The organism is Bacillus cereus group sp. BfR-BA-01524, assembly GCF_022662595.1.
GTDB lineage: Bacteria > Bacillota > Bacilli > Bacillales > Bacillaceae_G > Bacillus_A > Bacillus_A thuringiensis_S.
Genome location: NZ_JAKUDW010000038.1, coordinates 1 through 50,466, shown reverse-complemented (window position 1 = coordinate 50,466; position 50,466 = coordinate 1). Strand labels below are relative to the sequence as shown.

Sequence of the window (50,466 nt, the reverse complement as noted above, 5' to 3'; positions counted from 1 at the left end):
TTTTCTCCACCACCTGTTGGCGGTGTTGTTGGATTTCCTTCACCAGTTTCTTTATCATCATTTTTCTTCGTTATATCAATTGCATATTTCGCAAATTCATTTTCAGATGGTCCAACATATGAAATCTTTCCATCTTTCTTTATATACTTTTGTGCATTTGGTGAAGAATCAAATGTTGTATTTAATTTATCTGCAACAATCGGTTTAAATGTCCAATTTTGATCAGCTGCTGGATCAATATCTTTTATTTTTTGCATATACTTCACAATGATTTGACGTGTTTCATCTTGTGATTGGTATACAACTTCCCCTTTACTTACACCTGGGAACGTTTGGCTACTTCCACGATAGTTATTTGTAGCGACGATGAACTCTTGCTTGTCAGCTACTGGCTTACCTTCATATGTCATATTTACAATACGATTAGCATTTGCATTTACAACTTTTCCATCTTTATCGTATTTCGCCGGTTGTGTTACATCAATTTCGTATTTTAAGCCATCTAAAATATCAAAGTTATATGTAGGATAGCCTATATTTACTAACGGCTGTTCTTCTGTTTTCTTTGGATCAATTTTATTAAACTGACCTGCAGACATTTCAAGCCATTCTTTCACTTGTGCCCCATTTACTTTTACAGCATATAACGTATTCGGATATACATATAAATCTGCAACGTTTTTAATTGCTAACGTTCCAGCTGGAATATCAGTATAATATGTCGCACCGTTTCGGCCACCTGCTTTAAATGGTGCTCCTGCAGATAAAACCGGAATATCTTTAATCTTTTCGTATTCTGGTTTTTTAAGTTCTTGTTCTACATACCATTTTTGCGCATTTGTCACAATTTGTACGGAAGGATCATCTTGTACTAATGAAAAATAACTATTAATTGGTGCTTTCGTTTCACCTACATGTGTATTTACATATTCGATTGTCTTTTCATGTTCATCTTTAATTTCATTAACTAATTTTTGATCAGATTCTACTAATGGATTACCTTTACTATCAGCAATCGGACGAAGTTGCGGCTTAGACTGATCTTTTTGCACTTCCCATTTTCCGTTTACCTTTTTCAATTGCATATCAATAATACCTAAGTTACTACCAAAAACACCCGGCATTACAACTGGAACACCATTAAATACGTCCTTCACTTCAGTATGTGAATGTCCCATTAATACTGCATCTACGCCTGGAACTTGTGTTGCTAAATGATATGATGCATTTTCCATTTTATTTACTTCTTTATATTCGCTCTTATCGACGCCTGAATGAGCCAATGCAACGATAATATCTGCACCCTCATTTTGCATTTTTTTCGCCATTATTTTTGCTGTTGCGACGATGTCTTTCGCTTTTACTTTTCCTTCTAAGTTCGCTTTATCCCAGTTCATGATTTGTGGTGGAACAAATCCCATTACACCAATTTTCACTATTTGTTTTTGGCCTGCTTCATCCACTACTTCTTTCTTTAAAATATGATATGGTTTAAAATAATTTTCATCGTTCTCTTCCTTATCATCATGGTCAACTTTATATACATTCGAGTTAATAACCGGGAAATCCGTTTTTTCAATCACCTTGTTTAAATAATCTAAACCGTAGTTAAATTCATGATTCCCAAGAGAGATGACGTCATACTTCATTAAATTCATTACACGATATAATGGATGTGTATAACTAGGATCCACACGATTCTTCGGATCTTTTATTTTATTCGCTACGTAATCCCCAAGCGGTGTCCCTTGTAATGCATCCCCATCATCAAATAGGACAGAGTTTTTCACTTCTTCACGTGCTTTATTAACGAGTGTTGCCGTTTGTACAAGACCTACTTTATTATCTGTTTTCGTTTGATAATAATCGTAATTCATTAAGTTAACGTGAATATCTGATGTTTCTAGAATTCGTAAGTTAACTGTACTCTCCCCAGTGTTCTCATCTGCATGAGCTGTTGCTGGCATTACTTGCGGTGCCATTACACCAATCGCAAGAGTTGCTCCAGCTAGCATTTTTTTTGACTTTTTCACAAAAAATCCCCCTTATACAATTACCAGAAATAATGAAATGAATCCCTATCTGTCTCTAACCACATACCTTTTTTCTTCTATTAGAGACACAATTTTCATTTCACCCTGCGCTAACGAGTAGTCCCCTTAAACGCTCGATTGATGAAGACTAACAATTAATAGGAAATAAAGCTCCCACTAATTAAAATTTCACCTTATCTGACATTATCATATATAAAGTTCTTTCCTATCGTCAATATTTTTTGACAAACTTCAACAAATTTTCTGTAAAGTTATTATAAACTTTTCATAAACATATAATATGCCCTTACATTGCTAATACTGCTGAATATGATACAATTACCAATTACAAGGAGGATGAATTTATGAAAAAAGTCATCTTAACAATTGTTTGTCTCCTCCTTCTGATCATTTCTTATTCTTATTTTGAAAAGAACGACGAGACAAAACAAAATGAATCTGAAGAAAAAACAGAAAAAACATCTGCCCCAAATTGGATTGATAAGCAAACAAACGAATCATTTTATCATCTTGTATTAGGTGATTCACTCGCTAAAGGATATGGATCGACACAAGGTGGATTTGCTGAATTAGCCTCTAAACAAATAGAAGCACAAACTCATAAACCAATTACTGTAGAAAACCTTGGGATAAACGGTCTTACAACAGATCGTCTCGCTAAAAAAGTTCAATCAGAAGATGTAAAGCAAAAAATTAGAGCAGCAAATATCATTACAATTAATATTGGGGGAAATAATTTATTTCGCTTAAATCGTGATGTCGGTGTTATAGACGGTATTAAAATGTTAAATAAAGAAAAAGCTCATTTTGAAGCGGATGTAAAAAATATTGTAAAGACAGTCCGAGATCAAAATCCGGATGCTTTACTCATTCTTTCTGAACTCTATAACCCGTTACAACTCGATGACTCCATCGCAAGTTATGCAGATATGTTTTTAGACGGCTGGAATGAATCCGTTTATTCCATTGCAAAAGTGAATCAACCATCTATCGTTTTGCCAATTCGTAAATTAATATCGAATGATAAAAAAGAATTGCTCTTTGACCAAGTACACCCAAATGATAAAGGCTATACGATTATTGCCGATTCATTTACAAAAAGAGTGTTGGCCTACAAATATTAAAATTCCCATGAAACAATTCTATTTTTATAACATGTCTTTTTTGTTACAATGAGAGTGGAAGGGGGCCTTTATATGGAATCACGCGAGTGGGAACGTATTGTTGATCATCTTCTTTCGCTAGTGCCTCTTTTTTATCGCAAATTTATGCTTCCTGGAGAATTTTCTTCTCAAAGACATATGCCGCCATCACATACACAAGTATTACTGCTTTTGCATGAAAACGGCACATTAGCAGTTTCCGAAATCGGCAAGCGGCTAGCGATTTCACGGCCTAACATGACACCTCTATTAAACAAACTTATTCAAGAAGAACTAATAGAGCGTCATTATAGCGAAAAAGATCGACGGGTCATTTTAATTTCTCTAACAGCTGAAGGGAAATTATTAGTAAATCAGTATCAGCAATTCATTTTAGACAAACTAAAAGAAAATTTCCAAACATTATCTGAGGAAGAGCGCGAAAAGCTCATTCATTCTCTTCAAACCATTCAAAATTTAATTTTGAAAACAAACGTATAAAGCTGCTTCTAAATAGAAGCAGCTTTATGATTCGTAATAATTACCATAGTACACATTGGAATATGGCCATGTTGTTAAATATGGTTTTTTTTCCTGTGTAGGCTGTTGTTGTGGTAATTGTGGTATTTGCTGTAATTGTTGTTGCCGATATAATTCGTATTGTCTACTCGTATCATAAACCGGATAATAATTTACATATGGATATACTTGAGGTACGTAATAATAATACATTATCCTCTCCTCCTTTTTCTTAAACATATTCAAAGGAGAAAATGAATGTGACATTGTTTATAATTGTACAAGTGGTTCTCTCACTCGTTTCTTCCTTTTCTTCAAGCGTAACTTACGGTTCTTTTCGTATAAATAATGCACAACGAAATATGAAATGAGACCAAACACAACTCCTAAAATCGTCATTCCAATTAATACATACACTTCACTTTGTAATAAGCTCTTTAATATCGTAAAAATGTGACTGGAAAACAAATCCGATATCGTAAATGGTTCATGATGAATTTTCTGTACATGAAATGGATAAATCATTTTTCCTAGCGCATACGCAAGCGGAAATAAAAATACTGGGAGAAACGATATTTTCCCAATAATATTGCCAATAACTGCCGCAGGAAAAGATCCCTTTGCTAACCTGACGATTGGATAAAATATTACATATACGAGCGATGCCGTATAAATGACTAACATTTCTAAGCCGAATCCTATAGCAAACCCTAACGATACTTTCTTTGCGCCTTCTGGCGATCGAAGCAACTTATAATATTGAAACTTTAATATTCTCCACATCCGCTGAAAAAACGAATATGTTTTCTTAGTTGTTTTCACCCTCATCATCTCTTTAACTATATTTTTATATGTAGTATGTCCTTACACACTCTGAAAAACAAATTTAGTTTTCTCTTTTATTATAAATGATATCGAAATGGTTAACCAAATATACATCCGACATTTTAATATAAAAAAACCTCCCTTTTAGGAAGGCTCTTCTACATTTTTAAATAAACTCACTAATAACGCTTTTTGAGCATGCAATCGATTACCAGCTTGCTCAAAGACGATAGACTGTGGTCCATCTATAATTTCTCCTGTTACTTCTTCTTCACGATGGGCAGGTAAACAGTGTAAGAAACGATATGTTTGCTTCGCATGCTTAACAAGTTCGTTATTGATTTGGTAAGGTTGAAATAAAGAATATTTCTCTTCTTCGCCCTCTTGCCCCATGCTCATCCAAACGTCAGTATAAATGAAATCTGCTTCATTCACCGCTAATTCAGGATCATGCAAAACTTCAATTTCAGCTCCTGTTTCCTTGGCAATCGCTAACGCTTTTTTTACAATCTCTTCATTCGGTTCATATCCTACAGGCGTTGCAACAGTCATATGCATTCCGACTTTTGCACTTGCTAGCAACAATGAATGACATACATTATTTCCGTCACCTACGTAAGCCAATTTTATTCCTTTAAATGTATTTGTTTCTTCATATATCGTCATGAGGTCTGCCAATGCTTGACAAGGATGATGATCATCCGTTAAACCGTTAATAACAGGAATACTCGATTCTTTTGCAAGCTCTTCTACATCCGCGTGTGAGAATGTACGTATCATGATCCCGTCAATATACTGCGATAATACTTTCGCAGTATCTGAAACGGTTTCTCCTCTCCCCATTTGCATCTCTTTCCCACTTAAAAACATACCATGTCCCCCGAGCTGTACCATTCCCGCTTCAAAAGATACGCGAGTACGAGTTGAATGCTTATCAAAAATAAGCCCTAATATTTTGCCTTGTAATAAAGGCTCTTGCTTATTCTTTTTTAAATATATAGCGAACTCAATTAAAGAAATAATTTCTTCTTTCGTTAATTCTTCTAGTGTTAAAAGATCTTTCGTATTTAATTTCGGTACTTGTACAGTTGACATGAAACTTCCCCCTTATATGATTGATACGTGTTTTGTACAAACTACTTTTTTTATTATATATACTGCCTGTTCTAACTCTTCATTCGTGACAATGAGTGGCGGTAATAGTCTTATAACATTAGGCCCTGCTTGTAATACGAGAAGTCCTTCTTTTTCTAGTTGTTCTATAAAACTTGCAACTTCATGCTTACACTCAATCCCAATCATAAGCCCCTTACCACGTATATTTTGAATACATTCGACATGTTGTAATTCCTCTTGCAACTTCTCTAATACGTACTCGCCCTTTTCTTGTACTTCTTTTAAAAACGATGGTTTTTTACTTACTTGCAATACTTCTTTCGCTGCAGCCATCGCGATGTAATTCCCACCAAAAGTTGAACCGTGTGATCCTGCAGTAAACGACGTTCCGAGCTCTTTCCGGCCAATCATTGCTCCGACAGGAACCCCATTCCCAAGTGCCTTTGCAACGGTAACGATATCAGGCTCTATTCGCACTTGTTCATAAGCGAATAGTGTTCCAGTTCTTCCTATCCCCGTTTGTACTTCGTCTATAATAAATAAGGAACCGAACTTATTACATAATGTTTCAATCCCTTTCAAAAAAGATAGATCAGCAGGTATTACTCCTCCCTCTCCTTGAACAACTTCTACCATTACCGCCGCAACTTCTTCATTCATTACTTCCTCTAATGCTTTAATATCGTTAAAAGGGATATGTAAAAAAGATGGAAGTAATGGACCAAATCCTTCTTTTACCTTATCTTGGCCCGTTGCACTCATCGTTCCAAATGTTCTACCGTGAAAAGACTGCTGGCATGTTACGACGAGAGATTTTCCAGTATGCTTCCGCGCTAACTTTAAAGCTGCTTCATTTGCCTCTGCCCCGCTATTACAGAAAAACACATAATCTAATGCTCTATTTTCTGTTAATAATGACGCAACTTCTTCTTGTAAGCTGTTTGTAAACAGGTTAGATATGTGCCATATATCATCAAGTTGCTCTTGTACACCTTTCAAAACAGTAGGGTGACAATGCCCTAAATTACATACGCCAATTCCTGATGTGAAATCTAAATATTGCTTACCGTTATTATCAATAACTTTCGTTCCAGTTCCCTTTACAAACTCGATAGTTCTTCTGCCATACGTTTGAAAAAGATGACTTGTCATACGATACTCACGCCTTTCGTTACCGTCGTTCCAATACACTCTCCTGTAACTTCAGTAAAATCTTTTGTACCATTCACAATACTTATCTTTTGCACTCCCATTTTTAATGATGCTAGTGCCGCCTGTACTTTCGGAATCATCCCACCTGTAATAACACCTGTTTCTATAAAAGTAACAATTTCAGATTCATCCGTTTCCTTTACCAAATTCCCTTCATGTAATATTCCATCTACATCCGTAATAAAAATGAGCTCTTTTGCCCCTAACGCGGCCGCTATCCCAGCTGCAGCATTGTCCGCATTTATGTTATAAATTTCATTACCATTTACCCCGATTGGAGCAATAACAGGAATATAATTCATATTCATTAGCCCTTTTAGTAAGGACGTTTCGACATAACTTACTTCTCCCACATATCCTATCTCCTCGCTGACAGGTTCAACTTGAAGTAAATTGCCGTCACACCCTGAACAACCTACCGCAAGTAAATTATGCTTTTGTAAATTCATTACGAGTTTTTTATTCGTACTTCCGCATAGCACCATTTGAACAACATCCATAACTTCTTTTGGTGTCACTCGTAATCCATCTCTTTTTTCTACTTTGATGTTGCAATCTTTTAATTTAGCATCAATTTCTGGGCCGCCACCATGGACAATCACTACTTTATACTTCTGCTGTAATTTCTTTATACAATCAAAAAACACATCATTTAATTGAGCCAACATGCTACCGCCGCATTTCACTACAATATATTCGCTCATCTTCCCTCTCCTTATGTACGATAACAAGCGTTTATTTTTACATATTCATAGCTTAAGTCACAGCCCCAAGCTGATCCTTTCTCTTCACCTAAATGTAAATACACATTAATGACTATTTCATCTTCTTGTAATCTCTCTTTCATTTCTTCTTCAGCAAATGTTTGAGGCTCACTATTTTTTAATACCGATATAGATTGAAGAGTAATGTCAATTGTATTTGGATTAATAGCTACTTCACTTTGTCCAATACTGCTAATAATTCGTCCCCAGTTTGGGTCTTCACCATGTATTGCTGTTTTCACAAGACTCGAACCGACTATTTGCTTTGCAATTTTTTTTGCCTCTTCATTCGTTTGAGCTCCTAGCACATTTACTTCTATTAACTTCGTAGCTCCTTCACCATCTTGCGCAATTTTTTTCGCTAAATCTTCACATACTTGCTGTAAAGCACATACGAAAGTTTCCCAATCTGTATGTTCCATATTTATCGGTCTTGTTTCTGATAATCCACTTGCCATAACGATGACCATATCATTCGTAGAAGTATCTCCATCTACCGTAATTTGATTAAATGTATGATTCGTAATTTGGGATAACACTGTTTGCAATACGTCATGCTCTATATGAGCATCTGTCGTAATAAAACTAAGCATCGTTGCCATATTCGGATGAATCATCCCTGAACCTTTTGCAACACCCGCAATCGCCACTTTCTTCCCATCAATAATCATTTCATAGCAAGTTTCTTTCGTTATAAGATCCGTCGTTAAAATTGCTTCCGAAAAAGAATATGCTTCACTTTCTTCCTTCGTCGGTATAAGAGTTGCAACTCCCTTTCGGATTATATCCATCGGCAGTGGAACACCAATTACACCTGTTGAAGCTACTGCAACGTAATTTTCTTTCATCCCAAAATGTTCTGCCCCTAATGCACGCATCTCGTAAGCGTCTTGCAATCCTTCCATTCCAGTACAAGCATTTGCATTTCCACTATTGACGATAATAGCTTGTAATTTCCCTTCTGCCGTTATACTATCCTTCGTTACTTGCAAAGGAGCTGCTTGTATTTGATTCGTTGTATACACAGCGGCACATGATGCTGGTACATCACAAACGATTGCCCCTAAATCCTTTTTCTCCTTTTTTAAACCATTTGCAGTACCAATTGCCGAAAAGCCTTTCGGCGTTACAATTGAACCATTTTCTAATTTTGTAATAGACGCTACTTTAATCATCATGTCCCCCTTATAGATAAAGCGGCATATGTTGTAAACCTGTTGTCTCTTCTAGTCCCGCTATTATGTTTGCATTTTGAATCGCTTGCCCAGCCGCGCCTTTCATCATATTGTCTATAACAGAAACGACCGTAACTCTTTCTGTTCTTTCATCGTAAGCTATGCCAATATCACAATAATTTGAGCCTCTCACTTCCTTTGGACTTGGAAATTCCCCTTGCATACAAATTCGGATGAAAGGCGATTGTTCATACGTTTCTTCATACAATTTTTGAAGTTGCTTTATTTCCATCTTTTGTTTTACTTTTGCATAAAGTGTAATCATGATTCCTCGTGATATCGGTATTAAATGTGTGCTAAATGTAATTGGCTGTAATTCACTATTCCATTCTGTAAGCATTTGCTCAATCTCTGGAACGTGCTGATGCTGGTTTACTTTATAAATATGTAAGTTATCGTATAGCTCAGGAAAATGAGTCATTGTTGTTGGTGTTTTACCTGCTCCTGATACCCCTGATTTCGCATCAATAATAATCGAATCTTCTTCAATCATGCCGCTACGTACTAACGGCGCTATCGCTAGCAATGTGGCTGTAGCAAAACATCCTGGGTTTGCAATTAAATTTGCCTTTTGAATCTCATTCCTTTTCCATTCACTTAATCCATACACTGCTTTTCTTAGAATTTCTTCTTTCGCTGCTGGCCTTTTATACCACAGTTCATATGACGAAGGATCTATCATACGAAAGTCTCCAGATAGGTCAATTACTTTTAAACCTTCTGCTAATAACTTGGGAGTTAACTCCGCCGATACTCCTGCTGGTGTTGCTAGAAATACGATTTCTGCTTCTTTTCCTATCGTCTCCACATCAATTTCTTGTAACGTATGAAAAAGGACATTTCGAAGATGCGGATATACATTTGTTATACACTCACCAACTTGTGAAAAAGAATGGAGAGATGCTATCGAAAAATATGGATGTTGTTCTAATAAACGAATTAACTCAATGCCCCCATATCCAGTGGCTCCAATAATTGCGACTTTCATAAGTTCCTCCTCATATCGATTCTTTAAATTAAGTATGATTATAATATTGTATATTTATAGAGTCAATTAAATATTTATAAATTTTTAAATCTAAAAAAACTTAATTTTACTAGAAAAATAATATACTCAACCGAATTTTTATACAGAAACATTGCATAGTAGTTTTTTATTTCACTTCAAGTACAATAAAACAATACATACGTACATACGGGCGAGGAAAAATATGAACGAAAAATTAATTGAGAAAATGATTATAAAAAGTTTTCAGCAATATCAATGCAGTCCAATATCAAAAGAAGATCAGGAAATGCTAGTGAAACATATTCAAACGGTGACTCATTCAAATATTGAAATTGATTTATACGAGGAAATTGAGGATATTGTTTATGATTATGTAACTGGAAAACAATAAAAAATAGGAGATTTCCATATGGAAATCTCCTATTTTTTACTTAATGATTTACCTGCTACACGTTCAAATAAACCTGGGAATAAAGCATAAAGTTTCGGGCCAATTCCCATCCACTTCGGTAAGTTTACTTCACGTTTTTTCGTGTGTATCGACTTTACGATTTGTTCTGCTACGTATGTTGGTTTTAACATGTAACGTCCCATATTCTTTACATATGTACCAGATTGATCCGCTATTTCAAAAAAGTTTGTATCTATCGGACCTGGATTAATTGCTGTAACATAAATATCTGTATTCGCTAATTCCATGCGTAAACTATTCGTAAATCCTAATACGGCATGTTTCGTTGCTGCATAAGCACTCGATTTCGGAGTTGCAATTTTTCCAGCAAGTGAAGCAATATTAATAATATGTCCTTCATTCTTGTTTACCATATAAGGTAGTACCGCTTTCGTACATGCTACTAATCCAAATACATTTACTTGGAACATATCTTTTACTTCACCCATTGACGCATCTTCAAACGTTTTAAAAATACCAAATCCCGCATTGTTTACTAATATATCAATACGTCCCACTTCTTGTAATACCTTTGAAAAAACAGACTGTACTTCCATCTCTTCACTTACATCTAATACATAATAATAGCAAGGCGTATTATAAGTTTCTTTAATTTTGTCTACTAACGCTTGTAGTTTCTCTTCTGTTCGAGCCATTAATACTGGAGTCGCTCCCTGTGCTGCAACTTGCATTGCAACTTGCTCACCAATCCCACTAGAAGCACCTGTAATGACGATTACTTTATTTTGTAAACGTCCTGTCATTGCTGTCACCTACTTTGCATAATAAATCAATTGTTGCGATGACTCATCAATCATCACTTGTTGATTATATGCTAAATAGTCCAATTGTCCAACCGTTTCTGAAATAGTAAGTGGTAATTGTTCTTTATATAATACTGGAAATAATTTTACACATACTTCAAATGCTGTCATTGGTTTTTCCTTTAATAACTCAAGCACTTTAAAAGCACGTGTTTCTTGCTTTTGTAATCTCGTTTCAATAAGTTGTTTCACATTTAGAACATCTTCCCCATGCCCTGATAAAATGCGTGAAATATTCATTTCGCTTAAACGCTGTAATGTTTGATTATATTGTAGTAATGGGCGTGCCCGTTCTGTTTGCCCTTCATATGGTGGTTCTAGTATTGGATTCGAAGAAATATGACTAATGAGAGCATCTCCACCAATTAATATTCCATCAGATTCTCTATATAAAGAAATATGAGTAGAAGCATGACCTGGTGTTTCAAGCACTGTAAATCCAGGCAAAGAATTAATACGATCTCCTTCTCTCACAGTATGCGTTAACGATCTATTACAAGAATATTTAAGTGTCCTCGTCGTCAATAACGACTCGTCTTTCAAAAATGCTACTGGCACACCAAACTGTAAGGCCGTCTCTCTAAAAAATTCATGATACTGCTTTAAAAACTCTGGATTTTGTGTGATCCAAGGCTCATTCCAAGGATGTCCAATAATATTCGTCTTCTCAGAAAATATATTTAAAAGTCCACAATGATCTGCATGATGATGCGTAATGACTACTGTTTCAATATCTTCTACCGTATGTCCTAATGCACCTAATTGACTTTCTAACGCATTTCTTGCCTCTTCTGTATTCGTCCCTGTATCAATTAATGTTAATGTCTCCCCCTCAACTAAAAACACATTCACAGTTTCTACTGCAAATGGTACAGGAATCTCCATTCGGTGAATCGCCGTCATGCTTAGCCCCCCCTGTCTCTTTCCGGTTCAAAAATGAATACTTCTTCAGTTTACAACTTCTATATATATTTGTCATTATTTTCAGATAAAAAGAGGTGTTTCCTATAAAAAAACGAATGTATGTACATTTATAAGAATTTCTAACCAAAATTAAAGGAGGAACATCATGTCTATTCAAAACATTTCCTTTCTCGGTGCAGGCTCTATTGCTGAAGCTATTATTGGTGGCTTGTTACATGCAAATGTTGTTAAAGGTGAACAAATTACTGTAAGTAATCGTTCTAACGAGACAAGATTACAAGAGCTACATAAAAAATACGGTGTCAAAGGTACTCATAATAAAAAAGAATTACTTACTGATGCAAATATTCTTTTTCTAGCAATGAAACCAAAGGATGTTGCAGAGGCGCTTACCCCTTTTAAAGAATACATAAATAATAACGTGCTTATTATTTCATTACTAGCAGGTGTTTCTACTCACTCAATTAGAAAACTACTTCAAAAAGACGTTCCAATTATTCGTGCAATGCCAAATACATCCGCAGCCATTTTAAAATCAGCTACCGCTATCTCCCCTTCGAAACATGCAACAGCGGAACATATTCGCACTGCAACATCTTTATTTGAAACAATTGGTCTCGTCTCTGTTGTAGAGGAAGAAGATATGCATGCTGTCACTGCATTATCCGGAAGTGGACCTGCTTATATTTATTACGTAGTGGAAGCTATGGAAGAAGCTGCAAAAAAAATTGGTTTAAAAGAAGATATTGCAAAATCACTTATTCTTCAAACGATGATTGGTGCTGCTGAAATGCTAAAAGCAAGTGACAAACACCCTTCTATTTTGCGAAAGGAAATTACTTCTCCTGGCGGAACTACCGAAGCAGGTATTGAAGTATTACAAGAACATAAATTTCAACAAGCACTTATTTCTTGTATTACACAGGCAACGGAACGATCACATAATCTTGGAAAAACATTAGAACAACTAACAAAAGAAAAATAGAAAAAGGAGCTCAAGTTTATTTGAGCTCCTTTTTCTATAATTACACTTAGTTATTGTTCTTCCCAAAAATCTCTTCTTGCAGGCGACGACCAGTCGGCGTTGCTGCAAGTCCACCTTCCGCTGTTTCACGAAGTGCTACTGGCATCGTTTGTCCGATTCTAAACATTGCCTCAATTACTTCATCACATGGAATTGTACTCGTTACACCAGCTAATGCTAAATCTGCTGAAATCATCGCATTTGCAGCTCCTGCTGCATTACGTTTTACACAAGGTACTTCTACAAGTCCTGCAACAGGATCACACACTAAACCAAGCATGTTCTTTAATGAAATTGCCATCGCTGTAGCTGCTTGATCTTGTGTTCCACCAGCCATCTCAACTGCAGCTGCAGCCGCCATTCCACTTGCTGAACCAACTTCAGCTTGGCATCCTCCTGCCGCACCAGAAATACAAGCGTTATTCGCAACAACCATACCGAAAGCTCCTGCTGTAAATAAGAATTCAATCATTTCTTCACGTGTAGGCTGCAATTTTTCTCTTAGCGCAAATAGTACACCTGGCACTGTTCCGGCAGACCCTGCTGTTGGTGTTGCACAAATAATTCCCATCGCTGCGTTTACTTCATTTGTTGCAACAGCTTTGCTTACTGCATCCAAAATCGTATCTCCAGATAAGCCTTTTCCACTCTTCATATACGCTTGAACTTTTACAGCATCTCCACCAGTTAAACCAGTTGGTGATTTCACGCCGCGAATACCACGTTCTACTGCTTGTTCCATCACGACTAAGTTCTTTTCCATACCAGCAATTACTTCTTCACGTGAAATACTTCTTGTTTCCATTTCACATTGAATCATAATTTCTGCGATTTTTACATTTTGTTCTTTAGCTTGCGCCACTAGTTCCGCTGCGTTCCGAAACATGGTGTGTCCCCCCTGCAATTAATCCATAATAGTTACTTGACAAATATTTTGTTGCGCTTTTATTTCTTCAATTACTTCATCTGCTAATAATTCATCTGTTTCAATAACCATAAGCGCTCTTCTTCCTTTTTCTTTACGAGAAACACTCATTGTACTAATGTTAATCTCGTTTGTAGCAAGGATTGAAGCTACTGCTGCAATAGCACCAAAGCGATCGTTATTTACAATAAGTAGTGCTGGACTTGTGCCTGATAATTGAAGATCGAATCCGTTTAATTCTACAACTTCAATTTTACCACCACCAATTGAGCAAGCAACCACTTCAATTTCTTCTTCACCTTTATACAAACGAATTTTCGCTGTATTTGGGTGAGGTGCATTGGCATCTTCTTCAATGAATTCCACTTCAATTCCGCGCTCTTTTGCTATTTCTAGCGCCTCTGGAATACGTAAGTCATCTGTTTCAAATCCTAATATTCCACCGATTAGTGCTACATCCGTACCATGCCCTCGATACGTCTTTGCAAATGATCCATATAACGAAATGCTTACTCTTTCTGGTTCATGACGAAACAGCTGGCGAGCAACTTGCCCCATTCTTGCCGCGCCTGCTGTATGTGAACTTGATGGTCCAATCATAACTGGACCGATAATATCAAATACTGAGCGATACTTCATCATAACTCCCCCTAAACCTCTATGCAAAAATTTATTCTACTATTCTATTAACCTGCTACATCTGTCGCTTTTCCAGTTGTACCACGAATTTGTTCTGCTGTATGAATTGGATAATTTTCAAATAACAGTAATCCAATATAACCTGAAATAATACCAGTTATAATAATACATAAGAATCTTAGCATTATTTTCATTAAAAAATGATATAAGATAATCCACAATAAAGTCTGGTAGCAATCCAAAGTTTAACACAGAAGCCATTGCAAGGATAGCATAAACAAGCGATATCTTTCCTATTATAATTCTCATGTTACTCTCTCATGGTTTAGTCAACTTCACTTGTTACGATAATAACTAAAAAGCATGTGACTTATCATAAATTATAATCTGCCCTCATTATAGCTTGTTTTTTATAAAACGCTTACTTTTGTTGAATTTTAAAAGTTCTGAATAAAAGTCCATTCCTGCTATTTGTATCACTTGTATGTCATCTGACTTATATAACAGTTTTTCTAAATAATCATTATTTCGTATTTTTATCGTATATATTCAAACCATTCTAATTTTCTGTATCATCCAAGTATAAATATAAAATAATAACAGTTTTATTTTTAAATTTTTTTAGACATAAAAAAATGGTAACCTATCGTTACCATTTTTTACAAAATTATTATTTTTCTACTGGGAATAATTTCAAATCTGTCGCTATTTCTGTATTAGAAAACAACTCTCTTGCCTCTTTCAATAATTCCTTATATGTATCTCCTTGATAGCGAGAACTAATGTGAGTTAAGATTAATCGCTTCGCATTTGCCTGAAGTGCAATGCTCGCAGCTTGCTTAGATGTGGAATGAAAATAATCATGCGCTTGTTGCTCATCTTCTGCTGCGAAAGTCGCTTCATGGACAAGTACATCTGCATCTTGCGCAAGCTCCCTACTCGCTTCGCAATATCGCGTATCACCTAAGATAGTAATAATTCTTCCTTTTTGAGGTGGGCCGATAAACTCATTTCCATTTAATATCGTGCCATCCTCTAATTCAACTACTTCTCCATCCTTTAAACGTTTAAAGATTGGACCTGGTTTCACACCCATCTCAAGCAACTTATCAACTAAAAGAGCACCTTGTATATCTTTCTCTACAATACGATATCCAAAACATTCTATACCGTGTGACAATCTTTTCGTTTCTACATAAAATTCATTATCTTCAAATACGGTACCTTCTTCTGTTATCTCCACAACTTCAAGTGGATATTTCACATGTGTCGTACTTACCGATAATGCCACTTCAATAAATTGTTTAATTCCTTTCGGTCCATACACCGTTAAAGGCGTAGTTCCTCCTTGAAATGAACGGCTACCTAATAAACCAGGCAATCCAAAAATATGATCGCCATGTAAATGCGTAATAAATATTTTTTCAATGCGGCGCGGACGTACAGATGTATGTAATATTTGATGTTGCGTGGCCTCGCCACAATCAAATAACCAAGTTTGTCCTCGTTCTTCTAACAATTGTAAAGCAATTGCTGAAACGTTCCTTCCTTTTGAAGGAACACCTGCACCAGTTCCTAAAAATACAAATTCCACTTTCTTTCCTCCAGCTCTAAATATACTCTATCTCTCATCTTACGGAATGTTATTTCAAATGGCAAATTGAATTTACATAACCAATCATCTAGACAACTATATAACACGAACGTTATACTTAAAAAATTTAGCGATCGTTCGTGTTTTGTGTTAAAATGATTATACTACATTTTAAGGGAGCGTTTTATTATGAAAGAAGTATTTCGTTTACAAACTGATTTTTCATCTTCATTTGATCGCTGGGTAAGTTCTTTCGTGTCTGATCACCCAGCACAATTAGAATGGACAACTTTAAAGGAATTAATCCATGAATATACAACATCACATACAAATGATACGTTACCAGCATATATTTCTTCAGCTTTAACATATTACGCCCAACGCGTTTCAACTACAAACAGTTCAGAGATTGTTATTTTTGAAAACCCTACAATCTCGTAATCTATAATAAAAAAGCACTGGTTACAGTGCTTTTTTTATTTATACTTATTTAGCAAATGATTATATTCCGTCCAAAAGTCTGTATACATACTTTGATCAAACTCATCTAAAATTACCTTTTCACTTGATTTATTGAATAATTCTTTTGCTTGTAGCGCAAAAGAAACAATTTGTTTTCTATATTCATTTTCATTTACTTCTATATGAAGCCCTTCATAGTATATAGCCTCTTGATCAGTAGAAATAACTTTGACAAAATCCTTTAAAACCACATTTTCACCTATATGGTTTATAGTCCAATGAATTGAAATTGGGCATCCTAACATGAGCATAGTGCCACATCCGTGCAAAATAAGCCCCTCTTCATTTTCAATATCACAAATATATTCTTTATCTAAAGTTCGTAACAGAGCTAAAGCTGATTCACTTATTCCCCATTCCTCATCCATACCTGTCTGCGTAATAATCGTTCCAGCCACATTTAAATAAAGTGAAACTTTAATCAGTGGGGGGGCACCGTCCCCACTGATTATTAGTTGAACCAATCGGGCTTTTACGGGCAGTTTGATCTCTCCCACCTAACTCCTTTGCTCTAGCCGAATTTTGAGGTGGGAGTCTTACTGCCCGTTAATGCGGGATATATTTCTCCATGAGAACATAAATCTTCCTGCTCATTAAACAACCACTTTTGATTCTCAATATTTATAATAAAATTTTGTGGTACCATTACAAATTCCCCTCTTATAAAAATATTTATTTTCCACATTATTTATAATTAATATCATGCATTTCATCTCATATATCTATTATAAATCCATTTAATATTTTAAAAACACAGATAAAAAAGATATTGACACTACGATTTTACAGTGCTAACATTCAACATGTAATTGAATATGGTCTCTGTTAGGTGAGGCTCCTGTATAGAGAAACGCTGCTGCCCAAAAATGTCGAGAGACGCCAATGGGTCAACAGGAAAGGTCGGAATGAAGGCCTTTCTTAACGTAGCTGGTTTCAGTACCTATGCTATACAGTGCTAAAACTCAACGAGGGAGAGGTGCATATATTTTGTCACACACAAAAACTGTTTTTATTTATGTCTACTAACAGTCTTTGTTGTGGACTCTTTTAACTGCGAATTCAGACCTTTACTCGTTTTGAGTAAAGGTCTTTTTACGTATCTATGCACCTTACTATGAAACAAACATAGCATATTCAGAAACTACTAAATTGTACGGAGGTGAGGAACAGTTGGCAATTGATGATTCGGCCCAGATACCCATACGTTTTACATTCATATTTCATCATGTAGGTAGGAAAGAAACTGTTCCTCACCATTTCAAATAGTTAGGTAACAGATTGTTTCCTCCTTCATGACAGAGGAGGAACTACCAATGTTTAATTTACAAAGACAAGAAACAAAGCATGCTTATGAGCAAGATAGCATGAAAACAAATAACGAATTGTTAGTGGAGGTTGCAACACAAGATGTAAGCTCTGCATTAAAACTTTTAGAAACAACACAAGATGGATTATCTAAACAAGAAGCGTCTCGTAGACTTTCTTTATATGGTCCGAACGAAATAGCTCATAATAAAATGGCGCCGTGGTACATTCAATTTCTGTCGGCATTTAAAAATCCATTTATTTTCGTTTTATTAGCTCTTGGAGCACTCTCCTTTTTCACAGATGACATACAAGGAACAATTGTCGTATCTGCAATGGTACTACTTAGTGCAACGATTCGGTTTTCCCAAGAATTTCGTTCTCAAAAAGCTGCCGATAAGTTAAAAGCTATGGTTCGAACAACTGCGAGTGTATTTAGAATAAATGGATTTGTACATGAAATAAAAAATGTAACGAATTTAAATCGAAATTACACAACAGAAATTCCAATTGAGGAACTTGTACCTGGCGATATTATTTCCCTTTCAGCAGGTGATATCGTTCCAGCTGATGTGCGTATTGTATCCGCTAAAGATTTATTTGTTAATCAATCTTCTTTAACAGGGGAAGCACTTCCTGTAGAAAAATACGAACACTGCTACCATACAGAAAATAAGCATATCTTACCGAAAAACATGAAAAAAAATTACAATCCACTCGATATGGAAAACCTTTGTTTCATGGGAACAAATATTGTAAGTGGTAGCGCAAAAGCTGTTGTCATCTCAACAAGTACCGATACGTATTTCGGCTCTTTAGCAAATAAGGTAATCGGAAAGCGTGTAGAAACAAGCTTTGATAAAGGTGTAAACAAAGTAAGCTGGCTCTTAATTACATTCATGCTTATTATGGCGCCTATTGTCCTTCTCATTAATGGATTCACAAAAGGAGATTGGCAAGAAGCTTTCTTCTTCGCTATTGCAGTTGCTGTTGGTCTTACACCAGAAATGTTACCAATGATTGTAACTGCTAATTTAGCTAAAGGTGCCGTTAACATGTCTAAACAAAAAGTAATTGTAAAACAACTAAATTCTATTCAAAACTTAGGTGCTATGAACATTCTTTGTACAGATAAAACCGGAACTTTAACAGAAGATAAAGTTGTCCTTGTTCGTCACTTAGATCCTAGTGGAAATGAATGTAATCGCGTCTTGCAATTTGCCTATTTAAATAGTTTCTATCAAACTGGATTGAAAAACTTAATAGATAAAGCTGTTATTAAGCATACAGAGGAAAACAATACATTTGATCCATCAGCTTTTCAAAAGCTAGATGAAATTCCATTCGATTTCGCCCGCCGGCGTATGTCAGTCATCGTAAAGGATAGTTCAGGTGAACATACAATGGTTTGTAAAGGTGCCGTAGAAGAAATTTTATCAATTTGTAACTACACTGAAGTGGATAAAAAAATAGTTACACTCACTGAGGAAACACGCTCAAATGTCAAAAAACTAAGCGAGACATTGAATAGTGAAGGTATGCGGGTTATTGCTGTGGCTTATAAAAAAGATAGAAAAATAAATGATAAAGAGTACGCAGTAAAAGACGAAACTGATATGATTCTCGCTGGATATATCGGCTTTTTAGATCCACCGAAACCATCTGCAGCAGCTGCAATTCAAGCATTACAAAAGCATGGTGTACAAGTGAAAATTTTAACTGGCGATAACGAAATTGTTACAAGAAAGGTTTGTAAAGAAGTTGGATTAAATATCGGCGAACCCATCCTCGGTTACGAGATTGATTCTTTACCAGATAAAGCATTAGCAAAACTTGCTGAAGAAACGACTGTATTTGCGAAGCTAAATCCAATGCAAAAATCTCGCATTATACGCGCACTACAAGGAAATGGACACACTGTAGGTTATATGGGAGATGGCATTAACGATGCTGTAGCATTACGTGAAGCTGATGTCGGAATATCCGTTGATACTGCTACTGATATTGCAAAAGAAGCTTCCGATATTATTCTACTCGAAAAAAGTTTAACTATATTAGAAGCCGGGATTTTAGAAGGGCGTACTACATTCGGAAATATTTTAAAATATATTAAGATGACAGCTAGCTCTAACTTCGGTAATGTGTTTAGCGTGTTAGTAGCAAGTGCTTTCATTCCCTTTTTACCGATGCTTGCCATTCATCTTTTAATTCAAAACTTACTTTATGATATTTCACAACTTTCTATTCCATGGGACAAAATGGATAAAGAGTTTCTAGAAAAGCCACGAAAATGGGATACTGCAAACTTACGAAACTTCATTATTTGTATCGGCCCAATTAGTTCTATATTTGATATTATCACATACGTAGTCATGTGGAATGTATTTGGCGCAAATACACCGAGCGAACAATCATTATTCCAGTCCGGTTGGTTTGTCGTTGGATTGTTAACACAAACTTTAATTGTTCACATGATAAGAACACAGAAGATTCCGTTTATTCAAAGCACTGCATCAACACCAGTCGTTTTATTAACTGCTCTTATTATGGCAATCGGGATTTATATTCCATTCTCACCACTTGGTGCAGCCGTTGGTTTACAAGCATTGCCACTTAGCTACTTCCCTTGGTTAGTAGGAATACTATTAGGCTACGCTGTCTTAACACAATTCCTGAAAAAGCTTTATATTAAAAAGTTTCATAGCTGGTTGTAAAAATAAGAATGAGTGGGTATCCCCGCTCATTCTAAAAAACATAACAGATACTTATATATGGAGGTGACCATGATGGTATGGTACGACATTGTATTCAGATTAGTTATCGCAATTATTGTAGGTGCTTGCATCGGAATGGAAAGGCAATGGAGACACCGAATGGCCGGGCTGCGGACAAATGCTCTCGTATCACTTGGTGCCTGTATATTTGTTTTATTATCCGTCATGCTTGATCATGATGCTAGCCCATCCCGCATTGCTGCTCAAGTTGTTAGTGGTATTGGTTTTTTAGGGGGTGGCGTTATTATCCGCGATGGTTTTAGTATTAGAGGGCTAAATACGGCAGCTACTTTATGGTGTGCAGCTGCTGTCGGTACTCTTACAGGCGCCGGTTTCCTCGTTGCAGCTATATTAGGTGCAGCCGGCGTGTTACTAGCAAATATACTTCTTCGCCCAATTGCTCTTTTTATGAATAAAAAATCAAAAGAAGAATCACCTGAACAAACGAACTACTTACTTTCCCTTACTTGTTCAGAAGAAAATGAAGCACATATTCGTTTTTTACTTATGCATATGGTAAGTACAGAAGGGCTCAGTTTAAAAGAGTTGTATAGTGAAGATGTAGATTCTAATCAAAAAGTTTGTATACAGGCTACATTACATTGCAAGACAAATGCAGCTATCTTAATTGAAAAAATAGTAAGTAGAATGCTATTAGAATCTGGCGTTACTGGAGCTGGATGGAAGACTTCTTTAGATTTAGAAGCGAGTTAAATAGGAAAGGTGTCATGATATTTACTACTTCATGACACCTTCTACATAAACTTATTTTCTAACTTTTGTTGAAACGACTTCTCTTGCTTACGTAGTAGTTGACTACCTCGTTGTAAAAGTGGTGTTCCATACTTATCATTAATTTGATCAATGACAGCAAGTAGCGGTTCTTTTTTTGCATCCTCTTCAAATGAAAACAAATCTAATTGTTTCACCGATTCTGTCTTCCACTCTATTTCAGTAGCTGTAACACCTAGTAAACGCACGGAATCACCATCCCAATGTTGCTTCCATAAACGGGATGCTGCTTGAAAAATATCGCGTTCTTCCCAAATCGCATTTTTCAATTGCTTACTCCGTGTTACTGTTCGCCTATCATGGTATTTAATCATAATTTGAATATTATAGCTGACAAGGGTTCGCTTTTGTAACCTTTTACTCACTGACTTTGATAAACGTTCTAACATATCAAGTAATTCTTTCTCTTCATCCATATCCTTTGAAAAAGTCATCGAGTTACCGACGCTTTTATGCTGTCCCATTTGACTCGGATCCACTTCCCTATCATCCATACCTTTTGCACGCCTTTGCAAATCAACACCGTGCTTGCCAATTTTAGAGCGAATGATATGCTCGTCTCCCTTTGCCAACTGTTCAATTGTCTGTATATGAATATCATTTAATTTTTCAGCTGTTTTCTCACCAATTCCATGCATTGCTCCAACTGGACGTGGCCAAATCAGTTCTGGAATATCGCGTTTTCGAAGCACGGTAATACCAAGTGGTTTTTTCATATCTGAAGCGGTCTTTGCTAGAAATAGATTTGGAGCAATTCCGATACTACACGGAAGCTGCAACTCTGTTAATAGTGCCTGTTGAATCATCTTTGCTATTTCAAGAGGCGAACCAAGTGCGTAGCAATCTGTAATATCTAAATATCCTTCATCTATTGAGACTGGTTGTATCTTTTCTGTAAAACGAGAAAGGACTTGAAACATTTGAAATGAAGCTTCGCGATATAATGTGAAATTAGGACGCCTTACAACTAATTGCGGGCATAACCTTTTCGCTTCCCAAAGGGGCATCGTCGTACGTATTCCGTATTCTCTCGCCTCATAACTACATGTTATAATAATTCCTTTTCTCTCTTTTTCATTTCCAGCAACCGCTAATGGCTTTCCTTGTAATGATGGATCATGAGCAATTTCAACAGATGCGAAAAAGCAATTCATATCTACATGCAAAATTACACGACCATTTTTCGGATACATTTCTCGCATAGTACTCACTCCCTAATCAGAACATTCGTTCTTTCATTATATCAAATTTTGCACAATAGTTATAATAATTACTTGTTCTTTTTTATAATCCATATAAAGAGGATACACATGTGAAAGAGGCTGATTATGATGAAATTAACTATAATATGTTCCTTGTAGTTATATTAATCATCATAATTAATTATTTACTCCTTCCAATCTTCAACATGAATACGTTTGGATTTTTCTCTCGTCTAATATTATATACTGCCATGATTTTTCTTGTATTGGCTTATACGCCTTGTAAAAATAATCGAATCAAAATAAAAAGCGTGTAAATCACAATTGATTTACACGCTTTTTCTATTCTATTACTTCGCTACTTCTTCAATAATTGCAACAACTAATTCTGCTGTTTTTGCTAACTCTTCAACAGGAATCTTCTCGTTTGTTGTATGAATTTCTTCATAACCAACTGCCAAGTTAACTGTTGGGATACCGTGTCCTGCAATTACGTTTGCATCACTTCCGCCACCACTTTGGTGAAGAGAAGGTGTACGACCAATTTTTTCAGCTGCACGTTTTGCAACTTCTACAACGTGATCGCCATCTGCAAATTTAAATCCTGGGTACATAACGTTTACTTCAACGTCTGCATGACCACCCATTTCTTTTGCAGTTGTTTCAAATGCTTCTTTCATTTTCGCAACTTGTGCTTCCATTTTCTCATTGATTAAAGAACGAGCTTCTGCAAAGATTTGTACATGATCGCAAACGATATTCGTTTGTGTACCACCTTCAAAACGTCCAATGTTTGCAGTCGTTTCAGAGTCAATGCGACCAAGTGGCATCTTCGCAATTGCTTTCGCTGCGATAGTAATTGCAGATACACCTTTCTCCGGTGCTACACCAGCGTGAGCTGTTTTCCCGCGAATAATTGCGTTCACTTTCGCTTGTGTTGGAGCTGCAACAACGATTTCACCAACTTTTCCATCGCTATCTAATGCGTAGCCATACTTCGCTGTAATACGCTCACGATCTAAAGCTTTTGCACCAACAAGACCTGATTCTTCTCCGACTGTAATAATAAATTCAATTTTACCGTGAGGGATATTTTTCTCTTTTAAAACACGGATTGCTTCGAACATTGATGCTAATCCAGCTTTATCATCCGCACCTAAAATTGTTGTACCATCTGATACGATATATCCATCTTTAATAGAAGGCTTAATTCCATTACCAGGAACTACTGTATCCATATGAGAAGTAAAGTAAATTGTATCAACACCATCTTTTGTTGCTGGTAAAGTACAAATTAAGTTACCTGCACCATGACCAGTTACAGCCATTGTGTCATCTTCAAATACTTCTACACCTAAATCTGTAAATTTCTTCGTTAATACTTTGCAGATTTCTGCTTCAAATTTCGTTTCAGAATCTACTTGTACTAATTCCATAAATTCATTTACTAAACGTTCTTGATTAATCATAAGACTGCGCCTCCTGCACTACCATTATGTATGTAACACTATTAATTATAACAGAATTTCGCAAAAGTTTCGAAATACAAGACAAAAAACAGATGGTTTACATGTCTAGATAACCATCTGCTTTCTATTACTCATTTAACAATACCCAGCGCATATGATCCTCCCACACGCCATTTACCATTAACATCTTCCTAGACACACCTTCATATTGAAAGCCTATCTTCGTCACTACTTGTATAGATGCTAAATTACGAGGCATAATCGGAGCTTCTATACGATGTAACTGAAATCCCTCAAAAGCAACTTGAATTGCTTTTCTAAGCGCTTCTGTCGTATACCCTTTGTTTAACTCTGCTTTATCTAATTTATAACCGAGTACACAAGATTGATAAATGCCACGAACGATTAAATTAAATGAAATGCACCCAATTATTTTCGTATCATCACCTTTTTTAAAAATCCATAGTCTGATGATTTTCCCTTCTTCGAACTCTTTTCTATCCTTTTGCAACTTTTTCTTTTGATAATCTAGCGTAAAAAAATCATCCGGTCTATACTCTTCCCAAGCTTTTAAAAACTCACGATTTCTGTCGTAATATTGAAGAACTGTTTCAGCATACGACTCATCAATTTCCCTTAAATATAAACGATCTGTTTCGTATATTTTCATCATCGTATCTCCATTCTTCAGCTTGCCTAACTAAAAATTAACAATATACCCTTTTACTATATTCTCTACACACACTCAAATTTCCTGTTATATTTTGCAACCCCTTCCCGAATTTTGTCCTTGCTCTCCCCTTGTCCATAATTTCATTTCTCGTTACAATGAAATTGTACTGATTTGCAAGGAGGTATAACGATGCATAAAAAAGCTCAAAAAATTATGGTTTATGTGATGCTAATTTCTATGCTTGTAACAACATTACTTGCTGGCGCGAGTATGTTTTGGTAAAAAGGGCGATGTGTTCGTCCTTTTTTTACTTTTTACACATGACAAAATAAACCATCTCGACATCGAGATGGTTTATTTTATATAAAACACAATCGCTACAATACTAAAGGAAAATGACATTACAAGTGCTATTACAAAACTTGTATATTGTTTCTGCTGAAATGCCCCGATAACAAAAGTGAGATTAAGTAATGCCATACATACAATCGCTACAAGATAAGAACATATATTAAAAGTTGCCAATATGAATGTAATAACAAATAGAAATCCCATAAAAAACTGCATATACGAAAGTTTTGGATTCAAGTACATATGAGCAACCCCTTTATCTAATTTTATCTTTCTATACTTTCATTAACGCACGGTTATGTACACATGTCAAGACAACTTATTACAATAGAAAAAGCCAACCTTTTCGTTGACTTTTTCATATGCAACGGCTCCTTTTTCTTTTGCCAATTGCTGAAATGATTTTTTCGATTTCACAATCCATACTTTCGTTCCAATTGGAATACGATCAAACAAATATTCCACATCGTTTTTCTTCATTCTTATACATCCTTGTGAAATATACTTTCCAATTGAACTCGGTTGGTTTGTTCCATGTATTCCATATTTACTTCCATCAGTTCCTCTTGCATTAAATCCAATCCACCTTGATCCAAGTGGATTTTTTGGCGATCCACCTGGAATATCCTTCGCAATATAATACGGATCCTTCGCTTTCATTACAACATCAAAAGTTCCTTCTGGAGTTAATTCATTCGTTTTTCCTGTCGCTACTGGAAAAACCTTTTGAATCTTTCCATCGTCAATGTAAGCTAATTTATTCGTTGCTTTATTTACAATAATAAAAGGATCTCCGGCACGTGGATTATCCCCAAGAGGCCAAATCGGCGATAAAGAAAGACATAATATGATAGAGAGAAGATACGGCATAGATAATTCCTACCTTCTATATAAGTTCTTTTATATTATCCTTTCCCTTAAAGCGACTTTTAATGAGTAAATACTGTTCCATTTCATACACAAGTTGAACAAGTTTCGCACGTATCTCAAATTCTTCGCGTGTAGCTGGCAATGGCATGTCTCTAAATAATTCCCTCATTTCTTGAAGCTGCCTTAAGGAAATAACTCCAGTACTCTCAGGGCTAATAGCATTACCAATGTTTTCAACAACATCTGCAATCATGTCAGCTTGTTCATACGTCCACGATAAAGAAGCTGCTAGTGGTATCATTCTCTCTAAAATTTCGAATTGTTGCATACGCATATTAAAATAACGATAGTAATAATCATCTTCTCGCATAAATGCATTCTCAAGTTTTTTAAACGATAAATCTCTTGCTTCATTTAACATATTCTCGGTTTCAATGAGTTCTGCTCCACTCCAACTACTTTCTCGATTTCGTAAATACACAACCATTTCAAACAAAATCGTTTTAAAACTACTCTCTATTTTATCCTGATACTCTTTTAGCTTATTTTCACTACTCGGCATATACATATTTACTAATAATGCCACGCTAATCCCTATCGTCAATATAGCAATTTCATTTCCAACTATAAGCCATGTAATTTGCTTCAATGAATATAGATGCATAACAATAACTGAACTCGTGACAATACCTTCTTGAATTTTAAGCATTACTGCAGTCGGAATAAATGTAAGTAACAATATGCTAATTGCAAGTGGTGTATAGCCGATCGTTTCAAAAATACAAAACGCGAATACCATTGATAATACACACGCTAGAAAACGATGTAACGACACTTGAAGCGATTTGCGCTTCGTATTTTGTACACATAAAATAACTAAAATACCTGCTGAACTATAAAATTCTAATCCTAATAACTGAGCAATAAAAACTGCCGCGCCTGTCCCAATTGCTGTTTTTACTGTACGGTATCCAATTTTGAACATATCATTGCTCCTATATGTATAAACGTATTTACAGCTAGTATAAAAAAAGGATGACACAATGTCATCCTTTTCTACTTATTATTCACATAACCTTTTCATATTACAATATTTTTTGTAAAAATTGTTGCGCACGTTCACTTTTCGGCGCTGCAAAAAATTCTTCTGGCGCACTATCTTCTACAAGCTTTCCTCCGTCCAAGAAAAGAACACGATCTGCCACTTCTTTTGCAAAGCCCATTTCATGTGTAACGATAGCCATCGTCATTCCAGTCGTAACTAACGATTTCATAACTTCTAACACTTCTTTCACCATCTCTGGATCTAGCGCCGATGTCGGTTCATCAAATAACATAACTTCCGGTTCCATAGCTAACGCTCTTGCAATTGCTACACGTTGCTTTTGTCCTCCCGAAAGACGATTCGGATACGTATCTTTTTTATCTACTAATCCAACCTTTTCTAAAAGTTTCTCAGCTTTCTTTTCAGCTTCTTGCTTCGTTACCCCTTTTACATTGATAGGAGCATACGTAATATTTTCTAATACAGTCATATGAGGAAATAAGTGAAAATGCTGAAAGACCATACCGACATTTTCACGAACATGCATAACATTCGTTTTCGGATTCGTTACTTCTTCCGTTCCAATCCAAATGTGACCATTCGTCGGTGCTTCTAACATATTCATACAACGTAAAAATGTTGATTTCCCTGATCCAGAAGGCCCTATAATTGCAACTACTTCCCCTTTTTCAATCGTTGTTGTGATTCCTTTTAATACTTCGTTTTTACCAAATGATTTATGAAGGTTTTCAATTTTAATCACTTTTCTTCATTCTCCCTTCAATTGCCTTCCCGACTAATGTAAGAATAATGACTAACATATAATAAATCAGTCCAACAAAAAGTAATGGTTCAAGATATTTAAACGTTTCACCGCCTACGATGTAAGCACGGCGCATTAAATCAGTCGCGCCTATTACTGTTACTACAGCTGATTCTTTCGTAAGTGTCGCAAATTCGTTCACAAGCGCTGGTAATATATTTTTTAATGCTTGAGGGAAAATAATATTTCTCATCATTTTTCCGTACGGTATCCCTAAAGCCATTGCTGCTTCTGTTTGTCCTTTATCAACTGCTTGAATACCAGCACGAATCACTTCTGACATGTATGCACCTGAATTTAAGCTAAATGCAAGTACAGCTGCTAAGAATGCTGGTATTTCATAACCAATTATTTGCGGGACGCCGAAATAAATAATCATTAATTGCAATACAAGTGGTGTACCACGAAAAATTGATGTATAAAAATCTGCTGCTATATTTAACGCTCGTATTCTAGCAATTTTACAAAGTGCTAATAATGTTCCTAAAATAAATCCTGCTAAAGCTGATACTGCTACAATTTTCAAAGTAACTTCTAAACCTTTTAGTATATACGGTATCGAAGGCGTAATCGCCGAGAAATCTAAATTCATACTGCTCATTCCCCTCACAGAAAAGTGAAAGGCAGCTTATTTTTCGCTGCCAAACCATTTCTTCACTAATTTATCCATTTCTCCATTTTCTTGCATTTTTTTAATTACTTTATTAAATTCAGCTGTTTTATCACTGTTTTTCGGAAGGGCAATTGCTGCTCCAACTTCTTCTGGTGCTTCTTTAATTTCAATTCCTTGTAAATCTTTCATTTTCTCTAAATAATTTTTAGCAACTGTGTCTTCTATAATTGCAGCGTCAAAACGACCAGCTTTAATTTCTTGTACGATTTCTGGTATACGGTCACGTCCCTCAACTTTGAAATCTACTTGTTTTTTAAATTCTGCTGCTTTCTCTTCTTGAATAGATCCTGTTTGTACCCCTACTTTTTTCCCTTTTAAATCCTCTACAGATTTAATGTTAGAATCCTTTTTAGAAACGACCATATTTTTCGCAACAAAATAAATATCTGTAAAATCAACATTATTTTTACGCTCTGCAGTTGGCGTCATGCCTGCCATTACGAAATCAACTTTTCCTGAACTAAGAGATGCTAATAAACCACCAAAATCCATATCTTTCACTTTCACTTCATACCCAAGTTCTTTTCCGATATATTTAGCAACATCAACATCAAAACCAATAATTTCATCACTTTTTGAAGCTTCCACGTATTCATATGGTTTATAATCTGCTGAAGTCCCCATTACGAGTACTTTCTTATTTCCTTTTGTTTCTTTCGATTCTCCATTACTACAAGCGCTGAATATACTTACAATTAAAATAAGTGCAAACGATATTGATAATAACTTCTTCATCTTTCTTCCCCCTAATAATGTATATTTAAAAGTTTAATAGAATATTTATTCGATGTTTGTATTGTATCAGCACTTTCATTTTTATGCAATATATAAAATAAAAATAAATAAAATTACAATACAATCGCTGTTTGTTATGTATAAAACAATGCATAAAACAACACAACTATGCATATCTCAGAAATTGAAATAATAAATAAAAAAAGGCGGTACATCCACTTGATTGTGGACGTACCGCCTTTTTTCTTATTTTTTATAGTTCTTCACAATTCTCTTCGAAATACGATTGTAGTTTCGCAATAACTTGCATCGGTTCATGCCCTTCAATTTCATGACGCTCTACCATCGTTACAATTTTTCCATCTTTTAATAAAGCAAATGATGGAGAAGAAGGTGGGTACCCTTCGAAATATTCACGCGCTCTTGCTGTCGCTTCTTTATCTTGACCTGCAAACACCGTTACAAGGTGGTTAGGACGTTTATCATAATGTACGGAATGCGCAGCAGCAGGACGAGCAATACCACCTGCACAACCACATACAGAGTTTACCATTACAAGTGTTGTTCCATTTCTTTTAAACGCTTCTTCTACCGCTTCCGGCGTCGTCAATTCTGTATATCCAGCAGAGACAATCTCTTCACGCGCTTGGCGAACAACATCATTCATAAAAAAGTTAAAATTAATCACTCTTTTCCCTCCTCTAAAACTACCTATTTGTATCTTACCAGTTAATGTTTATGAAATACAAGTAAGTTTACTTGTATTTAAGTATAGAAAAGGTGTTAGAGCACTTGCTCTAACACCTTTTCTTTAATGACCACGATGTTTTTGCTTTGCTTTTTGTACTTTACTTAAACGTCTTCTTTCTTTTTCAGCTTCTCGCTTCTCTTTAGACTGCACTTTCTTTTCTTGTTTATGCAATTCATAAGATAAACTAATCGCCTCTTGCGCCTTAGTAAAACGTTTAACATTTGTTTCTTTTGCTACTTGTCGTATGATACGCTTTATGTTTTTAGGACGCTGTTTTTCTTTAACTTCTACACCACATTTTGCAAAATGCTGAAAGTGCTCTAAAAGTGAACCATTCACAAACATAAGCACTTCTTCATCTGAAGGTTCCGCTCCAAAAATATACCTCGCTCCATACAATTCCCCTTGTTCTTTGCATGTAATAATTCCAACAAAAAATTGACCATCATGATATACTGTCAACTCCATTGACAGCCCCTCCTTTAAAAAATTAGAAATACGGGACATCCCGGAGGGGAAGGTTACTGACATGAAATCATGCGTCTGGACTACCAACCAGAGCTGTGTTTTTGTATTTCTTTCACTATTATTATATCTTTTTTTCCATAATCTTCATATATTCAGCAATCATTTTTTTATGCGATCCTACAATATAGTCAGGTAGTTCTGTTACTGAAAAGAATTTAAGCTGAACTGCTTCTTCTTTATTCATAACAAACTCCCCTTCGTATTCATCCGTATAATAGGCGGTTGTTACAGATTGAAATTCATCACCGTTTGCTAATTTTGTAAAGTAGTTCGCTCCAGAAAATACATTGATTAGTCGCAAGTTCTTCACTCTTATTCCTGTCTCTTCATATACTTCACGATAAGCTGTTTCTTCTGGTGATTCACTAAGCTCCATTAGCCCGCCAGGTAGCCCCCATTTTCCGTACGGCTCTGTCCGCTGCTGCAATAAAACATAACCATTTTCATTTATAACGAGTACAACAGCACCAACTAAAATTAAAGGGCGATGACCAACTATTTTTCGTAATTCTTCTACATATCCCACCGTATCGCCTCCTTTTTCGTTGTCCACACTATTGTATCATATGTACGAAACGACAAAATGCGTATATTTTTCATTTTTTTAACAAAATATTTATTTTATGTGATTCATCTACTGTAGCTAACATAATGGATTCAATTTCCGCACTCTTCTCTAAAAACTCTTTTGCCCACTCTTCTGTTTTTCCTATTAAAGCGAGAACGTCCTGCTGAATCCTTCCATCTTTCACTAAAATAAAAGAAACTGGAGACCTTCTCCCCGCCACTTTTAGATCACGCCGAGAAGCTGCTTCATATTCTGGATACTGAAATATAGAAACAACGCCACTCGCTTCCCATAATGCTAATTTAACCGTTTGAATATCGCTCACATTTCGCATGCGAAGTTCCGAAAATAAATATTCCGCCGTAATTCTCGCCTTTTTCAAATTGCTAAAATCAATGGAACCATTGTGTATAAGAATAATAGGTGCTGGCTCTAAAAAACGTCTCCATCTATCCCATTTCAACATTAAAATAGAGCTTACAATATGAAGTACAACTAGTATAAAAGTTGTAATCATTGAACCAAGTAATCCAACTTTTTCATCAGATAGTGCATTAGAAATATTCCCACCAAGCAATAATACTAATACAACATCTAAAAAGCGCAGCTGCGCGATAGACCTTTGCCCCATTGCTTTCGCAACTAATATTAAAAATATGTACGCTATTATAGCTCGAATAATCCATTCACCAATCGAAAGATGCCTTGCTCCTTCAAAAATATGCATATGCATCACTTTGCACTCCTTACATCCCAAACTGCTAGTCTGTTTTAGTTTGCAACGTTTATGAGCATATATGTAAAAAAGCTGGTTCGTTTAAAAACGAACCAGCTTTTTTTACTTAACTGAAAACATATATTTTTTATACGTTTTCCGTACCGATAGTATGAGCCCCATCATAATCATATTCGAGAATAAGGAACTTCCCCCATACGATAAGAAAGGTAATGCAATACCTTTTACAGGCATTAATCCAACGATCATACCAATGTTTTGGAATATTTGAACCGTTAATATACCGATTGATCCAGCGCATAATAATGTACCAAATATATTATCAGCGGAATAACCAATAATAATTGTTCGGTATAGTAGTAATAGGAACAAGAACACAACTAACGCCGCGACTATAAATCCACCTTCTTCGGCAATTGTAGCGAAAATAAAGTCAGTATGTTTCTCTGGGATATAGACGCTTCCTCCCCCAAACCCTTTACCTTCCATTCCTCCACTACCTACAGCTAAAATCGATTGCTGCGTTTGATAACCTTGATCTGCATTTTCAAATGGATTTAACCAACCTACAATACGCGACTGTTGGTGAGGTTTTAGTAAAGTAACTAAATTATTATAGAAAAAATCTTGATACTTAAAGAAAATAAATATTAAAGCAGATAGTATGGTCAACGGAATAACTGTACATAATGCTATCAATTTCTTTTGAATACCTGACATAAATAAAATACATGCAATAGCAGCAGCATATAAGAACACCATACCTGTATCCGGTTGACTATATACAACCGCCATAGGTGGCAGTGACACTAGCATAATTTTACCTACTAGCTTTAAATCTGTTTGGAATGTCCTTGCCATATACTGTGCATTATGTTTCACTGCTATACTCGCTACTACAAGTAGCAATGCAATTTTGAAAAACTCAGACGGCTGAATTTGTCCAAATACTGGGAAAACAAACCATCTTTTTGCACCTAATTTTTCAGGTGTAAAACCTGATGGTGGTAATACTTTCAAAAGAATAAGTGAAGCAAACCCGGCAATATAAAGCGGCCAAGATAATTTTTGTAACTGATCTAAATCAATGCTTGCAACAAGAAGTAACAATACAACCCCAATTATGTAGTTAACACCTTGTTTCATAGCAAAGTTTGCAGCTCCATACTGTCCCGTTTGCTGACTGCTATATATAGCAGCTATACTCGTCACACATAGTGCACACAAAATTAAAATTAATTTTACATCTAAACTTTTTAGAAACTCGGTACTTCTTTTCATGACATCCTCCTGAAACATTGTTACGGCAAAAATAAAAAACCAGGAGTCAACATTCTTCATGTTTTGACGACTGATTACACATTATCTATAAAACACTTATATAGAATAACTCTCTTTTTCATACAATACAATATATTATACTACAGTTTCATCAGTAAGATTTGCCAAAAAAATTATTCTTTTCTTATTTTATATCCATATACCATATATCAGCAATGTATTTTCGTAAATTCCTAATACATAATCGTTTATTGTAAGATTACTGGGAAAGGTATTTATACATATAGTAGGATGTAGATGAAGAAATAAGATGATAAAAAGCTCGCATAAGCGAGCTTTTTATTAATATACAGATGTATTATTTTCTGACATGTTTTCCAAAATTTCTTTAACACGTCCTAAGAACTTACCACAAATTAAACCATCAAGTACGCGGTGATCAAGTGATAAACATAAGTTAACCATGTCACGAGCACCGAACATACCGTTATCCATAATTACTGGGCGTTTTACAATTGATTCAACTTGTAAAATAGCCGCTTGTGGGTAATTAATAATACCCATAGATTGAACAGAACCGAATGATCCTGTGTTATTAATTGTAAATGTTCCACCTTGCATTTCGTCTGCTTTTAACGATTTCGTGCGTACTTTTCCTGCAAGTTCTGTAATTTCACGAGCGATACCTTTAATTGTTTTCTCGTCCGCTTGCTTAATTACTGGTACAAATAGTTCTTCCTCTGTTGCAACAGCGATAGAAAGGTTAATATCTTTCTTCTGAACAATTTTATCGCCAGCCCACATTGAATTAATTTGAGGATACTCTTTTAACGCTTGTGCCACTGCTTTTACGAAGAAAGCAAAGAACGTTAAGTTAAAGCCTTCACGCTTCTTAAAGTCACCTTTAATTGAGTTACGGTATGACACAAGGTTTGTCACATCTACTTCAATCATCATCCAAGCATGTGGTGCTTCATGTTTACTACGTAACATGTTTGCTGCGATTGCTTTACGCACACCTGTGACTGGAATTTCGATATCTCCAGGCATTGTAGGTACAGAAACTGGTTTCGCAGCTTCTACTTTTTGCGCTACTGGTGCTGCTTTTGGTGCTTCTGGGCGAGCTTCTACTACCGCCGCTACAGCTTCCTCTTTTTTCGCACCTGCTTGCGGAATATTTCCAGATTCCACTAGCTTTAAAATATCTTTACGAGTGATACGGCCATTTGCTCCCGTACCTTCTACTAAATCTAAATCAACGTTATGCTCACCCGCAAGTTTTAACACAGCTGGTGAAAAACGTGACTTTCCATCAGTTGGTTGTTTTACTTTCGGTGCTTTTTCAGGCGTAATTGCTGCTGCCTTTGGTTCTTCTTTCGTTTTTTCCTCAACAGCTGTTGCTGCTACTTCGTCTGCGCCTTCTACTTGAATCACACAAACTACTTCACCTACAGCTAACGTATCACCTTCACCAGCTATTAACTCTTTCACAATACCAGTGAAAGAAGATGGTACTTCAGCATTTACTTTATCAGTCATTACTTCTGCAAGCGGATCATACTTGTTTACGTGATCGCCAACATTAACGAGCCATTTACTAATTGTGCCCTCTGTAACGCTCTCCCCGAGCTGAGGCATTGTAATATTTTCTACAGCCATGTATAGTCCCCCCGATTAAAATTCCGCAAGTTCACGCATTGCTTTTTCAACTTTATCTGGATTTACCATAAAGAATTTTTCCATTGTTGGTGCATATGGCATTGCTGGAACGTCTGGACCTGCAAGACGTGCGATTGGCGCATCTAGATCAAATAGACAGTTTTCAGCAATAATTGCTGCCACTTCACTCATAATGCTTCCTTCTTTATTGTCTTCTGTTACAAGAAGAACTTTACCTGTTTTAGAAGCCGCTTCAATGATTGCTTCTTTATCTAATGGATATACAGTACGTAAATCAAGAATGTGTGCAGAGATGCCATCTTGTGCTAACTTTTCAGCTGCTTGAAGAGCAAAATGAACACATAATCCGTACGTGATAACTGTAATATCATCACCTTCACGTTTTACATCTGCTTTTCCGATTGGTAATACGTAGTCATCCTCTGGCACTTCACCTTTAATTAAACGATATGCACGTTTATGTTCGAAGAATAATACTGGATCTTCATCACGAATGGCTGCTTTTAATAAGCCTTTTGCATCATATGGTGTAGAAGGGATAACGATTTTTAAACCTGGTTGGTTTGCAAACATCGCTTCTACAGATTGTGAATGATACAATGCACCGTGAACACCCCCACCAAATGGTGCACGGATTGTAACTGGACAAGTCCAATCATTATTAGAACGATAACGAATTTTTGCTGCCTCAGAAACAATTTGGTTTACTGCTGGCATGATGAAATCAGCAAACTGCATTTCAGCGATTGGACGCATACCATACATTGCTGCACCAATTGCTACCCCAGCAATTGCAGATTCTGCAAGCGGTGCATCAAGCGCACGATCTTCACCAAATTGATCATACAAACCGTGTGTCGCTTTAAATACGCCACCTTTTTTACCAACATCTTCTCCTAAAACGAATACTTTTTCATCGCGTTCCATTTCTTCGCGCATTGCTAATGTAATAGCATCAATATAAGACATTACAGCCATGAAACGTTCCCCCCTATTCTGCGTATACGTGCTTCAATGCATCTTCAGGTGCTGCATACGGAGCATTTTCTGCATATTCTGTTGCTTCATTTACGATATGCATAATTTCGTCTAACATTTGTTTTTCCGATTCCTCAGTTAACACACCAGCTTCTTTTAAATAAGCCGCGAATGTTATAATTGAATCTTTTTTCTTTGCTTCTTCTACTTCTTCTTTATCACGATAAACACGATCATCATCGTCACTAGAATGTGCTGTTAAACGATATGATACTGTTTCAATTAAAGTTGGGCCTTCACCACGACGACCGCGATCTGCTGCTTCTTTTACAGCTTTATATACTGCAAGCGGATCGTTTCCGTCTATTGTATATCCAGGCATACCATAACCAATTGCACGATCTGATACGTTTTTACATGCTAATTGTTTTTCAACCGGAATAGAGATTGCATATTTGTTATTTTCACACATAAAAATAACAGGTAGTTTGTGTACACCAGCAAAGTTTGCCCCTTCATGGAAGTCACCTTGGTTTGAAGAACCTTCTCCAAATGTAACGAACGTTACTAAATCTTTCTTCTCCATTTTTCCAGCTAGTGCAATACCAACTGCATGTGGTACTTGCGTTGTTACTGGAGATGAACCTGTAACAATACGATTTTTCTTTTGACCGAAGTGACCAGGCATTTGACGACCACCAGAGTTTGGATCTCCAGCTTTTGCGAAAGCAGACAACATAAGCTCTTTAGCTGTCATACCAAATGCTAGTACAACACCCATATCACGGTAGTATGGTAATGCATAATCTTTCTCTCTATCAAGAGCGAACGCCGCTCCAACTTGTGCAGCCTCTTGTCCTTGACAAGAAATTACGAATGGAATTTTTCCAGCACGGTTTAATAACCACATACGTTCGTCGATTTTACGTGCAAGTAACATCGTACGGAACATTTCTAATACTTGCTCATCACTTAAGCCAAGCTCTTCATGGCGCTTTTCTTTTACTTCTGCCATTTTTCATAACCTCCTAAATCCACATTTTTATGCGTGTAACGCTCTTCCATCTACAGCAAGTGCTGCTTCACCAATCGCCTCAGATAATGATGGATGCGGATGAATTGTATGTGCTACTTCCCAAGGTGTTGCATCAAGTACTCTTGCAAGACCAGCTTCAGAAATCATATCTGTTACATGTGGTCCAATCATATGAACACCAAGAATGTCATTTGTCTCTTCATCAACTACAAGTTTTACGAAACCATCTGATTCTCCGTATACAAGTGCTTTTCCGATTGCGCGGAATGAGAACTTACCTACTTTTAACTTATAGCCTTTTTCTTTCGCTTCTTGTTCTGTTAAACCGACAGAAGCAACTTCTGGACTGCTATATACGCATTTTGATACCATAGAGTAATCAATTGGTGTAACTTCTTTCCCTGCAATATGTTCTACTGCAGCAATCCCTTCATGAGAAGCAACGTGAGCAAGTTGCAAACCACCGATTACATCTCCAATTGCGTAAATATGCGATTCTTTCGTTTGATAAAACTCATTTGTTTGAATGTATCCTTTTTCCACAACGATATCTGTGTTCTCTAAGCCAATATTTTGTGTATTCGCTTGTCTTCCTACAGATACAAGCATTTTTTCAGCTTTAAATTCTTTATTCTCACCGTTATGTTCAGCTTGGATTGTTACTCCATTATCTTTTACCAATGTTTCTGGTAATACTTTTGCACCAGTTACCACTTTAATACCTTTTTTCTTGAATAGACGTTGCATTTCTTTTGAAACGTCCTGATCTTCTAGTGGTAATATCGTTTTCGCATACTCTAATACTGTAACTTCTACACCGAAGTCAGCAAGCATAGATGCCCACTCAATACCGATTACACCGCCACCAACGATAATAATCGAACTAGGAAGCGTTTCCATTTTTAGGGCATGATCTGAAGACATTACGTATTCTCCATCTAATTCTAAACCCGGTAATGAATTTGGACGAGAACCTGTTGCAACAAGTACATTTTTTGGAATTAACATTTCATTCTCTTCTCCACTTGCAAGTTCAACCGAAATTGTCCCTGGCATAGGAGAGAAAATAGACGGGCCAAGAATACGGCCAATACCTTCAAACACATCAATTTTACCTTGTTTCATTAAATGTTGAACGCCTTTATGAAGCTGCGTTACAATCTTCTCTTTACGTTCTTGTACTTTCGCAAAGTTTAGTTCTACATTGCTTGCGATAACTCCGAACTCCTCGCTTTTTTTAGCAGTTGCATATACTTCCGCACTACGTAAAAGAGCTTTACTAGGAATACATCCTTTGTGTAAACAAGTACCACCAAGATTTTCTTTTTCGACTAGTGCTGTTTTTAACCCTAATTGTGATGCACGAATTGCAGCAACATATCCACCAGTACCGCCGCCAACGATGACTAAATCATATTCTTTTGCCATTATCTCAACCCCTAGCTACCGTTTCTTTTTCACGTACAACGTATTCTTTTGGAGCTTCTTCTTCACGTAATACACGAAGTGCTCCTTCTGCTAACGCTTCTAACTCATCTTCGCCTGGATGTACGATAACATCTGCAATCCAGTCCACTCGCTCTTTAATTTCATCGACAAGAATTTTACTGTATGCCAGTCCACCAGTTAATACGATTGCATCGATTTTCCCGTGAAGTACAGCGCTAGCTCCGCCAATCTCTTTTGCAACTTGATATGCCATTGCTTTATAAATAAGAGTTGCTTCAGGATCACCTTTTTCAACCATTTGCTCTACTTTAATCGCATCATTTGTACCGATTAAACTTACAAGTCCACCTTGTCCGACAAGTTTTTTAATCATTTCATCACGGTAATACTCACCAGAGAAACACATTTCTACTAGTTGCCCTACTGGTACTGTACCAGCGCGCTCTGGACTAAATGGTCCTTCTCCGTTTAAACCGTTATTCACATCGATTACTCTTCCTTTTTTATGAGCACCAACTGTAATACCGCCACCCATATGTGTAACTAATAAATTTAAATCCTCGTATTTGTGATTTAACTGTTCAGCTACTTTACGAGCAACTGCTTTTTGATTTAATGCATGGAAGATACTTTTGCGTTCCATACCAGCAATGCCACTTATACGAGCAACCGGCTCCATCTCATCTACAACGACAGGATCTACAATGAATGCAGGAATGTTTAATCCAGAAGCAATTTCATATGCCAAAATGCCTCCAAGGTTTGAAGCGTGATGACCGCTAAAGCCATTTTTTAAATCTTCTAACATCGCATCATTTACTGTATACGTACCGCCTTCGATTGGACGAAGTAATCCACCACGTCCACAAACAGCGTTTAATTTTGAAATGTTAATACCATGAGAATGTAGAACTTCTAAAATCGTTTCTTTTCGAAACTCATATTGGTCGATAATTCGCTTATATTTTCCAATCTGTTCTACGTCATGACGAATCGTTTCTTCTAGAACGGGTCTTTCATTATCAAAAACACCAATTTTTGTGGATGTACTACCTGGGTTAATAACAAGAATTCGATTTACAGACAATGTTGCTACCTCCACTAATAAATTCAAAAGGAAGTGGAAACCTCATAAGAGGTAACCACACCTTTTGTAAAAGTTATATATGAATGATTAGCGACGGCTAATAATATCGTGACCGTTGCGTAAGTAAGTGCTACGAGAATTTTTCAAGCTTGCAATGCGCTCTTCAGCTAGACGATCTGCCGCTACATAAGTTGCTATGCCATCGCGTTTTGAAATTTCGATTACTTTTGCAATCGTGTCATAAATAGACTCAACACGTTTTAGTGCACGTTCTCTATTGTATCCATATAATTCGTCTGCTACGTTAATTACGCCACCTGCATTAATTACATAATCTGGTGCGTATACAATACCCATTTCATGAATGATGTCACCGTGACGATCTTCTTTTAATTGGTTATTTGCAGAACCTGCGATTACTTTTGCTTTAAGTTGTGGAATAGTTTCATCATTAACTGTTGCGCCTAATGCACATGGTGCGTAAATATCGCATTCAACACCGTAAATTTCATTTGGTTCAACTGCTGATGCACCGAATTCTTCTACAGCACGTTGCACAGCTTCTTTATTAATATCTGTAACGATTAATTTTGCTCCTTCAGCGTGTAAATGTTTGCATAGGTGATATGCTACGTTACCAACGCCTTGAACAGCAATTACTTTTCCTTCTAAATTGTCAGTACCGAAAGCTTCTTTTGCAGCTGCTTTCATACCACGGTAAACACCGTATGCAGTTACTGGAGATGGGTTACCAGAAGAACCGAATGATGGTGAGATACCTGTTACAAAGTCAGTTTCTTCGTGGATAATATCCATATCATCTACTGTTGTACCAACATCTTCAGCTGTAATGTATCGTCCGTTTAGTCCTTGGATATAACGTCCTAGTGCACGGAACATTGCTTCGCTCTTATCTTTACGAGGATCACCGATAATTACTGTTTTCGCACCACCTAAGTTTAAACCAGCTGCTGCGTTTTTGTATGTCATCCCTTTTGCAAGACGCAATGCATCTTCAATCGCCGCTTCTTCAGAATCATATGTCCACATTCTTGTTCCACCAAGAGCCGGTCCAAGTGTTGTATCATGAATTGCAATAATTGCTTTTAAACCAGATTCTTTATCTTGACAAAATACTACTTGCTCATAATCATATTTTTCTAAGTATTCGAAGATTTCTAATGTCATTGTCGTTTCCCCCTAATGTTTTACCCTTTTTGGTTTATTTTGAAGCAGTCGCAACTGCCAATGCTAATGAATATACTTTTGTTTCTGCTGAATCAGCACGAGATGTTAAAACAATCGGTGCTTTTGCGCCAGCAATCATTGCTCCTACTTTTGCATCCGCAAAGTATACGAGTGATTTATATAGCACATTTCCAGCTTCAATCGTTGGGACGAGTAAAATGTCTGCCTTACCTGCTACATCACTTACTATGCCTTTATGCTCTGCTGCAATTTGTGATACTGCATTATCTAAAGCAAGTGGTCCATCAACGATACAATCTTTAATTTGTCCGCGGCGATTCATTTGTGTTAACATCGCTGCATCAATTGTCGCCTGCATCGCTGGATTCACAACTTCTACTGCTGCAATTGGTGCCACTTTTGGCAAGTCGATTCCTATTGCCCGGGCAACTTCTACAGTATTTTGTATAATAGCAGCTTTTTGTGTTACATCAGGTGCGATGTTCATCGCTGCATCTGTAACGAAAATAAGACGATCATAATTTGGAACTTCAAATGCTGCTACATGTGAAAGTACGCTACCTTTACGTAGGCCCCACTCTTTGTTTAACACAGCCTTCAAAATATTCGCTGTTGGGATGTTACCCTTCATAAGCACGTCTGCCTCACCATTTCTCACAGCTTTAACAGAAAGTTCTGCAGCCTCTGCATTAGACATTGCTGCAATCACTTCAACATGTTCTGAAGTTTGTAAACCATGTTCTTGTAGCATCCCCATTATTTTTTCTTGATTTCCATATAGACGAAATTGAGCTAGCTGTAATTTAATTGCTTTCGCTACAGCTTCAATTACTTCATGATCTTCAGCTACTGCTACAGCTACAGTTTTTTTAGGCTGTCCCGCTGCTTGATCAATTAAGTATTCTAACTTCATATTTTGTAATCAACCCTTTCCGTCGTCCCTCGTCTATTTATAAAGCAAATACCGTGCCAACTTTCAAAAGTGGTCTTACCAATAATGAAAACGCATTCAAAATGCAGTAAAATCAATACTTTGGAAAATAACAAAAGATTCTGTCTTATTTTGTCACTTTTTGTATACCATGCAATAAATTGCACGGTACGCAATTTATTGCATGCTACTTTTTGCATGGTCATACTTTTCTAGCTTATAATATAAATTTCGAACGGAAATTCCTAACGCTTTTGCAGTTTGTGTTTTATTCCCATCAAATCTCTCCAAATATTCATGAATAATATTCCCTTCAAACTCTGTTACTAAATGTTCAAGTGGCTTTTCTTCTAATTCAGGTAATAAATGAGATTGCTTTGACTCCACCTGCTCTTCATTATGTAATGGCGGTAAATGTTGTACATCAATATAGATCTCGTTATAATTCATAAAAATAATCGCTCGTCCTAAAATATTTTCAAGTTCTCTCACATTTCCTGGCCATTCGTATGATTGTAAATATAAAATAGCTGAATCAGTGAGCCCTTCTACATTACGACCATAATCTTGATTAATTTTTTGAATCAACCTGTCCGCAATTTTCGGTATATCTCCTTTACGTTGACGAAGAGATGGAATTTGAATTGGAATTTTATTTAATCGATAATATAAATCCTCCCTAAACTTCCCTTCTAGAATAGCCTTTTCTAAATTCACATGTGTCGCTGCAATTACTCGAACATTAATGGGTATCGCTTTCGTTCCACCAACTTTTACAATTTCTTTTTCCTGCAATACACGAAGGAGTTTCGCTTGTGTATTTGCAGATAACTCCCCTATTTCATCTAAAAAAATACTACCGTTATTCGCTTCCTCAAAGAACCCACGTTTCCCGCCTCTTTTCGCTCCAGAAAACGCCCCTTCCTCATAACCAAATAATTCACTTTCTAACAACGTCTCCGAAATGGCCGCACAGTTTACACGGACGAACTTATTATATTTTCGATTACTTCCATTATGGATTGCATGTGCAAACAATTCTTTACCAGTACCAGATTCACCGCGTAACAGTACTGTTGCTGGTGTATTCGCTCCTAGCTTCGCCTGTTCGATAGCTGCCGTTGTTTCATCTGAATTTCCGACAATATCATCAAATGAATATTTTGCTTCTAATGTGCGAATAATTTGCCTTGCTCTATTCAATTCATTTGTTAACTTTTGAATTTCCGACACGTCACGGATAACACCGACGCTTCCCTTCAATATTCCATCCACAATAACTGGTGCTACGTTTACAATTACATCGCGCTTTTTTTGTCCAATCTTCATATGTATTCCGCGCACTGCACGACGCGTTCGAAGTACTTTCATATGCATACTTTCGCCTTCTACAATATCAGTTGTAGCAGGCTTCCCAATAATATCTTCTTCTGTTAAACCCGTTAATTTCGTATATGCCGGGTTAATGACTAAACCTCTTCCTTTTTCATCCACAACCGAAATCGCTTCTTCAGATGAGTTAATAATTGCCTCTAATAGTGTTTGAATTTCTTTTAAGTCTGTAACTTCTTCCGCTAAATCTACAACTTCTGTTATATCTTTAAAAATTGCAAATGCCCCTTGTACCTCTCCGCCTTCTTTTAATATTGGAATACGTGTTGTAATAATTTTCTTTCCATTCTCTAATGTTAGTTCATAATTTACTTCTATTTGTTTCGTACGTATAATGCGAAGTAATTTACTAGTCGGAATGACTTCTAAAATATATTTTCCTATCGCCTCTTCTTTTTTATATCCGATAATACGCTCTGCACTTTTATTAAAAAGACGAACTTGTCCCTCTCGATCAATTACGATCATGCCGTCATGTGTAGAATTTAAAATTAATTCTCCCTGTTGCGTTTGTTCCTCTAACCGCCCAATTAATCCTTCCTTCTCATGCGCTAATCCTGTAACAATTTTTGCAATATCACCTGGTATAAGAAGAGTGTCTTTTTTCTTTTTTTCCAATAAAACTTTATGTAAATCATCTTCACCCGTCATATCAAATATTACATCGATATGCATAGAAAGAAATGGGGTTACACTTTCTCCAATTGCAATCCCATATTCCTTAGCAATTTGTAATCCTTTTGCCACCGGATTTATATCAATAATCCCTATAATTTGAAATATATTCGAACTTTGTAACAGATTCAGCAGTGCGCTCCCGCCTTCACCTGCACCAACAATTAATACTTTTTGTTTCATATATTACACTTCCTCTCGAAGTAGCTCTGCAAATTTTTTCACACCTTTATCTTACTCGTTCAGCAACCTCTTGACAAACCACCTTTCCATATAACATCATTAAAATATACGAAATAATCTGAAAAGGAGCGTTATGTATGCAGCGTTACGTTGCTCTACTATTAGCACTCATCCCTATTTCATTAGCTGTGTTTGGTATAAAGTTAATGAGAGATACTGTATTCGGGATTCTATTTCCACCAATCTCTATACTGTGGTTACAATTTTTAATCGGCGCTCTCTGCTTCGGGCTCGGGTTTTATATCTTTGGTGGCTTCGTCGTACACCGAGATCGCAAACGAAATAAAGTACAAGCTCGCTTCAGAAGATAGGAAGGCCCCACTATTTATAAATAAAAAAATGAGACCGTTACACGCGGTCTCATTTTTTTATCGGCAATAACATTCTTGCCGTTTCAGGGTAATCAGTAATAATCGCCGATATATTCATATCAAAATATTTACGCATAAGCGTTTCTTCATTAATTGTATAAGGGCGAACCTCTACACCACTTTCCATCGTTAGTTCAGCAATAGCATCTTGAAGATAACGATAATTCGGATGTACTGCTGTAGCTCCCATTTTTTTCGCGTATGCCCACGGACTATGCAAACCTTCGCGATATAAAATAGCTGTTTGAATATCAGGAGCCATCATATGGCACCGTTTCATACTGTAGTGATTAAACGAAGAAAATACAACGCGATCCTCTAAACTAAATTTCCGTACAAGCGTTATTACTTCTTCCTCTAAACCTCTGTATGGAATTTTATTATTTTTAAGTTCAATATTAAGTAGCAAACTCGTTCGTTCAAGCCATTCTAATACCTCTTCTAAAAGTGGTATTTTGCAAAAACCTACTTTATCACTAAATTTATAACTTGCATCTAACTTACATAAATCCTCATATACATAATTCCGAACCGCACCTTTTCCATTTGTTGTCCGGTCCACCGTTTCATCATGAATGACGACAACTTTTCCATCTTTCGTTAATTGAACATCAAGTTCAATTCCATCCGCTCTAGAAGACTCAGCCGCTTCAAACGAAATCATTGTATTTTCTGGGTACGTTCCAGCCGCACCACGATGTGCAAATATAAGAGTCATCCTCACTCCCCCAATCTTATGCTATACTATACGAAAAAGGAGGTACTTCTATGAGACCATTACAAATTTCTCCAGATACTGCAGTCCGCTTATCAAAAGCACTAGGTGTTCCACTTGAACAACTCATGCATATGCCGCAGCACATTTTAATTCAAAAGCTAGTTGAATTAGAAAAACAAAATAAAGACGAAGAATAATACAGTCCTGTTTTGCAGGGCTTTTTATTTCCCTCCATTATACCATGGATACTTTCCCTACTAAAATTCTTTAATAGATGTACTTCGGTGCAATTTAGCCGTTCCTTCATCATTTAATAATGAATCATACCTTTTCTTTTTTGTTACAAGTCATAAAGAAAGCAGACTATTTATTTATAAGTCCCATTGCATCCTTAAAACACGATAATACAAAACTAGAAAGCCTTTATATTATTTTTTATTGAACGTGCGGAGCATCCCCTGATTCGTATAGTTCTTTCGCCTTTTCCTCCCCGAATGTAGTTAAAATATAATGTTGCTCTTCTAACGCATCCATTGCTCTAGTTGCTTTACAAACGCTATCTTCTTGAGCATCCGAGAAATAATTGTGATCTTCTACAATTTTACTAAAATCTTTTTTCACCCATCTATCAGCAATTGCTAATAGCTCATTTTTCTTCGCAAAGCTACTCTTATTTATGATTTCTTTTAACTTTTTAGCATTATTTTGAACCATTGGGATAGAGCCCGATTTTCGTTCTGCCACCACTTTTTGATGAGTCATGTGATGCATTGCTGTAATGACTTCGCTTTCAGTAGAATTTTCAGTAACATACACATCAACAAAGACTCCATCTACCTCTCTACCTACTATCGTTTGGTCTTCTTTTTTGTCTATTTGAGCACTCACCTCTTTATCTGCTGGATTATCGGCAAGTTCTAACATTCCAAATGTAACTGCTACAGCAAGAACTCCCATAGCCGCTACTATTCCTAACCAAGTTAAAATTTTATTTTTCATTCCCCTTCTCCCTATCTATACCTATTTAATTACCTTATAAAAAACTCACTTATATGTAATATTACTAAAAATAGGTTTTATTTTCCATGGTATGAAATAATCTCTTTTTCTCAACAAAATAAAAAGACCAACGAATCATAAAATTCATTGGTCATTGAGTGAAAAGTTTATTGGTTTTAAAATTGATATTAAGTATAGATTTCAAGAATTTGTCGGCTTAGCTAAAGAGTAAACCCTTACTATCTTTACTCTCAGCTAGCTTTATGTTCAAGTCTCAGCTTATCCGCAACCATTGCGATGAACTCAGAGTTCGTAGGTTTTGCTTTTGACATGGATACTGTATAACCGAATAAGGACGAAATAGAATCAATATTCCCACGGCTCCAAGCTACTTCAATCGCGTGACGAATTGCGCGCTCCACACGGCTTGCTGTGGTATTATATTTCTTTGCGATATCTGGATACAATACTTTCGTAATCGATCCTAATAATTCGATATCGTTGTATACCATGGAGATTGCTTCTCGTAAATACATATATCCTTTAATATGAGCGGGTACACCAATTTCATGAATGATACTCGTAATACTCGCATCTAAGTTTTTCGGTTTTCCATCTACTGTTGTTGCTGATCGGAATGATGGTAGTGGACGTTTAATCATAGCGTTTGCTTTACCACTCACTTGACGAATATGACTCGTTAAATTCTCCATATCAAATGGTTTTAATATGAAATATGAGGCACCTAAGTCAACTGCTTTTTTCGTCACATCTTCTTGCCCGAATGCTGTCAACATAATTACGCTAGGCTGTCTTAACCTTTCAATATGTCGCATTTTTTCCAATACAGCTAACCCATCTAAATGTGGCATAATAATGTCTAAAACGAGTACATCAGGTTGCTTATCTGTTAATAAGTTTAAACACTCTTGACCATTATAAGCAATACCGATTACTTCCATATCATCTTGAGCGGCTACATAGCTCTCTAACATTGATACTAGTTCTTTATTATCATCCACAAGACATACTTTAATTTTCTCCACAGCTTTTCCTCCCTTACCGAATCGATTCTCCGACATGTGTATCCTTCTAGGCTACATGAATTGTTCGACAATTGTGTGAAAATTCCCTTTTAAAGTTTCTTACTTTCCGATAAAATCACAAAAAAATATGTTTATCGTTCATTTATTCCCTTTCGCAACACATTCCATCATAGAAATACAACGAAACGTTCAACCCTTTTCTTTTATTTTACAACAAAAAACACCTCTTGCGGAGCTTTTACAAAATTTCAACGAATTTTTCAACAGAAAAAACGAGCTAATATGTATTAGCTCGCTTTTTTCTCTTGATCATAAATATTAATTCCAGCTTGATGTAACATCCATTCAATATGAACACCATATCCTGATGTTGGATCATTTACAAATACATGTGTAACAGCACCAATCACTTTTCCATTTTGTACAATTGGACTTCCACTCATTCCTTGTACGATACCGCCCGTTTTCGCTAATAGGCGCTTATCTGTTACTTTTATGACCATACCCTTTGTGGCTGGAAATTTTTGCTGCACTGTACTAACAACTTCAATATCAAACGCTTCTACTTTATCTTGATCAATAACTGTTAATATTTTTGCCGGCCCTTCTTTTACTTGATGAGATAATGCGATAGGCATTGCTTTATCCATTATACCGTTTTTCATATTTGTATTTAATTTTCCAAAAATACCATATGGACTATTAATTGTAATATTGCCAATCACTTCACGATCTGGTGAGAATCTTGCTAATTTCTCCCCTGGATTCCCATGACTACCTCTTTCAATTGATGTAACTGTCGAGCGCATAATTTGTCCATCTTCGACTTGAATCGGCTTTTTTGTATCATTATCAGAAATAACATGACCAAGCGCCCCGTATTTCATAGAATCCGGATGAACAAATGTCATTGTTCCAATTCCAGCTGCCGAATCACGAATATACAAGCCAATTCGATAAGACGACTCACCGTTGTCTTTTTGTGGCGTTAGTTTCGTGCGAATATATTTTCCATCTCTTAACAATACAAGATTAAGCGGTTCACCTGTTTCTCCACTATTATGAATAAACGGTGCTACATCACTCATTCTTTCAATTGTTTTACCATTAATTTCAGTAATCATATCTCCAATTTGTACACCTGCTGTTTCACCAGGAGATATTTTACCTTTTTCAGTTTGAATTAAATGATGGCCTACAACAAGTACACCTTTTGTATTTAATTTCACACCAATTGATTGTCCACCTGGAATCACCTTAAAATCTTTTAACACTTTCACATTTACTTTTTTCACTGGAAAACCAGCAAGCTGAAATACCATATCAGCTTCACCATTTTGATGAGAATTTACCATAAGTCCTTGTTTTTGTTCATTCGAACTCACTGTAAACACATGACGATTTGTGGATGAAGCTTTGAAAACTGGTAATGATGATATTTCTGATTGTTGTCCCTCAAAAACAACAAGTTGTTTCGGTGATGAAATAAACGTTCGAAGCGGTTTAAAACATCCAATAAAAACTAAAGAAACAAGGAGACAAAGACCTATTATTTTTCGAAATTTTTCTAATTTCAACTTGTTCACTCTCCTCGCTCCTACCCCACATTCAGCCTTTTGGCTTCACTTTTTAATCTCTCCTTGCAGTGCTTTATTTATAACCGGAAGAATTAAGAAATCGTCATTTGAGAAAAAAAGCTATCCATTACTGGATAGCCTCTGCTGTCTGTTTAAAATGATGCGCTTGCGTAAGTAATTCTTTCGCATGCTCTGTCGTTAAATCTGTAATTTCCACACCAGAAATCATTCGAGCTATTTCTGTTACTTTATCCTCCATAGTTAAAACAGTAACTGATGTAATTGTCCGATCATTCGCTACTTGTTTTCGAATAAATAAATGCGAATCCGCCATTGAAGCTACTTGAGGTAAGTGCGTAATACAAAGTACTTGCGAGTTTACTGATACTCGATAAATTTTTTCCGCAATAGCCTGTGCGACCCGGCCACTTACACCCGTATCCACTTCATCAAAAATAACAGATGCAACCCCTTGATGCTTAGAAAAAATGCTTTTTAAAGCTAAAATGATACGAGATAACTCTCCGCCAGAAGCAACCTTTGAAAGTGGTTTTAACGGCTCTCCTGGGTTCGTTGAAATATAAAATTCCACATGATCGTAACCATCCGCCGTAAGTCTTACCGGTGCACCTTCCACAAGGGGCTCTTCTGCATTTCCTTCTCTCTTCATAATTCTCACTTCAAATTTCGTTTTTTCCATATATAATTCTTTTAATTCCTGATGAATTGCATTTGTAAGATGTTCTGCAAGCTCATGACGCATATTACTTAACAACGTTGCTTCTTTCAGAATAACACTTTCTAATTCCTTCAACTGTTTCTTCGTCGTTTCAATATGAACGTCTTTATTTTCAATCGTAAAAATTTCCTGTTCAATTTTATCAGCATACGCTAAAATCTCTTCTACAGTATTTCCATATTTTCTCTTCAGCATACGAATTTCATTCAAACGTGTTTCGATTTCATCTAAACGATTTGGATCATATTCCATCATATCGAGCTTTTCTCTCAGTTGATATGCAACCTCTTCTAACAAGTAATAGCTATTTGCAATTGAATCATGATTCTCTTGATACATTTCATCTAAATGTGTAATACTTTCCATTTGTCCCATTGCGCTTCTTACATTATCTAATCCTTGTCCGTCAGCACTTAACGAACGATATGCATCACCTAATGCTTTATAAATCTTTTCAAAATTAGAAATTTGCAATCGTTCCTCAGTTAATTCATTTTCTTCATCCATCTTTAAATCAGCTTTGCGAATTTCTTCATGCTGAAATTGAATTAAATCTAAGCGATGTGCCATTTGTTGTTCATTTTCACTTAACGATTTCAATTGTTTTTTTAATTTTTCATAGTCAGCGTATACATTTTGATATATGTCTAGTTGTTTAACGATTCGATCCCCATCAAAGTGATCAAGCATAAACAGATGTCGTTCTTCATTCATTAAATCTTGCGTTTCATGCTGTCCATGAATATCAACAAGTGTTTTCCCAATTTCTTTTAATATGCTAAGTGTAACAAGCTTCCCATTTACACGACATACACTCTTCCCGTTCGCAGCAATATCACGCTTCAAAATAATCATGCCATCTTCTATTTCTATATCTAACTCTTCTGCCTTTTCAATACATGGATGCTTCTCATCTTCAACATAAAACAGCCCTTCAATCTCAGCCTTTTCTGTTCCATATCGAACAAACTCTGCTGACCC

General features: G+C 36.2%; 51 protein-coding genes, 1 pseudogene and 1 riboswitch. Of the genes and pseudogenes, 10 read left to right on the top strand and 42 right to left on the bottom strand.

The annotated features are described in order from the left end of the window. Positions 1-2,033, bottom strand: a 2,033-nt coding sequence (gene cpdB / locus MR170_RS15610) for a bifunctional 2',3'-cyclic-nucleotide 2'-phosphodiesterase/3'-nucleotidase (RefSeq protein WP_242308614.1), incomplete at its 3' end; no start/stop codon positions are given. A 365-nt stretch (positions 2,034-2,398) separates the two neighbouring features. Here cpdB and MR170_RS15605 point away from each other — a divergent pair. Further along, positions 2,399-3,178, top strand: coding sequence for a GDSL-type esterase/lipase family protein (locus MR170_RS15605; RefSeq protein WP_242308613.1), 780 nt, complete (start codon positions 2,399-2,401; stop codon positions 3,176-3,178). 72 nt (positions 3,179-3,250) lie between these two features. Next, positions 3,251-3,697: a MarR family winged helix-turn-helix transcriptional regulator gene (locus MR170_RS15600; RefSeq protein WP_000445819.1), complete on the top strand. Its 447-nt coding sequence runs from the start codon at positions 3,251-3,253 to the stop codon at positions 3,695-3,697. Between the two features lie 24 nt (positions 3,698-3,721). Here the strand turns inward: MR170_RS15600 and MR170_RS15595 are convergent, their stop codons facing one another. The 7 genes from MR170_RS15595 to argC form a co-directional block, all read right to left on the bottom strand. Next, the gene (locus MR170_RS15595) at positions 3,722-3,928 is read right to left on the bottom strand and encodes a hypothetical protein (protein WP_016080355.1); all 207 of its coding nucleotides are present in this window, start codon (positions 3,926-3,928) and stop codon (positions 3,722-3,724) included. A 57-nt stretch (positions 3,929-3,985) separates the two neighbouring features. After that, complete coding sequence (locus MR170_RS15590) at positions 3,986-4,546, bottom strand: DUF2062 domain-containing protein (RefSeq protein WP_002005691.1); 561 nt, start codon at positions 4,544-4,546, stop codon at positions 3,986-3,988. Between the two features lie 138 nt (positions 4,547-4,684). Then, positions 4,685-5,635 carry an ornithine carbamoyltransferase gene (argF, locus tag MR170_RS15585; protein ID WP_000108861.1) on the bottom strand — a complete coding sequence of 317 codons (951 nt, stop codon included), beginning with the start codon at positions 5,633-5,635 and terminating at the stop codon, positions 4,685-4,687. A gap of 12 nt (positions 5,636-5,647) precedes the next feature. Further along, entirely contained in the window at positions 5,648-6,808 is a 1,161-nt protein-coding gene (locus MR170_RS15580) for an acetylornithine transaminase (protein ID WP_242308612.1), read from the bottom strand. Continuing rightward, entirely contained in the window at positions 6,805-7,572 is a 768-nt protein-coding gene (gene argB / locus MR170_RS15575; protein WP_226605053.1) for an acetylglutamate kinase, read from the bottom strand. The genes MR170_RS15580 and argB overlap by 4 nt, the downstream gene beginning before the upstream one ends. 11 nt (positions 7,573-7,583) lie before the next feature. After that, positions 7,584-8,807, bottom strand: a complete 1,224-nt coding sequence (gene argJ / locus MR170_RS15570; protein ID WP_242308610.1) for a bifunctional glutamate N-acetyltransferase/amino-acid acetyltransferase ArgJ — start codon at positions 8,805-8,807, stop codon at positions 7,584-7,586. A 10-nt stretch (positions 8,808-8,817) separates the two neighbouring features. Next, positions 8,818-9,855: an N-acetyl-gamma-glutamyl-phosphate reductase gene (argC, locus tag MR170_RS15565; RefSeq protein WP_242308608.1), complete on the bottom strand. Its 1,038-nt coding sequence runs from the start codon at positions 9,853-9,855 to the stop codon at positions 8,818-8,820. Between the two features lie 223 nt (positions 9,856-10,078). On the opposite strand from argC, the gene MR170_RS15560 reads away from it, so the two are divergent. Next, entirely contained in the window at positions 10,079-10,267 is a 189-nt protein-coding gene (locus tag MR170_RS15560) for a YqzH family protein (RefSeq protein ID WP_001003222.1), read from the top strand. 29 nt (positions 10,268-10,296) lie between these two features. Here MR170_RS15560 and MR170_RS15555 read toward each other — a convergent pair whose 3' ends face one another. Both MR170_RS15555 and MR170_RS15550 read right to left on the bottom strand, forming a co-directional pair. Continuing rightward, a complete protein-coding gene (locus tag MR170_RS15555; RefSeq protein WP_016080349.1) occupies positions 10,297-11,091 on the bottom strand; it encodes an SDR family NAD(P)-dependent oxidoreductase in 795 nt (264 codons plus the stop codon). A gap of 9 nt (positions 11,092-11,100) precedes the next feature. Continuing rightward, positions 11,101-12,054 (bottom strand): MBL fold metallo-hydrolase, encoded by a 954-nt coding sequence (locus MR170_RS15550; RefSeq protein WP_242308607.1) that lies wholly within the window; start codon positions 12,052-12,054, stop codon positions 11,101-11,103. Positions 12,055-12,220: 166 nt separating this feature from the next. Here MR170_RS15550 and proI point away from each other — a divergent pair, with 166 nt between their 5' ends. Continuing rightward, positions 12,221-13,060 carry a pyrroline-5-carboxylate reductase ProI gene (proI, locus tag MR170_RS15545; protein WP_050844497.1) on the top strand — a complete coding sequence of 280 codons (840 nt, stop codon included), beginning with the start codon at positions 12,221-12,223 and terminating at the stop codon, positions 13,058-13,060. A 46-nt stretch (positions 13,061-13,106) separates the two neighbouring features. On the opposite strand, the gene sdaAA is transcribed toward proI, so the two are convergent. The 4 genes from sdaAA to rnz form a co-directional block, all read right to left on the bottom strand. Continuing rightward, positions 13,107-13,985 carry an L-serine ammonia-lyase, iron-sulfur-dependent, subunit alpha gene (gene sdaAA, locus MR170_RS15540; RefSeq protein ID WP_000489461.1) on the bottom strand — a complete coding sequence of 293 codons (879 nt, stop codon included), beginning with the start codon at positions 13,983-13,985 and terminating at the stop codon, positions 13,107-13,109. Positions 13,986-14,003: 18 nt separating this feature from the next. Next, positions 14,004-14,663, bottom strand: coding sequence for an L-serine ammonia-lyase, iron-sulfur-dependent subunit beta (gene sdaAB, locus MR170_RS15535; RefSeq protein WP_000877449.1), 660 nt, complete (start codon positions 14,661-14,663; stop codon positions 14,004-14,006). Positions 14,664-14,710: 47 nt separating this feature from the next. Continuing rightward, positions 14,711-14,848 (bottom strand): hypothetical protein, encoded by a 138-nt coding sequence (locus MR170_RS15530; RefSeq protein WP_173927902.1) that lies wholly within the window; start codon positions 14,846-14,848, stop codon positions 14,711-14,713. 485 nt (positions 14,849-15,333) lie between these two features. Then, positions 15,334-16,257, bottom strand: coding sequence for a ribonuclease Z (rnz, locus tag MR170_RS15525; RefSeq protein WP_242308606.1), 924 nt, complete (start codon positions 16,255-16,257; stop codon positions 15,334-15,336). Positions 16,258-16,446: 189 nt separating this feature from the next. On the opposite strand from rnz, the gene MR170_RS15520 reads away from it, so the two are divergent. Further along, the gene (locus MR170_RS15520) at positions 16,447-16,698 is read left to right on the top strand and encodes a DUF3932 family protein (RefSeq protein WP_000665709.1); all 252 of its coding nucleotides are present in this window, start codon (positions 16,447-16,449) and stop codon (positions 16,696-16,698) included. Positions 16,699-16,733: 35 nt separating this feature from the next. Here MR170_RS15520 and MR170_RS15515 read toward each other — a convergent pair. Further along, positions 16,734-17,425 (bottom strand): annotated as a pseudogene (locus tag MR170_RS15515) (hypothetical protein). A gap of 168 nt (positions 17,426-17,593) precedes the next feature. Continuing rightward, a riboswitch (M-box (ykoK) riboswitch) is annotated at positions 17,594-17,761 on the top strand. Positions 17,762-18,092: 331 nt separating this feature from the next. Here MR170_RS15515 and mgtA point away from each other — a divergent pair. After that, positions 18,093-20,798, top strand: a complete 2,706-nt coding sequence (gene mgtA / locus MR170_RS15510) for a magnesium-translocating P-type ATPase (RefSeq protein ID WP_050844499.1) — start codon at positions 18,093-18,095, stop codon at positions 20,796-20,798. 72 nt (positions 20,799-20,870) lie between these two features. Further along, positions 20,871-21,572, top strand: coding sequence for an MgtC/SapB family protein (locus MR170_RS15505; protein ID WP_050844500.1), 702 nt, complete (start codon positions 20,871-20,873; stop codon positions 21,570-21,572). A gap of 41 nt (positions 21,573-21,613) precedes the next feature. Here MR170_RS15505 and MR170_RS15500 read toward each other — a convergent pair whose 3' ends face one another. The 3 genes from MR170_RS15500 to MR170_RS15490 form a co-directional block, all read right to left on the bottom strand. Continuing rightward, positions 21,614-22,852 carry a DNA polymerase IV gene (locus tag MR170_RS15500; RefSeq protein ID WP_226605038.1) on the bottom strand — a complete coding sequence of 413 codons (1,239 nt, stop codon included), beginning with the start codon at positions 22,850-22,852 and terminating at the stop codon, positions 21,614-21,616. 350 nt (positions 22,853-23,202) lie between these two features. Continuing rightward, positions 23,203-24,321: a tripeptidase T gene (locus MR170_RS15495; RefSeq protein WP_000609803.1), complete on the bottom strand. Its 1,119-nt coding sequence runs from the start codon at positions 24,319-24,321 to the stop codon at positions 23,203-23,205. A gap of 127 nt (positions 24,322-24,448) precedes the next feature. After that, positions 24,449-24,994: a GNAT family N-acetyltransferase gene (locus tag MR170_RS15490; protein WP_042969071.1), complete on the bottom strand. Its 546-nt coding sequence runs from the start codon at positions 24,992-24,994 to the stop codon at positions 24,449-24,451. 189 nt (positions 24,995-25,183) lie between these two features. Between MR170_RS15490 and prli42 the strand changes: the two genes are divergently transcribed. After that, entirely contained in the window at positions 25,184-25,276 is a 93-nt protein-coding gene (prli42, locus tag MR170_RS15485; protein ID WP_000549037.1) for a stressosome-associated protein Prli42, read from the top strand. A gap of 72 nt (positions 25,277-25,348) precedes the next feature. Here prli42 and MR170_RS15480 read toward each other — a convergent pair whose 3' ends face one another. The 19 genes from MR170_RS15480 to MR170_RS15390 form a co-directional block, all read right to left on the bottom strand. Continuing rightward, positions 25,349-25,588 carry a DUF3894 domain-containing protein gene (locus MR170_RS15480; RefSeq protein ID WP_000281167.1) on the bottom strand — a complete coding sequence of 80 codons (240 nt, stop codon included), beginning with the start codon at positions 25,586-25,588 and terminating at the stop codon, positions 25,349-25,351. 66 nt (positions 25,589-25,654) lie between these two features. Then, a complete protein-coding gene (locus MR170_RS15475) occupies positions 25,655-26,215 on the bottom strand; it encodes a L,D-transpeptidase (protein WP_043935917.1) in 561 nt (186 codons plus the stop codon). A gap of 16 nt (positions 26,216-26,231) precedes the next feature. Next, a complete protein-coding gene (locus tag MR170_RS15470; protein WP_242308605.1) occupies positions 26,232-27,200 on the bottom strand; it encodes an aromatic acid exporter family protein in 969 nt (322 codons plus the stop codon). 100 nt (positions 27,201-27,300) lie between these two features. Further along, the gene (locus MR170_RS15465) at positions 27,301-28,023 is read right to left on the bottom strand and encodes an amino acid ABC transporter ATP-binding protein (protein ID WP_000590208.1); all 723 of its coding nucleotides are present in this window, start codon (positions 28,021-28,023) and stop codon (positions 27,301-27,303) included. Beyond that, positions 28,016-28,675 carry an amino acid ABC transporter permease gene (locus MR170_RS15460; protein WP_001046915.1) on the bottom strand — a complete coding sequence of 220 codons (660 nt, stop codon included), beginning with the start codon at positions 28,673-28,675 and terminating at the stop codon, positions 28,016-28,018. The genes MR170_RS15465 and MR170_RS15460 overlap by 8 nt, the downstream gene beginning before the upstream one ends. 36 nt (positions 28,676-28,711) lie before the next feature. Next, complete coding sequence (locus MR170_RS15455; RefSeq protein WP_016080336.1) at positions 28,712-29,491, bottom strand: transporter substrate-binding domain-containing protein; 780 nt, start codon at positions 29,489-29,491, stop codon at positions 28,712-28,714. Positions 29,492-29,744: 253 nt separating this feature from the next. Then, positions 29,745-30,158 carry a BrxA/BrxB family bacilliredoxin gene (locus tag MR170_RS15450; protein WP_001979317.1) on the bottom strand — a complete coding sequence of 138 codons (414 nt, stop codon included), beginning with the start codon at positions 30,156-30,158 and terminating at the stop codon, positions 29,745-29,747. Between the two features lie 144 nt (positions 30,159-30,302). Beyond that, positions 30,303-30,710: a YjdF family protein gene (locus MR170_RS15445; RefSeq protein ID WP_242308604.1), complete on the bottom strand. Its 408-nt coding sequence runs from the start codon at positions 30,708-30,710 to the stop codon at positions 30,303-30,305. A gap of 121 nt (positions 30,711-30,831) precedes the next feature. After that, complete coding sequence (locus MR170_RS15440; protein WP_242308603.1) at positions 30,832-31,296, bottom strand: NUDIX hydrolase; 465 nt, start codon at positions 31,294-31,296, stop codon at positions 30,832-30,834. Between the two features lie 70 nt (positions 31,297-31,366). Continuing rightward, on the bottom strand, positions 31,367-32,071 hold the full coding sequence (locus MR170_RS15435; protein WP_242308602.1) for a DUF421 domain-containing protein: 705 nt from the start codon (positions 32,069-32,071) through the stop codon (positions 31,367-31,369). A gap of 105 nt (positions 32,072-32,176) precedes the next feature. Next, a complete protein-coding gene (locus MR170_RS15430) occupies positions 32,177-33,355 on the bottom strand; it encodes an FtsW/RodA/SpoVE family cell cycle protein (protein ID WP_016080332.1) in 1,179 nt (392 codons plus the stop codon). A 342-nt stretch (positions 33,356-33,697) separates the two neighbouring features. Beyond that, positions 33,698-35,014 carry a dihydrolipoamide acetyltransferase family protein gene (locus MR170_RS15425; protein WP_242308601.1) on the bottom strand — a complete coding sequence of 439 codons (1,317 nt, stop codon included), beginning with the start codon at positions 35,012-35,014 and terminating at the stop codon, positions 33,698-33,700. 15 nt (positions 35,015-35,029) lie between these two features. Further along, positions 35,030-36,013 (bottom strand): 3-methyl-2-oxobutanoate dehydrogenase subunit beta, encoded by a 984-nt coding sequence (bfmBAB, locus tag MR170_RS15420; protein ID WP_000290071.1) that lies wholly within the window; start codon positions 36,011-36,013, stop codon positions 35,030-35,032. Between the two features lie 13 nt (positions 36,014-36,026). Continuing rightward, positions 36,027-37,028 carry a 3-methyl-2-oxobutanoate dehydrogenase subunit alpha gene (bfmBAA, locus tag MR170_RS15415; protein WP_000852551.1) on the bottom strand — a complete coding sequence of 334 codons (1,002 nt, stop codon included), beginning with the start codon at positions 37,026-37,028 and terminating at the stop codon, positions 36,027-36,029. 27 nt (positions 37,029-37,055) lie between these two features. Further along, positions 37,056-38,477 carry a dihydrolipoyl dehydrogenase gene (lpdA, locus tag MR170_RS15410; RefSeq protein WP_001051295.1) on the bottom strand — a complete coding sequence of 474 codons (1,422 nt, stop codon included), beginning with the start codon at positions 38,475-38,477 and terminating at the stop codon, positions 37,056-37,058. Between the two features lie 4 nt (positions 38,478-38,481). Continuing rightward, a complete protein-coding gene (gene buk / locus MR170_RS15405) occupies positions 38,482-39,585 on the bottom strand; it encodes a butyrate kinase (RefSeq protein ID WP_000115781.1) in 1,104 nt (367 codons plus the stop codon). A gap of 87 nt (positions 39,586-39,672) precedes the next feature. Then, entirely contained in the window at positions 39,673-40,773 is a 1,101-nt protein-coding gene (locus MR170_RS15400) for a leucine dehydrogenase (RefSeq protein ID WP_000171355.1), read from the bottom strand. 34 nt (positions 40,774-40,807) lie between these two features. Beyond that, on the bottom strand, positions 40,808-41,707 hold the full coding sequence (gene yqiS / locus MR170_RS15395) for a phosphate butyryltransferase (protein ID WP_000764675.1): 900 nt from the start codon (positions 41,705-41,707) through the stop codon (positions 40,808-40,810). 195 nt (positions 41,708-41,902) lie between these two features. Beyond that, positions 41,903-43,975, bottom strand: a complete 2,073-nt coding sequence (locus MR170_RS15390) for a sigma 54-interacting transcriptional regulator (RefSeq protein ID WP_242308600.1) — start codon at positions 43,973-43,975, stop codon at positions 41,903-41,905. 137 nt (positions 43,976-44,112) lie between these two features. Here MR170_RS15390 and MR170_RS15385 point away from each other — a divergent pair, with 137 nt between their 5' ends. Continuing rightward, a complete protein-coding gene (locus tag MR170_RS15385; RefSeq protein WP_001190212.1) occupies positions 44,113-44,346 on the top strand; it encodes a DUF2627 domain-containing protein in 234 nt (77 codons plus the stop codon). Positions 44,347-44,395: 49 nt separating this feature from the next. On the opposite strand, the gene MR170_RS15380 is transcribed toward MR170_RS15385, so the two are convergent. Beyond that, entirely contained in the window at positions 44,396-45,124 is a 729-nt protein-coding gene (locus MR170_RS15380) for a glycerophosphodiester phosphodiesterase (RefSeq protein ID WP_242308598.1), read from the bottom strand. Positions 45,125-45,174: 50 nt separating this feature from the next. On the opposite strand from MR170_RS15380, the gene MR170_RS15375 reads away from it, so the two are divergent. Next, on the top strand, positions 45,175-45,321 hold the full coding sequence (locus MR170_RS15375; RefSeq protein WP_001247671.1) for a YycC family protein: 147 nt from the start codon (positions 45,175-45,177) through the stop codon (positions 45,319-45,321). Between the two features lie 238 nt (positions 45,322-45,559). Here MR170_RS15375 and MR170_RS15370 read toward each other — a convergent pair whose 3' ends face one another. The 4 genes from MR170_RS15370 to recN all read right to left on the bottom strand — a co-directional run. Then, positions 45,560-46,123 carry a PRK06770 family protein gene (locus tag MR170_RS15370; protein ID WP_016080328.1) on the bottom strand — a complete coding sequence of 188 codons (564 nt, stop codon included), beginning with the start codon at positions 46,121-46,123 and terminating at the stop codon, positions 45,560-45,562. A gap of 251 nt (positions 46,124-46,374) precedes the next feature. Further along, the gene (gene spo0A, locus MR170_RS15365) at positions 46,375-47,169 is read right to left on the bottom strand and encodes a sporulation transcription factor Spo0A (RefSeq protein WP_042969082.1); all 795 of its coding nucleotides are present in this window, start codon (positions 47,167-47,169) and stop codon (positions 46,375-46,377) included. A gap of 287 nt (positions 47,170-47,456) precedes the next feature. Further along, positions 47,457-48,755: a SpoIVB peptidase gene (gene spoIVB / locus MR170_RS15360; RefSeq protein ID WP_002000940.1), complete on the bottom strand. Its 1,299-nt coding sequence runs from the start codon at positions 48,753-48,755 to the stop codon at positions 47,457-47,459. A gap of 118 nt (positions 48,756-48,873) precedes the next feature. Then, a partial coding sequence (gene recN, locus MR170_RS15355) for a DNA repair protein RecN (RefSeq protein WP_242308596.1) occupies positions 48,874-50,466 on the bottom strand: 1,593 nt, incomplete at its 5' end.

Coding starts and splice junctions, on each gene's coding strand:
- MR170_RS15460 (WP_001046915.1), bottom strand. CDS start 28,675: ATGAATTTAGATTTCTCGGCGATTACGCCTTCGATACCGTATATACTA.
- MR170_RS15490 (WP_042969071.1), bottom strand. CDS start 24,994: ATGATGAAAATATACGAAACAGATCGTTTATATTTAAGGGAAATTGAT.
- MR170_RS15560 (WP_001003222.1), top strand. CDS start 10,079: ATGAACGAAAAATTAATTGAGAAAATGATTATAAAAAGTTTTCAGCAA.
- prli42 (WP_000549037.1), top strand. CDS start 25,184: ATGCATAAAAAAGCTCAAAAAATTATGGTTTATGTGATGCTAATTTCT.
- MR170_RS15380 (WP_242308598.1), bottom strand. CDS start 45,124: ATGACTCTTATATTTGCACATCGTGGTGCGGCTGGAACGTACCCAGAA.
- MR170_RS15495 (WP_000609803.1), bottom strand. CDS start 24,321: ATGATTAATCAAGAACGTTTAGTAAATGAATTTATGGAATTAGTACAA.
- bfmBAB (WP_000290071.1), bottom strand. CDS start 36,013: ATGGCTGTAATGTCTTATATTGATGCTATTACATTAGCAATGCGCGAA.
- MR170_RS15590 (WP_002005691.1), bottom strand. CDS start 4,546: ATGATGAGGGTGAAAACAACTAAGAAAACATATTCGTTTTTTCAGCGG.
- MR170_RS15500 (WP_226605038.1), bottom strand. CDS start 22,852: ATGCGAGAAATGTATCCGAAAAATGGTCGTGTAATTTTGCATGTAGAT.
- sdaAA (WP_000489461.1), bottom strand. CDS start 13,985: ATGTTTCGGAACGCAGCGGAACTAGTGGCGCAAGCTAAAGAACAAAAT.
- lpdA (WP_001051295.1), bottom strand. CDS start 38,477: ATGGCAAAAGAATATGATTTAGTCATCGTTGGCGGCGGTACTGGTGGA.
- MR170_RS15400 (WP_000171355.1), bottom strand. CDS start 40,773: ATGACATTAGAAATCTTCGAATACTTAGAAAAATATGATTATGAGCAA.
- MR170_RS15375 (WP_001247671.1), top strand. CDS start 45,175: ATGAGACCATTACAAATTTCTCCAGATACTGCAGTCCGCTTATCAAAA.
- mgtA (WP_050844499.1), top strand. CDS start 18,093: ATGTTTAATTTACAAAGACAAGAAACAAAGCATGCTTATGAGCAAGAT.
- MR170_RS15520 (WP_000665709.1), top strand. CDS start 16,447: ATGAAAGAAGTATTTCGTTTACAAACTGATTTTTCATCTTCATTTGAT.
- MR170_RS15595 (WP_016080355.1), bottom strand. CDS start 3,928: ATGTATTATTATTACGTACCTCAAGTATATCCATATGTAAATTATTAT.
- MR170_RS15425 (WP_242308601.1), bottom strand. CDS start 35,014: ATGGCTGTAGAAAATATTACAATGCCTCAGCTCGGGGAGAGCGTTACA.
- MR170_RS15505 (WP_050844500.1), top strand. CDS start 20,871: ATGGTATGGTACGACATTGTATTCAGATTAGTTATCGCAATTATTGTA.
- MR170_RS15605 (WP_242308613.1), top strand. CDS start 2,399: ATGAAAAAAGTCATCTTAACAATTGTTTGTCTCCTCCTTCTGATCATT.
- MR170_RS15390 (WP_242308600.1), bottom strand. CDS start 43,975: ATGAAACAAAAAGTATTAATTGTTGGTGCAGGTGAAGGCGGGAGCGCA.
- MR170_RS15455 (WP_016080336.1), bottom strand. CDS start 29,491: ATGAAGAAGTTATTATCAATATCGTTTGCACTTATTTTAATTGTAAGT.
- MR170_RS15475 (WP_043935917.1), bottom strand. CDS start 26,215: ATGCCGTATCTTCTCTCTATCATATTATGTCTTTCTTTATCGCCGATT.
- MR170_RS15530 (WP_173927902.1), bottom strand. CDS start 14,848: ATGCTAAGATTCTTATGTATTATTATAACTGGTATTATTTCAGGTTAT.
- MR170_RS15555 (WP_016080349.1), bottom strand. CDS start 11,091: ATGACAGGACGTTTACAAAATAAAGTAATCGTCATTACAGGTGCTTCT.
- MR170_RS15435 (WP_242308602.1), bottom strand. CDS start 32,071: ATGCATATGCATATTTTTGAAGGAGCAAGGCATCTTTCGATTGGTGAA.
- bfmBAA (WP_000852551.1), bottom strand. CDS start 37,028: ATGGCAGAAGTAAAAGAAAAGCGCCATGAAGAGCTTGGCTTAAGTGAT.
- MR170_RS15580 (WP_242308612.1), bottom strand. CDS start 6,808: ATGACAAGTCATCTTTTTCAAACGTATGGCAGAAGAACTATCGAGTTT.
- MR170_RS15445 (WP_242308604.1), bottom strand. CDS start 30,710: ATGGAGTTGACAGTATATCATGATGGTCAATTTTTTGTTGGAATTATT.
- MR170_RS15430 (WP_016080332.1), bottom strand. CDS start 33,355: ATGAAAAGAAGTACCGAGTTTCTAAAAAGTTTAGATGTAAAATTAATT.
- sdaAB (WP_000877449.1), bottom strand. CDS start 14,663: ATGAAGTATCGCTCAGTATTTGATATTATCGGTCCAGTTATGATTGGA.
- MR170_RS15480 (WP_000281167.1), bottom strand. CDS start 25,588: ATGTACTTGAATCCAAAACTTTCGTATATGCAGTTTTTTATGGGATTT.
- MR170_RS15470 (WP_242308605.1), bottom strand. CDS start 27,200: ATGTTCAAAATTGGATACCGTACAGTAAAAACAGCAATTGGGACAGGC.
- argC (WP_242308608.1), bottom strand. CDS start 9,855: ATGAAAGTCGCAATTATTGGAGCCACTGGATATGGGGGCATTGAGTTA.
- argJ (WP_242308610.1), bottom strand. CDS start 8,807: ATGATTAAAGTAGCGTCTATTACAAAATTAGAAAATGGTTCAATTGTA.
- proI (WP_050844497.1), top strand. CDS start 12,221: ATGTCTATTCAAAACATTTCCTTTCTCGGTGCAGGCTCTATTGCTGAA.
- MR170_RS15600 (WP_000445819.1), top strand. CDS start 3,251: ATGGAATCACGCGAGTGGGAACGTATTGTTGATCATCTTCTTTCGCTA.
- yqiS (WP_000764675.1), bottom strand. CDS start 41,707: ATGAAGTTAGAATACTTAATTGATCAAGCAGCGGGACAGCCTAAAAAA.
- MR170_RS15370 (WP_016080328.1), bottom strand. CDS start 46,123: ATGAAAAATAAAATTTTAACTTGGTTAGGAATAGTAGCGGCTATGGGA.
- MR170_RS15385 (WP_001190212.1), top strand. CDS start 44,113: ATGCAGCGTTACGTTGCTCTACTATTAGCACTCATCCCTATTTCATTA.
- MR170_RS15550 (WP_242308607.1), bottom strand. CDS start 12,054: ATGACGGCGATTCACCGAATGGAGATTCCTGTACCATTTGCAGTAGAA.
- argF (WP_000108861.1), bottom strand. CDS start 5,635: ATGTCAACTGTACAAGTACCGAAATTAAATACGAAAGATCTTTTAACA.
- MR170_RS15450 (WP_001979317.1), bottom strand. CDS start 30,158: ATGAATGATGTTGTTCGCCAAGCGCGTGAAGAGATTGTCTCTGCTGGA.
- argB (WP_226605053.1), bottom strand. CDS start 7,572: ATGAGCGAATATATTGTAGTGAAATGCGGCGGTAGCATGTTGGCTCAA.